Source organism: Flavimaribacter sediminis (assembly GCF_019492055.1).
GTDB lineage: Bacteria > Pseudomonadota > Alphaproteobacteria > Rhizobiales > Rhizobiaceae > Flavimaribacter > Flavimaribacter sediminis.
On record NZ_JAICBX010000005.1, the window covers coordinates 344672 to 400565 of the forward strand.

Annotated in this window: 57 protein-coding genes and 1 pseudogene (1 of these 58 only partly in view); 24 read left to right on the plus strand and 34 right to left on the minus strand. The window is 59.8% G+C overall.

Features of this window, described 5'->3' with window-relative positions; all coding sequences use genetic code 11:
- Window positions 1-116 precede the first annotated feature (116 nt).
- Both K1W69_RS23535 and K1W69_RS23540 read left to right on the plus strand, forming a co-directional pair.
- The gene (locus K1W69_RS23535) at window positions 117-1685 is read left to right on the plus strand and encodes an FAD-dependent oxidoreductase (RefSeq protein WP_220230901.1); all 1569 of its coding nucleotides are present in this window, start codon (window positions 117-119) and stop codon (window positions 1683-1685) included.
- A 44-nt stretch (window positions 1686-1729) separates the two neighbouring features.
- A complete protein-coding gene (locus tag K1W69_RS23540) occupies window positions 1730-1906 on the plus strand; it encodes a YjiS-like domain-containing protein (protein WP_220230902.1) in 177 nt (58 codons plus the stop codon).
- Window positions 1907-2023: 117 nt separating this feature from the next.
- Here the strand turns inward: K1W69_RS23540 and K1W69_RS23545 are convergent, their stop codons facing one another.
- On the minus strand, window positions 2024-2899 hold the full coding sequence (locus K1W69_RS23545) for an AraC family transcriptional regulator (protein ID WP_258571308.1): 876 nt from the start codon (window positions 2897-2899) through the stop codon (window positions 2024-2026).
- Window positions 2900-3031: 132 nt separating this feature from the next.
- Here K1W69_RS23545 and K1W69_RS23550 point away from each other — a divergent pair, with 132 nt between their 5' ends.
- Window positions 3032-3775: an SDR family oxidoreductase gene (locus K1W69_RS23550; protein WP_220230903.1), complete on the plus strand. Its 744-nt coding sequence runs from the start codon at window positions 3032-3034 to the stop codon at window positions 3773-3775.
- A gap of 150 nt (window positions 3776-3925) precedes the next feature.
- Here the strand turns inward: K1W69_RS23550 and K1W69_RS23555 are convergent, their stop codons facing one another.
- The 4 genes from K1W69_RS23555 to K1W69_RS23570 are packed head-to-tail and all read right to left on the minus strand — an operon-like array spanning window position 3926 to window position 6672.
- Window positions 3926-4963 carry a succinylglutamate desuccinylase/aspartoacylase family protein gene (locus K1W69_RS23555; protein ID WP_220230904.1) on the minus strand — a complete coding sequence of 346 codons (1038 nt, stop codon included), beginning with the start codon at window positions 4961-4963 and terminating at the stop codon, window positions 3926-3928.
- A gap of 7 nt (window positions 4964-4970) precedes the next feature.
- On the minus strand, window positions 4971-5876 hold the full coding sequence (rimK, locus tag K1W69_RS23560; RefSeq protein ID WP_220230905.1) for a 30S ribosomal protein S6--L-glutamate ligase: 906 nt from the start codon (window positions 5874-5876) through the stop codon (window positions 4971-4973).
- Window positions 5873-6400 carry an ATP-dependent zinc protease family protein gene (locus K1W69_RS23565; RefSeq protein WP_220230906.1) on the minus strand — a complete coding sequence of 176 codons (528 nt, stop codon included), beginning with the start codon at window positions 6398-6400 and terminating at the stop codon, window positions 5873-5875. The genes rimK and K1W69_RS23565 overlap by 4 nt, the downstream gene beginning before the upstream one ends.
- Entirely contained in the window at window positions 6397-6672 is a 276-nt protein-coding gene (locus tag K1W69_RS23570) for a hypothetical protein (RefSeq protein WP_220230907.1), read from the minus strand. The genes K1W69_RS23565 and K1W69_RS23570 overlap by 4 nt, the downstream gene beginning before the upstream one ends.
- Before the next feature lie 238 nt (window positions 6673-6910).
- Here K1W69_RS23570 and K1W69_RS23575 point away from each other — a divergent pair, with 238 nt between their 5' ends.
- The gene (locus K1W69_RS23575; protein ID WP_220230908.1) at window positions 6911-7453 is read left to right on the plus strand and encodes an SLOG cluster 4 domain-containing protein; all 543 of its coding nucleotides are present in this window, start codon (window positions 6911-6913) and stop codon (window positions 7451-7453) included.
- Window positions 7454-7547: 94 nt separating this feature from the next.
- Window positions 7548-8300: an ankyrin repeat domain-containing protein gene (locus K1W69_RS23580; RefSeq protein WP_220230909.1), complete on the plus strand. Its 753-nt coding sequence runs from the start codon at window positions 7548-7550 to the stop codon at window positions 8298-8300.
- A 3-nt stretch (window positions 8301-8303) separates the two neighbouring features.
- Here K1W69_RS23580 and K1W69_RS23585 read toward each other — a convergent pair whose 3' ends face one another.
- Window positions 8304-8903 carry a TetR/AcrR family transcriptional regulator gene (locus K1W69_RS23585; RefSeq protein WP_220230910.1) on the minus strand — a complete coding sequence of 200 codons (600 nt, stop codon included), beginning with the start codon at window positions 8901-8903 and terminating at the stop codon, window positions 8304-8306.
- A gap of 159 nt (window positions 8904-9062) precedes the next feature.
- Between K1W69_RS23585 and K1W69_RS23590 the strand changes: the two genes are divergently transcribed.
- The 5 genes from K1W69_RS23590 (at window position 9063) to K1W69_RS23610 (ending at window position 14778) form a co-directional block, all read left to right on the plus strand.
- A complete protein-coding gene (locus K1W69_RS23590; protein ID WP_220230911.1) occupies window positions 9063-9557 on the plus strand; it encodes a (2Fe-2S)-binding protein in 495 nt (164 codons plus the stop codon).
- Complete coding sequence (locus K1W69_RS23595; protein WP_220230912.1) at window positions 9554-10612, plus strand: FAD binding domain-containing protein; 1059 nt, start codon at window positions 9554-9556, stop codon at window positions 10610-10612. Before K1W69_RS23590 ends, K1W69_RS23595 begins: the two co-directional genes overlap by 4 nt.
- Window positions 10605-12866, plus strand: coding sequence for a xanthine dehydrogenase family protein molybdopterin-binding subunit (locus K1W69_RS23600; protein ID WP_220230913.1), 2262 nt, complete (start codon window positions 10605-10607; stop codon window positions 12864-12866). The genes K1W69_RS23595 and K1W69_RS23600 overlap by 8 nt, the downstream gene beginning before the upstream one ends.
- 155 nt (window positions 12867-13021) lie before the next feature.
- Complete coding sequence (locus tag K1W69_RS23605) at window positions 13022-13981, plus strand: MBL fold metallo-hydrolase (protein WP_220230914.1); 960 nt, start codon at window positions 13022-13024, stop codon at window positions 13979-13981.
- Between the two features lie 230 nt (window positions 13982-14211).
- Complete coding sequence (locus K1W69_RS23610; RefSeq protein WP_220230915.1) at window positions 14212-14778, plus strand: DUF6101 family protein; 567 nt, start codon at window positions 14212-14214, stop codon at window positions 14776-14778.
- Here the strand turns inward: K1W69_RS23610 and ubiA are convergent.
- Window positions 14775-15728: a 4-hydroxybenzoate octaprenyltransferase gene (gene ubiA, locus K1W69_RS23615; protein WP_220230916.1), complete on the minus strand. Its 954-nt coding sequence runs from the start codon at window positions 15726-15728 to the stop codon at window positions 14775-14777. The genes K1W69_RS23610 and ubiA overlap by 4 nt on opposite strands.
- A 146-nt stretch (window positions 15729-15874) precedes the next feature.
- On the opposite strand from ubiA, the gene purD reads away from it, so the two are divergent.
- Both purD and K1W69_RS23625 read left to right on the plus strand, forming a co-directional pair.
- Window positions 15875-17149: a phosphoribosylamine--glycine ligase gene (purD, locus tag K1W69_RS23620; protein ID WP_220230917.1), complete on the plus strand. Its 1275-nt coding sequence runs from the start codon at window positions 15875-15877 to the stop codon at window positions 17147-17149.
- Window positions 17150-17228: 79 nt separating this feature from the next.
- Window positions 17229-17753: a hypothetical protein gene (locus K1W69_RS23625; protein WP_220230918.1), complete on the plus strand. Its 525-nt coding sequence runs from the start codon at window positions 17229-17231 to the stop codon at window positions 17751-17753.
- Here the strand turns inward: K1W69_RS23625 and K1W69_RS23630 are convergent.
- From K1W69_RS23630 to pdxR, 11 genes are all read right to left on the minus strand, one after another.
- On the minus strand, window positions 17728-18732 hold the full coding sequence (locus tag K1W69_RS23630; protein WP_220230919.1) for a ribonuclease T2 family protein: 1005 nt from the start codon (window positions 18730-18732) through the stop codon (window positions 17728-17730). The two genes, K1W69_RS23625 and K1W69_RS23630, sit on opposite strands and share 26 nt — an antisense overlap.
- A 5-nt stretch (window positions 18733-18737) precedes the next feature.
- Window positions 18738-20876: a glycine--tRNA ligase subunit beta gene (glyS, locus tag K1W69_RS23635; protein WP_220230920.1), complete on the minus strand. Its 2139-nt coding sequence runs from the start codon at window positions 20874-20876 to the stop codon at window positions 18738-18740.
- A 19-nt stretch (window positions 20877-20895) separates the two neighbouring features.
- Window positions 20896-21846 (minus strand): glycine--tRNA ligase subunit alpha, encoded by a 951-nt coding sequence (locus K1W69_RS23640; RefSeq protein ID WP_220230921.1) that lies wholly within the window; start codon window positions 21844-21846, stop codon window positions 20896-20898.
- A 96-nt stretch (window positions 21847-21942) separates the two neighbouring features.
- On the minus strand, window positions 21943-22140 hold the full coding sequence (locus tag K1W69_RS23645) for a hypothetical protein (protein WP_220230922.1): 198 nt from the start codon (window positions 22138-22140) through the stop codon (window positions 21943-21945).
- Window positions 22141-22189: 49 nt separating this feature from the next.
- On the minus strand, window positions 22190-23050 hold the full coding sequence (locus K1W69_RS23650; protein WP_220230923.1) for a S49 family peptidase: 861 nt from the start codon (window positions 23048-23050) through the stop codon (window positions 22190-22192).
- A gap of 91 nt (window positions 23051-23141) precedes the next feature.
- Complete coding sequence (locus tag K1W69_RS23655; RefSeq protein WP_220230924.1) at window positions 23142-24764, minus strand: GMC family oxidoreductase; 1623 nt, start codon at window positions 24762-24764, stop codon at window positions 23142-23144.
- A gap of 16 nt (window positions 24765-24780) precedes the next feature.
- Entirely contained in the window at window positions 24781-25641 is an 861-nt protein-coding gene (locus tag K1W69_RS23660) for an ABC transporter permease (protein ID WP_220230925.1), read from the minus strand.
- Window positions 25642-25644: 3 nt separating this feature from the next.
- Window positions 25645-26514, minus strand: coding sequence for an ABC transporter permease (locus K1W69_RS23665; protein ID WP_220230926.1), 870 nt, complete (start codon window positions 26512-26514; stop codon window positions 25645-25647).
- A complete protein-coding gene (locus K1W69_RS23670) occupies window positions 26511-27620 on the minus strand; it encodes an ABC transporter ATP-binding protein (RefSeq protein ID WP_220230927.1) in 1110 nt (369 codons plus the stop codon). The genes K1W69_RS23665 and K1W69_RS23670 overlap by 4 nt, the downstream gene beginning before the upstream one ends.
- Before the next feature lie 87 nt (window positions 27621-27707).
- On the minus strand, window positions 27708-28778 hold the full coding sequence (locus K1W69_RS23675; RefSeq protein WP_220230928.1) for an extracellular solute-binding protein: 1071 nt from the start codon (window positions 28776-28778) through the stop codon (window positions 27708-27710).
- 104 nt (window positions 28779-28882) lie between these two features.
- Window positions 28883-30382, minus strand: coding sequence for a MocR-like pyridoxine biosynthesis transcription factor PdxR (gene pdxR / locus K1W69_RS23680; protein WP_220230929.1), 1500 nt, complete (start codon window positions 30380-30382; stop codon window positions 28883-28885).
- Between the two features lie 123 nt (window positions 30383-30505).
- Here pdxR and K1W69_RS23685 point away from each other — a divergent pair, with 123 nt between their 5' ends.
- The 3 genes from K1W69_RS23685 to K1W69_RS23695 all read left to right on the plus strand — a co-directional run bounded on the left by K1W69_RS23685 (window position 30506) and on the right by K1W69_RS23695 (window position 33879).
- Entirely contained in the window at window positions 30506-31612 is a 1107-nt protein-coding gene (locus K1W69_RS23685; protein ID WP_220230930.1) for a mandelate racemase/muconate lactonizing enzyme family protein, read from the plus strand.
- A 194-nt stretch (window positions 31613-31806) separates the two neighbouring features.
- A complete protein-coding gene (locus tag K1W69_RS23690) occupies window positions 31807-33252 on the plus strand; it encodes a uracil-xanthine permease family protein (protein ID WP_370688299.1) in 1446 nt (481 codons plus the stop codon).
- A gap of 198 nt (window positions 33253-33450) precedes the next feature.
- The gene (locus K1W69_RS23695) at window positions 33451-33879 is read left to right on the plus strand and encodes an FKBP-type peptidyl-prolyl cis-trans isomerase (RefSeq protein WP_220230932.1); all 429 of its coding nucleotides are present in this window, start codon (window positions 33451-33453) and stop codon (window positions 33877-33879) included.
- Between the two features lie 102 nt (window positions 33880-33981).
- On the opposite strand, the gene K1W69_RS23700 is transcribed toward K1W69_RS23695, so the two are convergent.
- Together K1W69_RS23700 and K1W69_RS23705 are read right to left on the minus strand one after the other, a co-directional pair.
- Window positions 33982-34758 carry a tRNA1(Val) (adenine(37)-N6)-methyltransferase gene (locus K1W69_RS23700; RefSeq protein ID WP_220230933.1) on the minus strand — a complete coding sequence of 259 codons (777 nt, stop codon included), beginning with the start codon at window positions 34756-34758 and terminating at the stop codon, window positions 33982-33984.
- A 20-nt stretch (window positions 34759-34778) separates the two neighbouring features.
- Window positions 34779-34949: a putative signal transducing protein gene (locus K1W69_RS23705; protein WP_370688307.1), complete on the minus strand. Its 171-nt coding sequence runs from the start codon at window positions 34947-34949 to the stop codon at window positions 34779-34781.
- A gap of 257 nt (window positions 34950-35206) precedes the next feature.
- On the opposite strand from K1W69_RS23705, the gene K1W69_RS23710 reads away from it, so the two are divergent.
- The 4 genes from K1W69_RS23710 (at window position 35207) to moaB (ending at window position 39783) form a co-directional block, all read left to right on the plus strand.
- Window positions 35207-36223 (plus strand): polyprenyl synthetase family protein, encoded by a 1017-nt coding sequence (locus K1W69_RS23710; RefSeq protein WP_220230934.1) that lies wholly within the window; start codon window positions 35207-35209, stop codon window positions 36221-36223.
- Window positions 36224-36340: 117 nt separating this feature from the next.
- The gene (locus tag K1W69_RS23715) at window positions 36341-38332 is read left to right on the plus strand and encodes a tetratricopeptide repeat protein (protein ID WP_220230935.1); all 1992 of its coding nucleotides are present in this window, start codon (window positions 36341-36343) and stop codon (window positions 38330-38332) included.
- Window positions 38333-38353: 21 nt separating this feature from the next.
- A complete protein-coding gene (locus K1W69_RS23720; protein ID WP_220230936.1) occupies window positions 38354-39241 on the plus strand; it encodes a 4-(cytidine 5'-diphospho)-2-C-methyl-D-erythritol kinase in 888 nt (295 codons plus the stop codon).
- Entirely contained in the window at window positions 39238-39783 is a 546-nt protein-coding gene (moaB, locus tag K1W69_RS23725; RefSeq protein ID WP_220230937.1) for a molybdenum cofactor biosynthesis protein B, read from the plus strand. The genes K1W69_RS23720 and moaB overlap by 4 nt, the downstream gene beginning before the upstream one ends.
- A 4-nt stretch (window positions 39784-39787) precedes the next feature.
- Here the strand turns inward: moaB and K1W69_RS23730 are convergent, their stop codons facing one another.
- Window positions 39788-40567, minus strand: a complete 780-nt coding sequence (locus K1W69_RS23730; RefSeq protein WP_220230938.1) for a crotonase/enoyl-CoA hydratase family protein — start codon at window positions 40565-40567, stop codon at window positions 39788-39790.
- A gap of 209 nt (window positions 40568-40776) precedes the next feature.
- Here K1W69_RS23730 and K1W69_RS23735 point away from each other — a divergent pair, with 209 nt between their 5' ends.
- Both K1W69_RS23735 and rnhB read left to right on the plus strand, forming a co-directional pair.
- Window positions 40777-41934 (plus strand): PA0069 family radical SAM protein, encoded by a 1158-nt coding sequence (locus K1W69_RS23735; RefSeq protein ID WP_220230939.1) that lies wholly within the window; start codon window positions 40777-40779, stop codon window positions 41932-41934.
- Between the two features lie 210 nt (window positions 41935-42144).
- Window positions 42145-42849 carry a ribonuclease HII gene (rnhB, locus tag K1W69_RS23740; protein ID WP_258571310.1) on the plus strand — a complete coding sequence of 235 codons (705 nt, stop codon included), beginning with the start codon at window positions 42145-42147 and terminating at the stop codon, window positions 42847-42849.
- 98 nt (window positions 42850-42947) lie between these two features.
- On the opposite strand, the gene K1W69_RS23745 is transcribed toward rnhB, so the two are convergent.
- The 9 genes from K1W69_RS23745 to K1W69_RS23785 form a co-directional block, all read right to left on the minus strand.
- The gene (locus K1W69_RS23745; protein ID WP_220230940.1) at window positions 42948-43427 is read right to left on the minus strand and encodes a F0F1 ATP synthase subunit B; all 480 of its coding nucleotides are present in this window, start codon (window positions 43425-43427) and stop codon (window positions 42948-42950) included.
- A 1-nt stretch (window position 43428) separates the two neighbouring features.
- A complete protein-coding gene (locus K1W69_RS23750; RefSeq protein ID WP_220230941.1) occupies window positions 43429-43992 on the minus strand; it encodes a F0F1 ATP synthase subunit B in 564 nt (187 codons plus the stop codon).
- A gap of 122 nt (window positions 43993-44114) precedes the next feature.
- The gene (locus K1W69_RS23755) at window positions 44115-44342 is read right to left on the minus strand and encodes a F0F1 ATP synthase subunit C (protein ID WP_035521724.1); all 228 of its coding nucleotides are present in this window, start codon (window positions 44340-44342) and stop codon (window positions 44115-44117) included.
- A gap of 62 nt (window positions 44343-44404) precedes the next feature.
- Complete coding sequence (locus K1W69_RS23760; RefSeq protein WP_220230942.1) at window positions 44405-45154, minus strand: F0F1 ATP synthase subunit A; 750 nt, start codon at window positions 45152-45154, stop codon at window positions 44405-44407.
- A 14-nt stretch (window positions 45155-45168) separates the two neighbouring features.
- On the minus strand, window positions 45169-45579 hold the full coding sequence (locus K1W69_RS23765) for an AtpZ/AtpI family protein (protein WP_220230943.1): 411 nt from the start codon (window positions 45577-45579) through the stop codon (window positions 45169-45171).
- 270 nt (window positions 45580-45849) lie between these two features.
- Window positions 45850-47025, minus strand: a complete 1176-nt coding sequence (locus K1W69_RS23770; protein WP_258571311.1) for a cell wall hydrolase — start codon at window positions 47023-47025, stop codon at window positions 45850-45852.
- A 151-nt stretch (window positions 47026-47176) separates the two neighbouring features.
- Complete coding sequence (gene der, locus K1W69_RS23775; RefSeq protein WP_220230944.1) at window positions 47177-48589, minus strand: ribosome biogenesis GTPase Der; 1413 nt, start codon at window positions 48587-48589, stop codon at window positions 47177-47179.
- A gap of 44 nt (window positions 48590-48633) precedes the next feature.
- Window positions 48634-49308: a tetratricopeptide repeat protein gene (locus K1W69_RS23780; RefSeq protein WP_220230945.1), complete on the minus strand. Its 675-nt coding sequence runs from the start codon at window positions 49306-49308 to the stop codon at window positions 48634-48636.
- 141 nt (window positions 49309-49449) lie between these two features.
- Window positions 49450-50028: an NnrU family protein gene (locus K1W69_RS23785; protein WP_220230946.1), complete on the minus strand. Its 579-nt coding sequence runs from the start codon at window positions 50026-50028 to the stop codon at window positions 49450-49452.
- A 101-nt stretch (window positions 50029-50129) separates the two neighbouring features.
- On the opposite strand from K1W69_RS23785, the gene K1W69_RS23790 reads away from it, so the two are divergent.
- Both K1W69_RS23790 and K1W69_RS23795 read left to right on the plus strand, forming a co-directional pair.
- The gene (locus tag K1W69_RS23790) at window positions 50130-50468 is read left to right on the plus strand and encodes a TraR/DksA family transcriptional regulator (protein ID WP_220230947.1); all 339 of its coding nucleotides are present in this window, start codon (window positions 50130-50132) and stop codon (window positions 50466-50468) included.
- Window positions 50469-50589: 121 nt separating this feature from the next.
- Window positions 50590-51579, plus strand: coding sequence for a polysaccharide deacetylase family protein (locus K1W69_RS23795; RefSeq protein ID WP_220230948.1), 990 nt, complete (start codon window positions 50590-50592; stop codon window positions 51577-51579).
- A 24-nt stretch (window positions 51580-51603) separates the two neighbouring features.
- On the opposite strand, the gene sbmA is transcribed toward K1W69_RS23795, so the two are convergent.
- From sbmA to K1W69_RS23810, 3 genes are all read right to left on the minus strand, one after another.
- The gene (gene sbmA / locus K1W69_RS23800) at window positions 51604-52881 is read right to left on the minus strand and encodes a peptide antibiotic transporter SbmA (protein ID WP_220230949.1); all 1278 of its coding nucleotides are present in this window, start codon (window positions 52879-52881) and stop codon (window positions 51604-51606) included.
- Between the two features lie 86 nt (window positions 52882-52967).
- Entirely contained in the window at window positions 52968-54170 is a 1203-nt protein-coding gene (locus K1W69_RS23805; RefSeq protein ID WP_258571312.1) for a YbfB/YjiJ family MFS transporter, read from the minus strand.
- A gap of 103 nt (window positions 54171-54273) precedes the next feature.
- Complete coding sequence (locus K1W69_RS23810; protein WP_220230950.1) at window positions 54274-54735, minus strand: MarR family winged helix-turn-helix transcriptional regulator; 462 nt, start codon at window positions 54733-54735, stop codon at window positions 54274-54276.
- A gap of 71 nt (window positions 54736-54806) precedes the next feature.
- Between K1W69_RS23810 and K1W69_RS23815 the strand changes: the two are divergent.
- A pseudogene (locus K1W69_RS23815) lies at window positions 54807-55493 on the plus strand (DUF899 family protein).
- 270 nt (window positions 55494-55763) lie between these two features.
- Here K1W69_RS23815 and K1W69_RS23820 read toward each other — a convergent pair.
- Window positions 55764-55894: the 3' end of an NADPH-dependent FMN reductase gene (locus K1W69_RS23820; RefSeq protein ID WP_220230951.1), read on the minus strand. It continues 436 nt past the right edge of the window; 131 of the gene's 567 nt are visible here — the last part of the coding sequence; its start codon lies beyond the right edge, outside the window; its stop codon occupies window positions 55764-55766.

Sequence of the window (55894 nt, forward strand, 5' to 3'; positions counted from 1 at the left end):
CCATCAAAGCCGATCTTCAGATCGCCAGCAGAGACCCCGACACGCCGTCGGGACGTCCGCAGACGGTCACGAATGGAAGAACGCGCATTTCGAACTCGAACGAATGGATACCTCTAATGGCACACACTCTTGAGGATTCGAATCTCGCCGTACAGACTTGCGAAGTCTGCATCATTGGAGCGGGCGTCTCCGGTCTGAACGCCTTGTTCGCCGCCGCGCAATATCTGCAACCGACCGACAAGGTGGTTCTGATCGACCGAAATGAAGAAGCAGGCGGAATGTGGACGCAAGTCTATGACTTCTGCCGTCTCCACCAGCCGCATCCGTCCTTCACCGTCGGCAACATGAACTGGAACTGGTCGAAGCCCAGGGAATATCTCGCCACCGCCCACGAGGTCAAAGCGCATCTGCAAAGCTGCTATGAAACCCTGCGACACAGCGTGGACGTCGAACAGCTGTTCGGACACACGGTGACTGAATGCGAAGAGATCCCGGCGCGCAAGGGCGCGATCGCGCGGGTGACGGTCCATCCCAATGGCTCCGAAGGAGAGCGCCGGATCATCGAGGCCCGCAGGGTGATCAAAGCCTACGGCTATGATGTTCCGCAACCGGAGCCGATAACGTTTGAAAGCAGCCGGATCGTTTCGACCACGCCGCAACTGCTTGGCGCGAGCGCAGATCTTGACGACCGGGCGCCGATCTACGTCGTGGGCGGCGGAAAAACCGGAATGGACACTTGTCTTGCAGTTCTCGACCGGTTGCCAAAACGCCCCCTCAAGCTGATCAACGGCACTGGCTCCGTCTTTGCGGAACGCGGCAAGTTCTTTCCCCGCGGCGCGCGGCGCTGGTGGGACGGACATATGGTGACCAGGGTCTTTCGGGATCAGGCGATGCTGTTCGACGGAACGAATGAGGACGAGGCGTTCTATCATTTCCGCCGCAACTACACGGTTGGTCTTGCAGGGGCGCAGCAACAGTTTTTCTTCGGCATATTGTCGGAAGAGGAACGCCGAGACATCGCCAATGGCGTTGACGAGATCTTCAACGAGTATCTTGTCGATGTCGTGGACACCGCCGACGGCCCTGAAATGGTGTTTCGCAGCGGCGAGCGAAGAAGCGTGGAACCTGGAAGCGTCTTCATCAACTGCACAGGCCATCTGATGCGCCACCAACACGCCGACGAACCGTATCTCTCTGAACATGGCGCAATCCTGACGATTACGCCACGTTCGATGGTGCACTTCCTCTCGAGCGCCGCCGCCTATTTCCTGACGCATCTGATGTTTCTGGAAAAGTTGCGGGATTTGCCGCTCTATGCGTTCGACGGCGAAACCATGGCCGCGAAGAACAACCATGTCTATCACACGTCGCTGATCTCGCTCACTTTCATGAACATGGTCACGATGATGCAGGTCCTTCCATTCGCAATCGTGAATGGCTGCGGGCTCGACTTTGATCGCCTCTATCCCCTGCCGCGACGCGCCCTTGTGCTCATCGACATCAAGCTCAGGGGGCAGCGTTATGTGAGTCAATGCCGCAAAGCGCTCGACCGCGTGTCACAGCGGTTCGGCGTGCGCTGCGGCCGGCTTCCGACCCAGACCGGAAGTCGTAGCGAACGAGTAGGCGTCGTGGATCGGAACAAAGCAGAAGCAAAATTACAGCCGCTGTCCCTGGCGCGGCAATAACGACAATTCCAGCTTGGAATTCAGAAATCAAAAAGGAGAAAAAAATGTCTATATACAACTCAGTGCGCGGCGCGATCGAACGGGTCGGCGCCGCAAGGCGGCGTCGCCGCGACTATGACAAGCTCAATGCGATGGACGACCGTCAACTGTATGATATCGGACTCACGCGCGGCGATATCATGGCGGGTTTTGCCCGGCGGCGCAGCCAGTTCGGCGAATAGAATGACAGAATGGAACTGTGCGGTCGCACTGCAAAGACCGGGTCCGGGTGAATACATCCGGGCCCTTTTGCGTGCCCGTAGACCGAACTTACACCTCTGTCGCCATCTTCCCCGGGCCTATATGCCCAATTCTCCCGCAGTTCGCATGAATCGGCCAGGCGGCACGCCCGTGTGACGGCTGAAGGCAGTGCTGAAAGTGCTCGCCGAGCCGTATCCGATCTTTCTCGCCACTTCATCCAGAGCTACCCCACCTGTTCGTAGCAGGTCCTTCGCAACGGCCATCCGCCAAATCTGAAGATATTCCATCGGCCTGACGCCGACCGTGCGGGCAAACTCTTCGAAGAAAGCCGACCGGGACATGCCGGCCTTACGCGCCAGACCACCCACCGTCCAATATTGCCCGGCGTCGTCGTGCATCAACCGCAATGCAATGGCGATCCGGGGTGTGGCCAGTCCGCGCAGCAACCCCGGCAAGGCCGCTTCACGCGGAACGGATCGCAGGGCTTCGATCAGAAGGACCTCGATCAGGCGAGTCAGGATGAGGTCACGGCCATCTTTGTCGGCGGCGGCCTCATCACCGACAATGCTCACCAGTTGCGCCAGTCTCGGTAGACCGCGGATATGTATCATACGGGGAAGCAGCGATACGAGCAGTGCGGCGTCAGGCGACTGGAATGTGAAGTATCCGCCGAACTGGCGGACATCAGGCGGACCGTCCTGACGGCCGTAGCGAATTTCCTTGCCAGGCGCCGCATGGTGCGGATCCACGCGCTTCGGCGTCACTGGTTCGAAACCGGACATGGTGAAGGCCGGTGTCGCCGGCAGGAGGACGAAATCTCCCGTTTCCAGCACAACTGGCGACTCACCGTCGACAGCCAGGCGGCATCGCCCCTCTGTCACGGCGCAAAAACCTGGCTGTCCGAAATCGGAATAGCGTACGGCCCAGCGGCCGGCCCCGCTGATTGCCTTCGAGAAGACAGCGTGCGGGCGCAAAAGCTAGATTACCTGGGACAACGGATCTGACATTTTGGACTATTACAAATAAAATTGGGACTATTGATAGATGATAGTCCAATAAATGCCGATTATCTCCGGACCGTCAAACTCGAGCCAAGGGAGATCGACATGAAAACCGTCCTGATTACCGGCTGCTCATCGGGTTATGGGGTCGAAACGGCGCGCCATTTCCATGACAGGGGCTGGAGCGTGATCGCCACCATGCGCAGCCCTCGCAATGACGTTCTTCCAATATCAGATCGTATCCGCATCCTGCCTCTCGATGTTGCGGAGCCGGACAGCATATCAGCAGCAGTCGAAAAGGCAGGACAAATAGACGTGCTGGTCAACAATGCCGGCATCGGGATGGCAGGCGCTTTCGAGGCGACTTCGATGGCTATGGTGCGTCGAGTATTTGAAACCAACACCTTCGGCGCGATGGCCATGGTGCAGGCGGTCATTCCGCAGATGCGCGCCCGCCGATCGGGCGTGATCGTGAATGTGACCTCCAGCGCAACGCTCGCTCCCATGCCGCTGACGGCGGTCTATACGGCTAGCAAGCAGGCCATAGAAGGCTTCACCGGGTCACTTGCTCTCGAGCTTGGCGCATTCAATATACGTGCAAGGCTAGTGGAGCCGGGATATGGACCCACTACGCGGTTTGCGGAGAACACAGGCATAAAGGTGTCGGACCTAATCCCTGAAGCCTATGCGGCCTTCGCCGGGCCGGTCTTCGAGGCTTACGCCAGCCCCTCGCAAATGACCAGTGAACAAGATGTGGCCGAGGTCGTGCTACTGGCGGCAAACGACTCCGCAAGCAGGCTGCGCTATCCTGCCGGCCCCGACGCCGTTGCTCTGGCGTCGGCGAGTTGAGCCTTCCGGCGGCGGTTTGCCGAAACAATGCAACCCCCGGACGTTAGCTTCAGGTGTTGTGTGTAAAAGTCGAAAGGGCGTCGACGATAATGCACATTGCGGGTTGCGTATAAGGGTCCGGAATCTGGCGCGTCCGGGCCCTTTCTCAAGTCAGATTATCTCGTCTTCGTCGAACATCGGATCGCCTTCGAGTTCGGCGGTGAATTTCTCGAATCTCGATTCGGCGTCCGGCGAAACCGTTTCTGCGATGTGGAACAGCGCATCGCCTTCGTTCACGACCGGCAGATTGGTTCGGCCGATAATCAACCCCTGTTCCTCGCTGGTGATTTCGCTTTCAGCCACTCCGAACGGATCGGAAATTACGCCCAGGAGATCGCCTTTCTTCACGAATTCTCCAGTCGCCTTGAAACTGCGCATCAGGCCGCCTGCCGGAGCGCGTAGCCACTCGGTCGACGAAGCGTGTAAGGGGTTGTGCCGCGCCCGCGAAACGCCCTTTCTCGGGATCATGTCCAGCGCGTTCATAACGCGCAGGATGCCGGCCAATCCGGCCCTGGCTGATAACTCGTCAAAGCGCAACGCTTCGCCAGCTTCGAAAAGGAGGATATCAACGCCATGCTTCTGCGCCACTTTTCTGAGTGATCCGTCGCGCAGTTTGGAGACAATGACGACCGGCGCGCCGAATGCATCAGCGTATTTCAGTGTCTTGCCAGACGCCGGGGAGACACGAATCTGCGGCATATTCGTACGGTGTATCGAAGCCGAATGAAGATCGATCCCCAGATCAGATCGAAGAACGATCTCGGTCATGAAAATGTGGGCAAGACGCGCGGCCAGAGACCCGCTCTCGCTGCCGGGAAACGACCGGTTGAGATCGCGTCGGTCCGGCAGATAACGCGAATGGTTGAGAAAACCGAACGTATTGACGACAGGCACGACAAGAAGCGTGCCTTTGAGTTGAGCCAGTTGCGGCGATCGCAAAAGGCGCCTGGCGATCTCGACGCCGATGACCTCGTCGCCATGAACGGCGGCGCTGACGAAGAGGGTCGGCCCCGGTCGCCGTCCGTGCACCACGTGCACGGACATGCTCACAGGCGTATTGTCCGAAAGGACGCTTATCCTCAGGTCAATCGTGCGCTGCGAGCCCGGCGCAATTTTCTGGCCGCCGATCTCGAACGATTTTACCGTCACGCCGGGATTAGCCTTTTCCCCTGGTTTTGGTCTTGCCAGGTTTTGCGCTTTTCTCAAGGCTTTCTATGATCTTGCCAGCAACATCGATTCCTGTAGCCTTTTCAACACCTTCTAGACCAGGAGATGAATTGACTTCCATAACGACCGGTCCATGGTTGGCGCGCAACATATCGACGCCGCACACATTGAGCCCCATCGTCTTGGCGGCCCGTATGGCCGTGGACCGTTCTATCGGCGAGATTTTGATAGCCTGCGCGCTGCCGCCGCGATGCAGGTTCGACCGGAATTCGCCTTCCGCTCCCTTACGCTGCATGGTGGCGATGACACGCCCACCCACTACCAGCGCCCTGATATCGGTTCCTCCAGCTTCTTTGATGAACTCCTGAACGAGGATGTTGACGCCCGCGCCACGGAACGCCTCTATAACCGACTTGGCGGACCGGTCTGTATCTGCGAGAACGACGCCAATTCCCTGGGTGCCTTCAAGCAGTTTGACGACAAGCGGCGCGCTGCCGGCGAGTTTCAGCACCTCTTCGGTCTGCTTGGGATCGTGGGCGAATGTCGTAACCGGCAAACCCAATCCTTCACGCGCAAGCAATTGCATCGAACGCAGCTTGTCCCGCGACCGCCCGATTGCGACCGACTCGTTCAGCGGAAACACGCCCTGCATTTCAAACTGGCGCAGCACCGCCAGCCCGTAAAAGGTCACGGACGCGCCGATACGCGGTATGACCGCATCGAACCGGGGCAGTTTCTCACCATTGTAATAAACTTCCGGCCTTCGCGCGGCGATGTTCATGTAGCATCGCAGCGTGTTGATGATCGTCAGTTCGTGCCCACGTTCCTCGGCTGCTTCCTTGAGGCGGATGTGTGAATAGAGGTTTGGGTTCCTCGCCATCATTGCAATTTTCATAGGGTGCGTCCTTTCAATTGCCCGATCTCAATCGGGAAGGCTCCATGTTCGCCGTATTCTGACTTTGGCTGCACAGGATCGAGGAGAAACGAACGTCCCGGATCCACCAGAATGCCGCGCTTCCTGATCGCAGTGCGGCCGATAATAATGTCGTATTCCATCCGTTCGCGATTTGTCAGGGACACTTCGATGCGCCAGCGATGACGCCCCATCACGAGCGACGTGTAAACAACCAGGCGACGCTCACTCACGCCGCTGGAGTTCTTGATTTCCCTTTCGCCGACCAGCGGCGCAAAGACTATGTTAGTCGACCGGCGATTGCCAACCGGGATTGTGAATTCGACACACTGGACGTCGTCCCGCATGACAATGCGCTGGTTTACAGCATGAAGCGCAGAGGTGCGAGCGCCCGTGTCGATTTTCGCGGCCAGTCTCTGCAGTCCAAGCTCCGGCAATGACACATTTTCGCGCCATCCGATAATCTCCGGCGATTTCCTGACCGGTTTGTTCATTGCGGCCTTCATTTCAGAAGTTCCTCATTGGCGCGACGGTAATTGACAAATGAATTCATGCCCATAACCACGAAGAAACTGTCCATGTCGATCAGGACGAAGCCTTTCTCGAGCATGCTGCGGGTGAGCATCTTCACATCGTCCTCGTACAGGCGATTGCGTCCCGCCGCCTCCCGTACGAGTCTGACCGAAATCCGATACCGTCCCTTGTCCTTGCCGCCGAACTTTCTTTCGTAAAGCTCCGCAAGACGGTCGGCTACCAGTGTTGTCCATTCTGGCTGCATCGTGGCTTTTCCTTAATAGGATAAAATTTGTTTGTCTATAGCATAATATTTTTTGCTTTTACCTGCCATATCACAACTTGGTGTCTTGTGTCAGAAACGGTGACTGCGTTCGGTCGTGGATGTTTCCTTCCACCGCCATTCAGCGAAAAAGGGGTTGCGCCAAGCTCGGACAGTTCGTGGACAAGTCCTGATTTCACGATCAAGTGTAAGAAAACTTTGCGCCAAACATCGGAGCGCCATGATCGAGACGGAATACTTTTTAGAGAATGACACGAATTACAGCCGGTATGGTCGGCTGGACGCATGGATGTGGCGCTGGACGCCCGCAACGGCGCCCAACACCGCCAATGCGGTGACTGCGCGGGAGGCGCTGAGCGTCATCGGCAATACCGGAGCAGCCAGAAAAATACCTGTCGGCGTGATTGGACCACGGGATGCGACGGCTAAACAGCTTGCTGGCGCCGAGGCGATTGGGACTGCACCGGGCGCTCTCGGCCTTAGCGTTATCTACGGAGGCCGGACCGGCGTTATGGAGGCTGTTTCAAGAGGCTGCCTGTCGGCTGGAGGTCTGACGGTAGGGCTCCTCCCGGATCACGACTGGCGCTTCGCCAACGATTTCGTCGCCTTGCCAATCGCCACCGGACTGAGCGAGGGTCGCAACATGCTGATTGCGGCGTCTCCGGTAAAAAACGTCGTGACGCTTCGCGTTCAGCTTGGCATGAAGTACTTCACGCCATCGGCCATGGTGGTGCGCCGCCATGGGTTTCAGATACCGCATTAGCCAAAGGCGTGACCCTGTCCACCGCCAAACGTTGATGGATCGTTAACGGCGTGTTACGTCTCGTGAAGTCCTGATCTTACGAGTAACTGCCTGCATGAAAATAAGAATACTCTTCCTATGCGCTGCAATTGGCCCTCTGGGCGCCTGCAGCGCCACTACCTCCACCGGCGAACTCAACTACGCTATCATGAACGAAAACCTCGTGGCTGTGCGCGCCGGCATCGAGAACGGCGCGAACGTCAATGGAACCAACAACAAGCTCGATTCACGGCCGATCCACACGGCCGCTGGCAAGGGGAATATCGCGATCGTGCGAGAACTGGTTGCTGCGGGCGCCGAAGTAGACGTTCCCGATTGCGCAGGGCGCACGCCGCTGATGTATGCGGTCAAGGCGAATTCGCTCGCGGTGTCGCGCTACCTGGTCGAGGAAGGCGCGGAGGTCAATCGCATGGCCAAGGACAGCAATCGCACCTGCAATGTCGGCAGCCCCGAAGACACGCCGCTTGTCATAGCAGCGGCGACAAACAACACCGAAACCGTCCGCTTTCTCATAAGCAAGGGCGCGAAAGCTGGAGGGCAGCGCGCATTCGCCTTCTCTCTTCTTGACGAGTCGCGCGAACCTGTCGCGAAACAGTTTCGCGCAGCCGGCTACACGGCCGACGAGCAGACTGCGCGGATGGTGGCGGATATCTCATCTGACCTGAAATCCGGCGGAGCGTCGCAGCAGACTGCGGACCAGACCCGGACTGCTCAGTCGAAACAGCCCGACGACGGCTCCTACGGCTTGGCCGACGCGGCTCTCGATGCGGCAGCCACAGGCGCGGTGCTTGCGCTGATCGGCTTTTGAATCCTATCCAGACTTCCTAACGTCCCGATCCGTCGCAAGACCGTCGACGAACACATCGAGCAGCCGGACAACTGTGTCCTGCCACCCGGGCTTTTCCGGGATGTAGCAAATGCCCAGGAAGGCCCGCATCAATTCATCGGCCGTGATGTCGTCGCGCAGTCTTCCTGCGGCGACGCCGCGATCCAGCAGGCCGGAAATAGCAGACATCAGCCGTTTGGACGTATCAGCGAAGAACTCCGTCGAACCGTCCATCACAGGTGAGAGCGCCGCGAGCATGCCGCGCTTGGTCGCCACCATCCTGACGCTCGCATGCATCCAGCGCTTCAGCGCATCCGCGGGATCCGGCTCCGTGGCAAGTCTGTCGGCCAGTTCGACCATCTCATCCACCTCGCGACGATAGACGGCCTGGAAAATCGCCTCCCGGGTCGGAAAATGACGGTAGAGCGTGCCGATTCCGACGCCGGCCTTTCGAGCTACCGCTTCGAGGCTTGCGCCCGGACCGCCGGCCGAAAAGACCTCTCTGGCCGCTTCAAGCAACCGCTCGCGATTGCGGATTGAATCGGCGCGCGGACGCCTTGAGGTTTTCTGCGTTTCAACGTCCATTTGACAAAATCGGAGAGACCCCTCTTGATAAACGGAGGGTGCCTCCGTATATTTCCTTTCGATGGACTTCCACCCGCAAACCCATATTGCACGGAATGAACCGGGAACGAAAGAGCCCGCGTAGTCTGCTGCAAGGTTGCACCCAGCATCGGAGAAATCATGCCCCTTTCCATCAGCCTCACTATAAACGGAAATCGACATGACACGCTGCTCGACGACGCGCGGGCGACATTGCTCGACGTGCTTCGCGAGCGCATCGGCCTGACCGGAACGAAAAAGGGCTGTGACCGCGGACAGTGCGGCGCCTGCACCGTCCTCGTCGACGGCCGCAGGATCAACGCATGTCTGACGCTCGCCGCGAGCGTTGACGGCGCCACGATTACAACGATCGAAGGTCTCGCCCGTGACGGCGAGCTTCACCCCGTGCAGGCCGCCTTTATTGAAAATGACGGATTCCAGTGCGGCTATTGCACGCCGGGCCAGATCATGAGCGCGGTCGGCCTGATCGCCGAGGGCGACGCTGGCGACGATCCTGAACGCATCCGTGAGGGCATGAGCGGCAATATCTGCCGCTGCGCCGCCTATCCCGGAATAACGCAGGCCGTGCTCGACGCACAGAGGCGTCTTGCGGACGACGAAAGGGTAAGCGCATGAAAAGCTTCGACTACATCCGCCCCGCCACCCTTGAAGAGGCTATCGCCGCCGGATCACAGCCCGGAGCATCCTATCTCGCCGGCGGCACCAATCTGCTCGACCTGATGAAAGTGGACGTAGCGCGTCCCGACAGGATCGTCGACATCACACGGTTGCCGGGCCTCGACCGAACAGAGATGCATGATGATGGAACTATCCGCATCGGAGCACTGGTGCGCAATGCGGATCTTGCCCGAGACAAGGCCTTTGCGGCTGCGTGTCCCGCCGTCGCCGAGGCTCTGCTTTCCGGCGCTTCGCCGCAGCTTAGAAACGCGGCGACCGTGGGCGGCAACCTGATGCAGCAGACACGCTGCGCCTATTTTTACGACCCGCACAGCGCCTGCAATCGGCGACAGCAAGGGACCGGATGTGACGCTCTCGGCGGCGATACGCGCAATCACGCGGTGCTTGGCTGGAGCGATAGTTGCATCGCCACCCATCCGTCCGATTTCTGCGTCCCACTCACAGCGCTTGACGCGGTGGTCGAGATCGAGGGTCCTGAGGGCCCGCGTGATGCGCCCCTTTCCCGTTTCTATTCACTTCCCGACGAAGCGGCGCCTGGCGGCGTCGACCTCGCGCATGGCGAATTGATCACCGCGCTGCGTCTACCGTCGGACGCGGCCTCCTTTGCTGGCCATGCCCGCTATCTGAAGTTGAGGGAACGGACGTCATACGCCTTCGCCATCGTTTCGGCCGCGGCAATGCTGCGTATGGAAGGAGGCGTAATCGCTGAAGCCAGGATTGCGCTTGGCGGCGTCGCCGCCCGCCCATGGCGATCGGTGATCGCCGAGGAAAGACTGCGCGACGCCGCGCCGAGCGCCGATCTGTTCGTCGAAGCCGCCGAAGCCGTTCTGCAGGGCGCTGAACCTTCCGGCGAAAATGCTTTCAAGATCGAGCTCTCAAAACGCCTTGTCATCCGCGCTCTGCAGCGCGCAGCAGAGGGTACGCCCGAGCGCATGCCCGCCCTGCCCGCCTCCGTCTTCGCTTCCGACACCGGAGTTTCCGATCATGCCTGATACCCATACGCCTACCGCCCCGACCGCCAGTCGCGTCCGTCTCGGATCGAACGCCGGCCAGCCAATGACCCGTCGCGACGGCGTCGCAAAGGTGACGGGCTCAGCCACCTACGCTGCGGATAACCGACCCAGTGACTTGCTTCACGCTGTTTTCGCTTCCGCGGGGATCGCCCGCGGTCGCGTGAGCCATATGGATGTGGATGCGGCAAAATCACACCCCGGAGTGGTCAAAGTCCTCACGCCGCAAAACTGCCCGTCGCTGGAGATCGATCCGGACGCCAAACCGCACGCCTTTTCATGGCGTATCGAAGTCCTGCAGAACGATTCGGTGCGTTACGCCGGTCAGCCAATCGCGCTTGTCGTCGCAGAAACGCTGGAAGCGGCCACCGAGGGCGCAAGGCTGCTTTCGCCGACCTACGAAGAGCAGCCGGTCCGGATCGGTTTCGACGGCGATGCGCCCTACGATCCGCCGGCTATCGGGATCGGCTCTGCGCCGTCATTTACAAAGGGCGACATTGATGCTGGACACGCATCGGCCGAATACAGCACAGAGACCAGCATCGAGACCCCTATCCAGTATCACAACGCGATGGAGACCCACGCCATCGTCGCGGAGTGGAATGGCGACCGGCTGACCCTGGACACACCAAACCAGGCAATCGTCATGGCGCGCGGCATGTTTGCCGGATATTTCGGCCTGCCGCCGGAAAACGTGACGTTGCGCAGTCCGTATCTCGGCGGTGGTTTCGGCTCCAAGGCCGTTCCCATCGGTCCACAACTTCTCGCGATTCTGGCGGCGCGCATGCTGAAGCGTCCAGTCAAGCTGGCGCTTCGTCGCGACCAGATGTTCGGGCCGGTGCTGCATCGCGGCGCGACCCGCCAGACGCTGAAACTTGGAACGGACGCAGATGGACGCCTCACTGCCCTTGAACACCATTCGACAGGCGTTACGAGCAGCTTTGACGAATTCATCGAACCCGCCGCCAACGCCTCACACAATCTCTATGCCAGCCCGGCGATAGTGACCCGCCACAAGGCCGTGCGCGCCGATATCGGTACGCCCGGTCCAATGCGAGCTCCGGGCGAAGCATCGGGATCTGCTGCGCTCGAAATCGCGATGGATATCGCAGCCGAGGCCGCCGGGCTTGACCCGTTGGAATTCCGCTTACGGAACTACGCCGAGACCGATCCAGCCAGCGGCAAGCCGTTTTCGTCGAAGGCCTTGCGAGAGTGCTACGCGGCGGCGGCCAAACAGTTCAGCTGGGCGTCGCGACCGCGAGCCCCGGGCCAGATGCGCGACGATGTGGGGCGCCTCGTCGGTTGGGGCATGGGCTCCTGCCTGTTTCCCAATCCCATGTTCCCGGCGCAGGCGCGCGCTGTTCTGCGTCGCGACGGAACCGCGTTGGTCGAGACAGCAGGCGCGGACATGGGCCAGGGCGCCTGGACTGCGCTTGCCCAGATCGCCGCCGACGGCGTAGGGCTGCCCGCCGACAGGATCGAGTTCCGCTCAGGCACTTCGGATCTGCCCGATGGCGGGATTGCCGGCGGATCCGGGCATACCGCCTCGGCTGGCGGCGCGCTGTATGCGGCCGGAAGCGATGTAATTGCGAAGCTGGCCGGTCTCGCAACGAACGACCCCGCCTCCCCGCTCTTCGGCGCAGGCAATGTCGGCGTGGCGGCCCGCAACGGCCGTCTTTTCCGCGCAGACGACGAAACCCGAAGCGAGCGCTACGAGGATATTCTTGCCCGCGCAGGTCTTGACGAGATCGAAGGCGCCGGCTCCGGCGGCCGCGACCCGGCGAATGCTGAGGCGCGAGCCATGTTCTCGCACGGCGCGGTTTTCGCCGAAGTGACCATCGATCCCGACCTTTACCAGATCCGCGTTAGCCGTCTTGTCGGCGCGTTTGCGGCAGGACGCATCATCAACCCTAAACTGGCGAAGAGCCAGTTAACCGGCGGAATGATCTGGGGCGTCGGGTTTGCGCTTCATGAGGAAGGTCTGCACGACACGCGCACGGGCCGTCCGATGAATGCAGACCTCGCCGGCTACCATGTGCCGGTCAATGCCGACGTTCCATCGGTCGAGGCGCTCATCATCGATGAGGAAGATCCATACGTGAATCCATTGGGGATTAAGGGCGTGGGCGAGATCGGCATTACAGGCACAGTCGGCGCGATCGCAAATGCGGTCTGGCACGCCACCGGCGCGAGGATAAAATCTTTCCCGATCCATATCGACGCCCTGTTGCGGTGACATCGCGACTTGTCCAGGCCTGGATAGCGCCAAGCCTTTCCGTCGCAAGGCTGATCTCGGCATTGTGAACGCAAATGAACGGGCGCCAATGGACCCGTCGGACCATGACGCTAGTTTGAAGCCTGATGCGTCAACATTCATCAGGAGGTGTAATTATGCGCAACGCTACCAGACGGGAAGTGCTCTATCTTTCGGGCGGCGCGGCAGCGCTCGGACTGTCCGGCTCGCTGTCTTTTATTCCAAGCGCCATTGCAGATGAGATCCGCGAGAAGGGCTATCACAGCTACGCCATCGGCGACATCGACGTAACCGCCATCTATGACGGGATCTGGGAGAAGAGCCACGATGACGGCTTCATCCGCAACGCCACGGTCGACGACGCCAGAGCGGCGCTGGAAAAAGGCGGCCATTCAGCGGATTTCATTCCGATCGAATTCACCCAGACGGTGATCCGCTCCGGCGACGACGTCATTCTGATTGACGCCGGCACCGGAGGGCAACTCAGCCCGAAGGCCGGCGCGATGACGGACAATATGAAGGCCGCCGGCATCGATCCAGCCAGCGTGAACAAGATTCTTGTTTCGCATTTCCATCCCGACCACGTCTTCGGACTCATGGATAAAGGAACCAACGCGCAGACCTTCCCTGACGTGGAAATCATCGTTCCCGAAACCGAATACGCTTTCTGGAGCGACCCTGCGACGCTGGAAAAAATGCCCGATTCCGCCAAACCGCTCGTCCAGCGCCTCCAGGCGACTTTGGCCAAGTGGGACAATGTCACCCGAGTGGACGGCGAGAAGGAAGTTGCGCCGGGAATCAGCATGCTGCCGGCCTACGGTCATACGCCAGGGCACACGGCCTATCTTGTCGGCTCAGGCTCTGACGAACTCATCGTCATGGGCGATATTTCCAATATACCGGCGCTTTTTGTCGCCAATCCGGGCTGGCACGCCGTCTTCGACATGGACCCCGAACTTGCGGAAAAAAACCGCCGGGCGATGTTCGAACGGGCCGTCGCTGACGGAGCCACCGTCGCAGGATATCATTTCGGCCTGCCAAACGCCGGCAAGATCGAAAAGGACGGGGACGGATACGCATTCGTACCGCTGTCGTAATATCAGGCGGCGCCGCGGCAACAAAATCGCGGCGCCGTTACCGCCCGCCGACCAATTTTCCTCAAACCTTCACAACCGCGGTTCCGTTTTGATAACCATCTCAAAACTCAGTCTTTTCTTAACCCTAAACGTTAAGGCGAGCGGTAACCGTTTGCGTTAGTGTAGCCGTCACAAGAGGACAGAAGTCCCGCGCCGGGCGACCGGCTCTCAGAAGTGACAGAGGCTACAACATGAAGAACACGCTGCGCAAACCCGCCTGGGCGGGTGATCTGCTTCGGCTGGATCCGTCAAATCTACCGCAACAGGTGAGCTATGCATCACGTCACGACGCCGCGGACGTCACCTTTACGCTCAGTAATCGTGGCGCGGTGCTTCGCAAGGTGCTGCCGCAGAGCGGACTGCCGCTTTCAATTGCGCTGCCTGCGCGCGCCTTTGAAGGCGTCGCCGCCCGCGCGATCGATCACGGCGACGGACAGATTACCGTTACGCTGGAGCTGCACCACAAGGACGCCGACCTCTGTGTGCCGCTTCTTGTCGCGCATGATCTCTGCGACATCGCAGCCGACTGGCGCTCCTGGACGAGCCTGTACAATCTGCCGATGCTGATGATCGAGGCGGACGGAAGCGCGTCAAGGCTCGACCAGCCTCTGACGCCGGTCAGCAAGGAGACGGTAGCGCCACGCCGGAGTAAGACAGTTCTCAAGTCGCGCAAGCCCGGCATCCGCATGCGCCGCGGACGCAAGCCAACGGGCGTCCGTCTGGTGATCGGCGGGGTCGAGATGATCGCACGGAATTAGAGCCAGTTCTCGACTGCGCCTGCGACAAGCCCCAGAAAAATGATCCACCCGACGATGTGATTGGCCTTGAAAAGGGCCAAACACTGGTCGGGATCTCCAATGTGGAGCACAACGATCTGGCGCGCCAGCAGTAGTGCGGCCAGGATGAGCCCGACATAAGCGGGCCATCCCGCACCCGCCGCATAGGCCGAAAGCGCCATCAGCGCCACCGAAGCGGTGTAAATCCCTGCAAGCCAGGGTTTTGTCCGCTCTGCAAAAAAGCGGGCGGTCGATCGTACGCCAACCAGCGCGTCATCTTCCTTGTCCTGATGGGCGTAGATCGTATCGTAGCCAATCGTCCACAGAATGGCTCCCGCGTAGAGAAGCAGCGGCGCGGCGGAGAGACCGCCGAACATCGCAGCCCAGCCCATCAACGCGCCCCAGGAAAACGCCAGGCCCAGGAACAATTGCGGCCAGTCGGTGAAACGCTTGGCGAAAGGATAGATAGCCACAATAGCGAGCGAGCAGATCCCGAGTACGATTGCAAAGCCGTTGAACTGAAGCAGTACGCCGAGCCCGACGAGTGACTGCAGCGCCATGAAAATCTTGGCCTGCATGCGGCTGACCCGGCCCGACGGCAGCGGACGCGACCGGGTGCGCGCCACGCGAGCATCGATTTCGTGGTCGACCAGATCGTTATAGGTGCATCCGGCGCCGCGCATCGCAATCGCACCGATTGCAAACAGCGCCAGATAATAGATGATGCGCCACCGCTCCACGGGCTGCCCCGGCGCATTGGCGGCAAGCATGACCGACCACCAGCACGGCCATAACAGCAATTGCCAACCGATGGGCCTGTCCCAGCGGGCAAGCTGGGCGTAAGGGCGCAAGCCCGCCGGAAGGGCGGAATAGACCCAGCTTCCCGATGTGGCGTCCGCCACGCGCCCCGTATGCTCGTCCGAATGCGTCATCGCTTCTCGTTGCAGCCTCGCAGCCGCTTCGTCAAGAGGGCGTGGATAAGCCCGCCCGCATCGCCGCCATCCGGCCACTCGCACTTGACCGGTTGCGAGCCGCTGCTTAGGTGAACACAAACTCTGCGCTGGCACGGGGAAGACGCATGAACGTATTGCTGATCGGATCGGGCGGACGGGAACATGCGCTCGCCTGGAAACTGGCCGCGTCCCCGATCCTTCAGACACTCTATTGCGCGCCGGGCAATCCCGGCATCACCCGCAACGCCCTATGCGTCGAACTCGACATCGACGATCACGCGGCGGTCGTCGACTTCTGCAGAGACAACGAGATCAGCCTTGTGGTTGTTGGCCCTGAAGCGCCGCTGGTCGCAGGCATCGCCGACGATCTGACAAAAGCCGGCATTCCGGTGTTTGGACCAACGGCCGCCGCTGCGCGTCTGGAAGGGTCGAAAGGCTTCACCAAGGATCTCTGCGACCGATACAAAATTCCGACCGGCGCTTATATGCGGTTCAACAATGCGCCTAAAGCCAAGGCCTATATTCGAGCCGCAGGCGCGCCGATCGTCGTCAAGGCGGACGGGCTCGCCGCCGGCAAGGGCGTAACGGTCGCCCGTACGGTCGAGGAAGCCTGCGCCGCAGTCGAGGATTGCTTCGAGGGCGCGTTCGGCGAGGCGGGCGCAGAGGTTCTGGTTGAAGAATTTCTGGAAGGCGAAGAAGCAAGCTTCTTCTGTCTCTGCGATGGCGAAAACGCTCTGCCGCTGACCACGGCGCAAGACCATAAAGCGGTGGGCGAAGGCGACACGGGCCCCAACACCGGCGGGATGGGCGCCTATTCTCCGGCGCCTGTGATGACCGACGCGATGATCAAGCGCACCATGGACGAGATCATTCGCCCGACGCTGAAAGGCATGGCCGAGATGGGCGCGCCGTTCACCGGCGTTCTCTACGCCGGCCTTATGATCACGTCCGAAGGACCGCGCCTGATCGAGTACAATGTCCGTTTCGGCGACCCGGAATGCCAGGCGTTGATGATGCGACTGAAGGACGATCTGCTGCTACTCCTGAAGGCCGCGACCGACGGAATGCTCTGGACGACCAGCGCCCGCTGGCGCGATGACGCCGCGCTCTGCGTCGTCATGGCGTCAAAGGGTTATCCCGGCTCCTACGCCAAGGGATCCGTGATCCGCAATCTGGACAAGGCCGGCGCGGCTCAGGACGTCGAGATCTTCCACGCAGGCACGGCGATGCGGGACGGCGAGATCGTCGCCAATGGCGGCAGGGTGCTCGGCGTAACGGCGCTCGGTCGCACCGTCGGCCAGGCGCAGCGCAAGGCCTATGAAGCCGTGGATGCGATCGAATGGGAAGACGGCTTCTGCCGCAGGGACATTGGCTGGCGGGCGATCGGTCGAAACGGCTAGACGCATCCGGCTGTTAACCATGCTTGCACACGGGATGAAAACTCTTCCGTGTCATCATGTCCGAAAACCGGAGTGTGACATGAGACGTCTTGCGCCTATCCTGATCCCAATGCTGCTCGCGCCGGCCGCGGCGATGGCCCAGAAATCAATAATCGAAATCAAGTCGCCCGAAATTCAGGCAGGCGCAATCCTGGAATTTCACTGCAAGAGCTGTACGTCCGACGAAGAGGACAAGGACGGCAGCCAACCGGCCGTGCAAGTGACTGAAACCAGCGTCGATGGCGACCGGAAGGCAGTCCAGGTCGACAATATGATGGGCGGAAGCCCCGTGCGCACTTTCCGCGACCTCGATGACAACGAGCCACCGGTTGTCGTCCAGAACACGCAGGAAAATGAGGGATCTGCAGTGACATTCAGCGGCGGCGGAGATTTCGGCGTCGAGGAAGTCGGCCCCTCTTCAGGCGAGGCCGTGGATGAAGGCTCCCGAACCTCTTCCGTCAACATGGAAAATGCCGAGCACGATAATGTGGACGGACCATCCAACTCCGGCCCCGAGATTCTCGATCTGCGCCCCGGAACTACTGTAGTCCCGCAGGATCAATAACGCCTTCCCTGCAGCCGATCGCCACCGGATCTGCAGCCAGCAGTAAATTTTGTACAGGCACGCTGTCGTCCAGCACGCCGCGAAGACTGATCAGGACCTCATTCAGCAGAATGCGGCCATTGTGGTCCGTGCACCGAAACCGCACCCGCGCGCCCGCCCCTTTTCCGAAAGCTTCGTCGAACAGGTCCCTGATATCGGCGGTCGACACACGCCGGCCGATATTGTCCGCCAGAAACCCGCTGATCGGCGTGTCGTTGATCGCCGCATGCAGCCGAAGCGTGTCTTTGTAGTATCCGTTGGCGTCTACATCGCCCGGATGACAGGTGCCGTGTTTATACCATTCGTGCCGATCGAGATAACTCGCCGTGCCAGGCATCGTGAAATCAAGGGCTTTTCGCGTTTCGCCATCGAGGTCGAGTTCGGGCAGCAGCCACCAGCGCCCGGCCCTGTCATGCTCGACAAGTCTTCGCGAGACGCCGCAATATTCCTCATGGATCGGTTGCGGCCACAGGCCGTGGATCGACAATTGCGTTTCCGTCTCGGGCAGCAGGCCGCGATTTAGCTTTTTGCATTCCGACTTTGCCGGCCGAACCTGACAGAAGGAGGGTTGCCAGTTCAGCGCAAGCACAAAGTCGCCGCCTGCTTCGCCATGCTCTGACGGCGCGTCGCGAGACGCGGCCTTTTGCGGTTTTCCTTTGTCGACAAAGGTTCCGCAATCGGCGCGTACCCAGCGATCCGTGGCGCCTGGCGCATCTGGCAGCACGATCTGGAAGTAATCGCCGCCGGGGGCGTTGACGCCCTTCACCTCGTATGCCCGGCCGGGTTCCGTCACGACGTTTCCGGGATTGGTGCGCTTGTTTTTGGATTGCCAGGCTTCACAGGCTTTGTTCGCGACGAAATCGCCATCGCGGGTTTCGAACGCCTGCGCCGGGAAACACGCGAAAATCAGGCAGACTGATGCGACCGTCAACCTGCGCATCGCTGTCACCCGCTGATGCGGGAAAAATCCGCGACCGTTTGCGTCGATGTTCGGATTCGATTCAGCAAGGCAAGGCGGTTCGCTCGCACAGCCTCGTCTTCCGCATTGACAAGCACGTCGTCGAAGAAGCGGTCAACCGGCCCACGCAACGCGCCAAGAGCAGTCATCGCCGCCGTGAAATCCTCGCGTGCGACGGCGTCTGCGGCGTTGTTCTCGGCAAGAACGATTGCATCAAGCAGGACTTTCTCCGCCTCTTCGCTCAACAACGCTGCGTCGACCGTGTCCGAGATTCGCGTTTTCTTTTTCTCTTCGGCCGCCAGGATATTGGCCGCTCGCCTGGCGCCCGTCAGCAGATTTGCGCCGTCTTCGGTGTCGAGCAGAGCGCCCAGCGCCTCGACCCGCTTGACGATCATCAGGAGATCGTCGGCCTCGGGCGAGATAACGGCGTCTATCAGATCGTGGCGCGCGCCCTTGTCGCGCAGATAGACCTTCAGCCGGTCATGGAAGAAGGCAAGCAGGTCCGCGTCGACCCCGGCCTTTTTCAGCGGCAGGCGCAGGTCGTTCTCGAGCGTCAGCCGGACAACGCCGAGGGCCGCGCGACGCAGTGCATAGGGGTCCTTTGATCCTGTCGGCTTTTCGTCGATCGACCAGAAGGATACGAGCATGTCGAGCTTGTCGGCCAACGCCACGACGATGGAAACAGGCGCTGTCGGCGCATCGTCGGACGGACCCTGTGGCTTGTAATGCTCTTCGATCGCGGCTGCGACAGCATCATCTTCGCTTTGCAGGAGGGCATATTTGCGCCCCATCAGACCCTGCAACTCGGGAAACTCACCGACCACTTCGGTTGTGAGATCCGCCTTGGCGAGCAGCGCCGCCCTGTCGACCTCACCGGCGATGGCGTCGAAATCCATCTGTGCGGAGCCCAGCAGCGACAGCAATTCACCCGCCGTCCGCCGTATCCGCTCAACGCGCGCTCCCTGCGTTCCGAGCTTTGCGTGGAATGTCACCTTCAGCGCGTCTAGCTTCGCCATGCGCTGGTCCAGCGGCTTTGCAAGATCGAGATCAAGCCTTTGCGCAGAACTGCGCAGGGTCTCGAGGTCGGGAAGATTGGCCTGATCGGTTTTCCAGAAATGCAAGGCATCGGACAATCGCGCCCGCACCACCTTGCCGTTGCCATGGGCGATGACCGCGCCGCCGTCGCTCGCCTCGATGTTCGCTGTGAGGATGAACCGGTTCGCAAGGGCATCTGCCTCGCCCTGCGGCCGCAACACGAAGCACTTCTGATTTTCCTTGATGGTCAGGCGGATCACTTCAGCGGGAATTGCAAGGTAGGCCTCCTCGAATTCGCCCATCAGCACCACTGGCCATTCGACAAGACCGGACACCTCGTCAAGCAATCCCTCGTCCTCGACCAGTTCCAGCCCTTGCGCGAAAGCAAGATTGCGAGCGTCTGTGCGGATGATCTCCTTGCGCCGTTCCGCGTCGAGCACAACCTTTGCTTTTTCCAGCTTCTCTACGTAGTCGCCAAAGCGGCGAACGCTGATCGCCTCCGGCGCGTGGAACCGGTGTCCGTAGGTGACATTGCCCGCGATGATGCCGTCGACCTCGAAAGCAATTACTTCCGGCTCTTCCGTCTCTGGACCGAAGGTGCACAGGATAGACTGCAGCGGCCTGACCCAGCGCAGCGCTCCGGGTTTCGCCGACGCCTCTCCCCAGCGCATGGATTTCGGCCATGGAAAATTGCGGATGATGCCCGGCATCGCCTCCGCGATGACCTCTTCGGCCGCCCTGCCCGGTTTTTCGATGACGGCGACATAGAAATCCCCCTTCTTGGGGTCGGAGCGGACCGTCGCTTCTTCGACGGATGCAAGCCCGGCGCCTCTCAGAAAGCCGGCGATCGCCTTTTCGGGAGCGTCGGTGCGCGGTCCCTTGCGTTCTTCGCGCACATCGGATGAGCGGGCTGTCAGGCCGCGCAGGTCAAGCGTCAGCCGGCGCGGCGTCCAGTATTCGCGCGCACCCTCATAGGTCAGGCCGGCGTCAACCAGGGCATCCGTCACCAATTGTCTCAGATCGCCCGCGGCTTTCTTCTGCATGCGGGCGGGGATTTCTTCGGAACGCAGTTCCAGCAACAGGTCAGGCATTGAAGGACTTCCGGTAAACTCAGAGGCGGCTGTCGAATCCGCCTGCATCGGTCAGAAGGTAGGCCTCGCCGCACATTTTCGAGAGGTTGCGAACACGCAGAATGTAGCTCTGCCGTTCGGTCACCGAGATCACGCCGCGGGCGTCGAGAAGGTTGAAGACATGCGAGGCCTTGATGCACTGGTCATAGGCCGGCAGCACGCATTTATGCACGGAATTTTCATCGTCCGCCGCGCCCACCGCCAGAAGCGCCCGGCATTCGGCCTCGGCGTCGTCGAAATGCCTCAGCAGAACCGACGTATCGGCGAATTCGAAATTGTGCCGCGAATATTCCTGCTCGGCCTGCAGGAACACGTCGCCGTAGGTGACCTTGCCGTTCTCCCGGCCGTTGAAGTTCAGATCGTAGACATTGTCCACGCCCTGAACATACATCGCAAGCCGCTCCAGCCCGTAGGTCAGTTCTCCGGCGACGGGCGAACACTCAATGCCGCAGACCTGCTGAAAATAGGTGAACTGCGAAACCTCCATGCCATCGCACCAGCATTCCCAGCCGAGACCCCAGGCGCCGAGCGTCGGGCTTTCCCAGTCGTCTTCGACGAAGCGTATGTCATGCAGCAGAGGATCGATTCCGATGGCCTTCAGCGAACCGAGATAAAGGTCCTGCAGATCCGGCGGGGACGGCTTCAGCAGCACCTGATACTGGTAATAGTGCTGAAGGCGATTGGGATTTTCCCCGTAACGCCCGTCAGTCGGCCGGCGCGAGGGCTGAACATAGGCGGCGTTCCAGGGTCGTGGTCCGAGCGACCGCAGTGTGGTCGCAGGATGAAAAGTCCCGGCGCCGACTTCCATGTCGTAGGGTTGAAGGACCACGCAACCGTAATCCGCCCAGTAATTGTGAAGCGCAAGTATCAGTCCCTGAAAGGAACGGGTCGGCTGCATATGCGGCGGCAGTTCGCCAGCGTGCACGGTCATGGATACGGTCCGGATTGATCTGGTCTCGTCTGGAATGCGCCGGACAGGTGCCACTTAAGCTGCGCCCGGTCAAGGCCTTAGCGCCGCAACGGCCCGTCACATATCGCCGGATTTCTCTTCCAACCGGTATTCGCCGGTTTTGGGGTCCTTCACGAGCGTTCCCTGCGCGCCGGTCTTCGCTTCCTTCTCGGCCCGCCGGACGGAAGCCGAAACGCGCTTGGCCTCGGCCAGAAATTTCTTGTAGCCCCACCAGGCGACGATGCCGACTGCGGCAAGCAGCATCAGTTGCGCCATGTCGCCGCCTCCGTCGTTTGCATTGCGGCTGTGGGCCGCCGACAGGGTCCTACAAACCGTAGCGGTTCCACAAGCTCTTCTCCTCCAGTGAACCGATCAGCCCGTCTGTGGCGTTGGCGCCGAGGGCGCCGGCCCAGCTTTCGACCGAAGCTCCAGTGGCGCGCCGTCCAAAGAGACCGCGCGACGCCGAAATCAGCCGCAGTTCGGTCTTTTCGCCGAACTTCGCCTTCAGAACCGACCGCATGTCGCCCAGTTCATCGACAAGACCAAGTTCCTTGCCCCGCATGCCGGACCAGAACAGTCCTGTAAACAGATCATCATCGTCAGCGAGTTTGTCGCCGCGACGATCCTTGACCATGTCGATGAAGACCTTGTGAACCTCGAGCTGCAGTGATTTCAGATGCTCGACATCAGCCGGTTTTTCCGGCTGGAACGGATCAAGCGTCGCCTTGTTCTTGCCCGCGGTATAGACCCTGCGTTCAACGCCGATCTTGTTGAGCATTTCGGGAAAACCAAAGCTTGCCGAAACGACGCCGATAGAGCCCACGATGGATGACGGGTCAGCGTAGATTTCGTCGCCTGCAATCGCGATCATGTAACCGCCCGAGGCCGCGACGTCCTCGACGAACATCAGCACCTTCTTCTCCTTTTCCGCGGCAAGGTCGCGAATACGACGGAAAATCAGGCGCGACTGGACGGGCGAACCGCCGGGCGAGTTGATCGAAATTGCGACAGCCGGCGCCTTCTTGTCGCCAAACGCCTTGTCAAGCAATGGCGCAACACCCGCAAGGTTGAGATTCGGCCTGAACTGGTTGCCCCCGGGCATGATCGCTCCCTGCAGCCGAATGACCGGTATCACGGTTCCTTCGTTTCGAAATCGCTTCGGGACCAGTTGCTTGAATCGCGCCATCGTCAAAGTTTTCTCCGGAATCAATTGCCATCCAGATGTATGTACTATTGTCGCGAACGCAATGGTCAAAGATTTCGCCGACGCAGCAAAATCAGGCATCGCCCTGATCCTCGAGGATGAGATCGGCGGCCCTCTCTCCGACCATCACCGTCGGCGCATTGGTGTTTCCGGATATTACGGTTGGGAAAATCGACGCATCGGCGACACGCAGGTTCTGTGCTCCGTAAACGCGAAGCCGCGTGTCGACGACATCGGTTTCCGGATCCGGGCCCATGCGGCAGGTGCTGACCGGATGGAAGACCGTCGAGCACCTTTGGCGAATATCGGCGAGAAAATCCGCGTCACTCGACGTGGCGGACCCCGGAACGATTTCCTCGTCGATCACCGTTTGCATCGCCGGGCTTTCTGCAATCCTGCGCATCAGCCTGCTGCCTTCGATCATCTCGATCCGGTCATGTTCCGTGCTTAGCGAATTCGGATGGATCGCCGGCGCCGCAAGCGGATCGGCGGAGCGCAGCGCGATATGGCCACGACTGGTCGGTCGTGTCGGCTGGTAGCCGAGCAGAAATCCCGGAAACGGATCCGGGCTCATCAGCGGGCGCGTGCCCTTCGGCGCCTTCGTGTAGCTGACCGGGGAGAAGTAGAGCTGCATGTTCGGCCGCTTGCGTTCAGGCGACGACCGAACGAAACCGCCGGCCTGGTTGACACTGAGCGATAGCGGGCCCGAACGGGTCAAGACGTAGTAGAGCCCGTAGCGCATCTTGCCCCACCAGGGCCGAAGCATGTTATTGAGGGTCGGCGCTCTGGACCGGTAGAGAAAGTCCAGACCGAGATGATCCTGCAGGTTTTGGCCGACGCCCTTGCGGGCGACGGCGACCGCGAGGCCGTGATTCTTCAGTTCCTCAGGCGGCCCGACGCCGGACAGCATGAGGATCTGTGGCGAGTTGACGGCCCCGGCGCTCAAAATCACCTCGCGGCCGGCAGTTACCTTGTATTCTTTTCCTCGCCTCTGATAAGCGACGCCTGTTGCGCGGGTTCCGTCCATGATCACCCGGGTCACATGCGCCTGGGTCACCACCGTCAGGTTCGGACGCTGCTTGGCCGGAGCCAGATAGGCGCGAGCAGTCGACATGCGAAAGCCGTTTCTCGTGTTGATCTGGTAGCAGCCGATCCCTTCCTGGTCGGCGCCGTTGAAATCCGCATTGTCGCTGAAGCCGGCCTGTCGCGCGCCTTCCAGAAACACGTCGCATAACGGATGCAACAGATCTTTCACCGTCGAAACGTGGATCGGGCCATCGCCGCCGCGATAGTCGCTGGCGCCCTGGTCGAAGGATTCGAGCTTGCGGAAATAAGGCAGGAGATCGTCCCAGCCCCAGCCGGGATTGCCCATTTCCTTCCAGTCTTCGTAGTCGGCGTGCTGGCCCCGGATAAAGACCATCGCATTGATAGAACTCGATCCGCCCAGCACCTTGCCGCGCGGCCAGTAGCCGACGCGTCCGTTCAGCTCCGCGTCTGGCTCGGTGCGGTACATCCAGTTGATGCGCTCGTTGTAGAACGCCTTACCGTAGCCGATCGGCATCCAGATCCAGAAGTTCTTGTCGGTCCCGCCGGCCTCCAGCAGGCATACGCTGTACCGGCCATTCTCCGAAAGCCGGTTGGCGAGCACTGCGCCAGCCGATCCCGCGCCGACGATGACGAAATCAAACGACTGCATTGTTGAGTATCCGTTTTTACCGGGCGGTCTTGTCGCGCTGAACGAGAATGGAGATGATTGCCAGAAGTCCGGAACCGAGCATCAGGAAGAAGGAAACGGCGTTGAGCACCGGCGTCGAGCCGCCCTTGGCCATCCGGTCGAACATGGTGATGGTCAGCGGCGATTCCGATCCAACCAGGAACAGCGTCGTGTTGAAATTCTCGAACGAGACCAGGAAAGCGACGATTCCGGCGGCGATCATGGCCGGTCGCAGGAAGGGAAGCGTGATCGACCAGAGCACCCGGACACGGCTGGCGCCAAGATTGTAGGCCGCTTCTTCCATCGTGGCGTCGAACTTCCTGAGGCGGGCCGTGATCACCAGCGACGTTATGGTCGCGATGAAGGAGAACTGGCCGAGAACCACAAGCACGATGCCAGGTCTCAAGAAACCAAGATCGATACCGTAGGAATCGTCGAGCGTGTTGGCGACAGTGCTGGCCAGCACCAGGATCGAGATACCCAGAATGACGCCGGGAATGACGAGCGGCAGGACCATGATGATGTAGAAGAAATTCTTGGCGGGCAGGCTGGATCGCACGAACAGAAATGCATTGCAGGTTCCGACAAAAACCGACAGCAGCGCAACCGACACGGCGATGATGAAGGAATTGTAGAGCCCCTGAAGCAGTCGCCTGTCGTGGAACATGCCCAGCTTCGGCTCCGACGTTCCGAAAAACCAGTCGAGCGTAAAGCCCTTCCACGGCAGAGATGGAAAGACGGAATCGTTGAAAGCAAAGATCCCGGCAGCGATCAGCGGCGCCACAAGAAAGATGAAAAATGCGGCCATATAGAGACGGTAGCCCACTGCAAACGCCTTGTTTCCGCCTGTCCTCGCCATGCTCTAGCTCCGCGCCACGGTGCTTGAGAGCGACTGGCCGGAAAGCTTCAATCCGATCCAGACGACCAGTGAAGTAAATATCAGCAGAAGAAAGCCGAAAGCGGCGCCGGATTCCCAATTGTAGCGGGTGATGAACTGGTCGTAGATGGTCTGGGTGAACCAGCTTGAATATTTCCCTCCAAGCAGCACCGGCGTCAGATAACTGCCGGCTGTCAGCATGAACACGATGATCGAGCCCGATATGATGCCTGGCATCGCGTAGGGAATGATGATGCGCCGCAGGACCGTCAGGCCGTTTCCACCGAGATTGTATCCCGCCTCGATCATGGAATCGTCCATGCCGTCCATGGTCGATGTCAGTGGAACGATCATGAACAGCATGACCGTGTAAACGAGGCCGACGATCACGGCCGCGTCGTTGTACAGCAGTTCTATTGGCTCGCTGATCAGACCGGTCCACTGCAGCACGCCGGAAATCACCCCGGTTTCGCGCAGAAGCAATATCCAGCCGAAAGCGCGGATCAGGTCGCTGACCCAGAGCGGAATCAGGCAGAACATGAACATCGCGCCACGCGTGCGCGGACCGGCGATCTTGGCGATATAGTAGGAGACTGGAAAGCCGATAACCAGCGCAAGGGCGGTCACGATCAGCGACATGACGGCGGTGCGCGCCATGATGTGCCAGTAGATCGGCTCGGTGAAGAATTCGATGTAATTGTCGAAGCCGAATTCATACTGGCGCGGGGCGATCTTTTCGCGAAGCGACAAGACACCCATGCCGATATGCGGCAACAGGATGAGAAGAACGATCCACAGCGCAAAAGGCATGAACAGCAGGATCAGCGATAGCCGCCGGGCGTCCCGTTGGTTCATCGCCCTTCTCCGGAGGGGAAGCAGATCGCATTTTCAGCCGACCATGAAAGCGCGACGTCGTCCGTCGGCTTCACGTCGTCTGCGCCGCCGGTCAGCGTGACGTCGACTTCGACCAGTTCTCCTGATCCCATTCGGACGAGGGCCCGACTGTTGGCGCCGTTGAACAGAAGGTTGTCCACCCTGCCCTGCAAACTGTTCTCGCCCAACGCCTCGCGACCCTGGGTGAGATGCACGAACTCGGGCCGAACGAACAGCGTGACCGTATCGCCTGCCGCGACCGACGCCCCTTCTCCCGGGCGGCAGCGAGCGTTCATGCCGCCGTCAGTCTCGACCATGACCTCTTCGCCCTGAACTGCCGACACCCTACCGGTCCAGCGATTGGAATCGCCTACGAAACCGGCCACGAAGGCGGTTTTGGGGTGATGATAGAGATCCTGCGGCGAACCGATCTGCTCGAACCGGCCATTGTTCATCACAGCAACGCGATCCGACATGACGAGCGCTTCAGACTGGTCATGCGTGATGTAGACGAAGGTGGTGTCGAACTGATGCTGCAGCAGCTTCAGTTCGATTTTCATGGCCTCGCGCAGCTTCAGGTCAAGCGCGCCCAGAGGCTCGTCGAGCAGCAGCACGTCCGGATCGAGCACCATGCAGCGTGCAATCGCGATGCGCTGTTTCTGTCCGCCTGACAATTGGTGGATTTCGCGACCGCCGACGTCCGGCAGGGCCACGCGGTTGAGTACGTCCTGGACCTTGCGTTTGATTTCGTCGCGATCCGCGCCGATGCACCGCAAGCCATAGGCGATGTTCTCGAAGACGTTCATCATCGGAAAAAGGGCGAGGTGCTGGAAAACCATCTTCACGTTGCGCCGGTTGGGCGGAACGTTGAGCACCGAGCGCCCCTTGATGCTGATATCGCCGGAATCAGGTTCCTCGAAACCGGCGATCATGCGCATCAGAGTGGTCTTGCCGCATCCCGAGGGTCCGAGAATTGAAAAGAACGAGCCGCTTGGTATTTCGAATGAAACATCCTTGACGGCCTGAACGGAGCCGAAATTCTTGCAGACATTACTGCATTCGAGGTCGGAGACTGCAGAATCGGTCACGTGGCGGCCCGCTTGGATGGCGTTATGTTGGCAAGTTGGCGGACGGCCCCGCAAAGGGAGCCGTCCACCGGATCGAGTAGAACCGGATCAGCCTCCGGTGGCGGCCTGGATCTTCTCCAGCGCCTTGCCTTCCATGTCTTCCACCCCGGGAGGGATGTTGGCGAAGAACTTCAGGTTATTGATATCCTCATCCGTGAAGGCCGCATTGACGGCTGCCTTGAGGTGATCCGGCAGAAGGTCCTTGCCGCCCTTGACTGCGACAATCGCGCCGGTGCTTTCGGACATCATCTGGGAGATTTCCGGCTGCAGCACGAAATTGATCCACTTGTAGGCGGCGTCATCGGCTTCGCCCTTGCGCGGGATGACGAAGGTGTCGATCCAGGCAAGCGCACCCGTTTCCGGCGGAACGAAAACGATATTGTTGTTTTCGTTGTAGAGCTTGTAGGCCGTCGAGTCCCAGGTTTCGGAAGCGACGATCTCACCCGAGAGCATCATGGCCGAAAGGTCGTCGCCGCCCTTCCAGTAGGCCTTGATGTTGTCCTTGCAGGCGCTGAGCTTGTCGACCACCTTGTCGAGCAACTCCTGATAGGCGTCGAGGTCCGAATAGGTGGCGAACGGATCCTCGCCCATCGCATAGGCCGTGCCGAGCAGAATCGTGCGCTTCAGGCGCATTGAGGTCTTGCCCTTGTACTTCGGGTCGCAGAGATCACCCCAGCTTTTGAAATCCGGCGCTTTCGACTTGTCGGCCATCAGACCGGATGTGCCCCACTGGTGCGGCACGGCGTAGACCTCTCCGTCGATCGTCGTATTCGCCTTCACGCCGTCGAGCAGTTTCGGCTCGAATACGGACGTGTCGATCTTGCTGATATCGAGTGGCTTGTAGATATCGTATTCGAGCTGCGGCGCGTAGATGCGATCGTGGCTCGGTTGCGCGAGGTCGAAGCCGGCGCCGCCTGTTGCGCGAAGCTTGGCGACCATTTCCTCGTTGTTGGAAAGCGTCACCTCGACATCGATGTCGGGATACATTTCCTCGAACTTGGCGATCACGTTTTCTGGCGCGTAACCGCCCCAGGTCAGCAATCTCAAAGTCTCTGCCTGCACGCCGCCCGTTCCGGCCAGCATCGTCGCGGCCAGCAGTACAGCGGTTTTCATAGTCATCCGCATAGTCGTCTCCCTCTTGTCATTTTCAGCACCGTCGGAGCCTAACTCCGAAACTGTATGGGCTGATTGGACTGCAAAATATATCCATTGCAGAATTTTTCTTAGACCAGTTTCCTGTTTTTTCCAAGCTGGCTCATCGCGCGTCCAAGCGTCTCCATTCCGGACCTGATGTCTTCCGGCGTTGTGCTCCCGAACCCGAAAACCAGCCCTTTTTTTAGATAGGGGGCTATTGCATATCGTCCCAGCGGCGCAGTCGTCACGCCGGCGGCGGCTGCTGCGGCCACGATGTCTGCTTCCTCGATTTCTGTCCGCAGAAAACCTGTCGTGTGAAATCCGCCTCCTGTCGGCTGCAAATCCACCCACTCGCCAATCCTGTCTGCGGACTCCACAAGCGCCTCGTACCGCGCCTTGTAGATCTGCCGCATGGTTCGGACGTGGGTTGCAAAGAATCCTTCATCCATGAAATCGGCGACAATCGCCTGATTGAAGGTTGGCGCGCCGCTCTGCCAGGTGGTGAACAGACGTTCGAAACTCTCCACCAGACCTTTTGGAGACAGAATGTAGCCAAGACGAAACGAGGGAAACAGCGACTTGGAGAACGTACCGACATAGATGACCCTTTCTTGGGTATCGATGCTCTTGAGCGGCGGCGGCGGCTGTTCTCCATAGTAGAATTCGCCATCATAATCATCCTCGACAATCATCGCGTCGGCGTCCTTCGCCGCCTGCAAGAGGGCAAGCCGGCGCGCAAGACTCATCACGAGACCAAGCGGCTGCTGGTGCGAGGGCGTGACGAAGGCCAGACGAAAATCGGGCTCCTTTTCCAGCGCGTCCTCGACGCAGAAGCCTTCGACGTCGATGTAGACAGGCACAAGTCGCGCGTTACAGGCGAGGAAAGCGTTGCGCGCTCCGACGGCGCCCGGGTTCTCGAACCAGATCGCTTCACCGGGATTGACCTGCATCAGTCCGATCGTGGCGAAGGCGTGCTGCGCGCCGTTGACGATGAAGATCTGCTCCGGATCGCACTTGATCCCGCGCGCTGCATTCAGTTGTTGCGCGATCGCCGAGCGAAGCCGGCCATATCCGAACGGCTCTCCATAGCCTCCGATATGGTCACGCCCCTTTCGCCAGTGCCGTGCGGAGAGCCGCGCCCACTGCGCCATCGGAAAGGCGTCGAGCGCCGGCAGCGCGGTGATGAACGGCTCGGATTTGTGCGGAAGGCGACTACGCGACGTAATTGCGTTCGCGGCGCGGGTCGTCATCCGCGAGAGTCTCGGCGGCGCGACAGCACCGACATCGCCTTGCGCCGAATCTGACAAACGGATCTGCGCGGCAAGCGTTTTACTGACGAATGTGCCGGCTCCAACGCGCGATTCCAGCAAGCCTTCAGAAACCAGGCGATCGATCGCGTCGATCACAGTCGTCCGTGATACGCCGATTTCCAGAGCAAGCGTGCGGGTCGCGGGCATTCGGTCACCGATATTGAACGCGCCGGAGAGCAGAAGCTCGCGGAGCGCCATGTAGAGTTGCACCGAATAGCGCCGGTCCGATAACCGGTCGATGCGGATTGATGAGAGCAGCGCGCCTCCGTGACGTTTCATGTTCGTTCCGATTGGTATGTGATTTTATGCAAAACGGACCTACTATAGAGGCCAATTCCGCATATTTTGGCAAACCGAAAACCGATCCGCGCTGTTGTGGGCGCCATCACGCCAGGGTCCGACATGAAAATCACCTCCATCGATACTTTTACCGACGCATTTGTGTGTTTTGTCCGCGTCACCACCGAAGACGGATCGCAAGGCTGGGGACAGGTCGCCCCGTACAACGCAGACATCACGGCTTCGGTGCTTCATCGCCAGGTCGCGCCCTATTCGTTGGGGCAGGACGCATTCGACATTGCTCGCCTGATAGAGATCATTCCGGAGCGCGAGCACAAATTTCCAGGATCCTACCTGGCGCGCGCCATGGGCGGACTCGACACGGCGCTTCTGGATCTGCGCGGCAAGCTCGAGGGCAAGCCGGTCTGCGAACTGCTTGGAGGCGCTCCGGGAACCGTTCGCGCCTATGCGTCTTCGATGAAGCGCGACATAAGGCCGGCCGACGAGGCGGAACGACTGAAAAAATTGCAGCAGGACTACGGCTTTACCGCCGTCAAGTTTCGCATCGGGTCCGAATGCGGACATGACCAGGACGAATGGCCCGGCCGCACGGAGGAGATCGTGCCAGCGATCCGCAAGGCTATGGCTGATGGAACCACACTGCTGGTCGACGCCAACTCCTGCTACTCGCCGCAGAAAGCAATCGAGATTGGCCGGTTCCTCGAGGACAACGGCGTCAGCCACTACGAGGAGCCGTGCCCCTACTGGCGGTACGAGCAGACAAAACAGGTCACCGACGCGCTCGACATCGACGTCACCGGCGGAGAACAGGATTGTTCGCTGGTAGACTGGGAACGCATGATCGATGGTCGCGTCGTCGACGTTATCCAGCCGGATGTCTGCTATCTCGGCGGCATGCATCGGACGATGCAGGTCGCGCGTTTGGCGCATGAGGCCGGCATTCCTTGCACGCCCCATTCCGCCAATCTGTCCATGGTCACGCTCTTCACCATGCATCTTCTGAGGGCGATTCCGAACGCCGGAAAATATCTCGAGTTCTCGATTGAGAAAGAGGATTACTACCCATGGCAGGAGGGGCTCTTCCGGTCATCTCCCTATGAGATTGTGGACGGACACGCGCGCGTCTCTGACGAGCCCGGCTGGGGCGTTGAGATCGAACCGGCTTGGCTGGAACGCTCGACACACCAGGTCAGCAAACAGACGCCTTGAAGGGCGCCGATAAAGAAAATTGCGCGCGCATTGATGTAGTGTCTTCTGATACTTGTTCAAAACCTGGAGTTTCCTGAGGAAAACAGACCGATTTCATCAAGATTTCTGCGACTCCATGGAAAATTGGTGGTTGCATGGCCTGTGACGGGCCGTATTTCCGGTCCGCCATAAAAAGGGGAAGCCGGATGTCGACAATGACTACACTTGGAACGCCTGAACAGCTCAGGGATCCGAATTACACACCACCGCTTGCATCGGCAGTGCCGCTGGGCATTCAACACGTACTGGCAATGTTTGTCAGCAATGTCACGCCGGCGATCATCGTGGCCGGCGCCGCCGGATTCGGATTCGGATCGAATTCGCCGGACTTTCCAGACATGATCTACATGATTCAGATGTCGATGCTGTTCGCCGGTATTACGACACTGTTTCAAACCATCGGAGCCGGCCCCGTCGGCGCGCGCCTGCCGATCGTCCAGGGCACATCCTTCGCCTTTATTCCCATCATGATACCGCTGGTGGCCGGAAAGGGCGTCGAAGCTATGGGCTTGCTCATGTGCGGCGTGATCATTGGCGGCCTGTTTCATGCCTGTCTCGGTTTCTTTATCGGAAAAATCCGGTTTGCCCTGCCGCCGCTCGTAACCGGCCTGGTTGTCACCATGATCGGGCTCGCGCTGGTTCAGGTCGGCATACAATACGCGGCTGGCGGCGTGCCTGCGATGAACCAGCTCGCGAATGAACTGGCCGCAGCCAAGGCGAGCGGCGACGCGGCGAACTTCTCCGCCATCGAATACGGATCGCTGCTTAACTGGTGCATTGCGTTGCTGGTTGTCGTCGTCACGCTTGGCGTCAAGTTCTTCACACGCGGCATGATTTCGGTTTCGGCGGTCCTGATCGGGCTGATTGTCGGCTATGCCGTTTCCTGGATCTTCGGCATGGTCAGCTTCAGCAGTGTAGCCAGCGCCGCCGTCTTCGCCTTGCCGAATCCGTTCCATTTCGGGTTCGAATTCTCGATCGCCGCGATTATCGGCTTCTGCCTCATGGCGTTTGTCTCTGCGGTCGAAACCGTCGGGGACGTCTCGGGCGTCACCAAGGGCGGCGCCGGCCGCGAACCGACCTCCGACGAGATTCGCGGCGCGACATTCGCAGATGGAGTTGGAACCGCGGTCGCTGGCGTTTTTGGCGCGCTGCCCAACACTTCGTTTTCGCAGAATGTCGGACTCATCGCCATGACCGGCGTCATGAGCCGCAACGTGGTGACGATCGGCGCGATTTTCCTTATTATCGCCGGCTTCATTCCGAAAATTGGCGCCATCGTCTCCTCGGTTCCGATCGAGGTTCTTGGCGGCGGTGTGATCGTGATGTTCGGCATGGTCGTGGCCGCCGGCATCTCCATGCTCTCGGATGTGAACTGGAACCGCCGCAACATGGTGATCTTCGCGATATCAATCTCCATCGGTCTTGGGCTCCAACTGGAGCCGAACGCCCTGTTCTTCATGCCCCCTACGGTCAAGGTTCTTCTGACGTCGGGAATCCTTCCGGCAGCGTTCATTGCAATCGTCCTGAACCTGCTTCTGCCTGAAGAGCTGGATGACGACCAGACGGACGAGATTGCAGGCGGACACGCCGGTCACAAGTAACGAAACTGCGCGCCGCCTTCGCAAACGTGCGGGCGGTACGGCTATGCAAGGCGCGGCCGTCGGTTCGAGCAACCGGCGGCTGTTTGCTGCCAGAAATCGGTTTACATTGCCGTTGTGTCAGGTAGCCTGAAAGCTACATCCGAGCACCCGCGCTATCGCGGCCTCAAACACTCATCCCGCAAATGATTGGAATTCATGATGACCGAAGTCAAATCGGGCGATACCGTCCGCATACATTACGTAGGGACACTGATCGACGGCAACCAGTTCGACAGTTCGCAAGGCCGGGAACCCCTGGAATTCGTAGTTGGATCGGGCCAGATCATACCGGGACTCGATCAAGCGCTTCCGGGAATGAACGTCGGCGATACGAAAACCGTCAATGTTCCGGCGACAGAAGCCTACGGACAGGCCGATCCGAACGCCCGGCAATCCATACCCCGCGAACAGATCCCCGCCGACATCCCGGTTGAAATCGGCACACAGCTACAGATGCAGACCCGTGACGGCAGGACAGTCGGGGTGACGGTCATCGAAGCCACCGATGAATCGGTCGTTCTCGACGCAAATCATCCACTCGCCGGCAAAGACCTGACATTCGCCATTGAGCTGGTGTCGATCAACTAGAGCTTTTCCGCGAAACCGGGCGTCAAAGGAAAGTAATCTGACACCGGCGGCGGCGATCTTTTCGTACAACCGGATGAAAATGCGAAGCCGATCGAAGAAAATCTATCGCCGACGCAGATGCGCCTTGCCGTTGTTCAGGGCGGCGGCAAACTCAGTAAACCGGTGACCGTCGCCATCGTGGACAATCAGCGGCGGTCGGAATTCCAGTCGCGCCCGACTACCCTTCACCCCGGAAAGCAGGAACCGGGTGGCGTTGGCGTCGCCTCGCGGATGAATGAGCGTAATGCACAGACCGCCGAAACGGTTTTCACATGCGGAAAGAATTTCCGAGACGGATTGCGGGCGCGCAATCAGCGAAAGCTGGCCGCCTGGCTTCGCGATGGCGTTGGCGGTTCTCAGCCATTTTTCGAACATCTCCGCCTGCATGGCGTGGGCCTCGGCCTTGAGCGCATCGGGAGTCTTGCGATCGGCCGGCAGGTTAAAGGGTGGATTCATTATGACGTGATCATAAACGCCGTCGTACAAACCCGCCGCAAGGCGCGCCTTGCCGGTCAGAGTCACATCCGCTTCAAGCACGCTCATCCGGGGTTTGAGCGCCGTATTGGCATCGAGATCGACGGAGCGTCTTGCAAACTCCGCCATCATTGCGGAACGCTCGACGAGCGTCACTTCTACAGCGGGCACGCGCGACGCCACGGCCATGCCTGCAGCGCCTGAACCCGCCCCGAGATCGGCCACTTTTCCACGGGCGTCGCCAGGCACCATGGCTGCAAGAAACATGGCGTCGCTTCCCGAGCGATGTCCCTGCCCCTTCGGTTGGATGACATGGAAGGCGCCGTAATGAAAGGCGTCAACAGTTTCGTTATCGGCGCCTTTCAACCGATTATCCGCCATCGCCGTCATTTTGGCGGCTTCAGTTCTTCCGCCAGTCCGGCGCTTTCAACAAGGTTGCGCGCCTCGTCTATTCGGTCGGGATCAACGAGTATGCGGCGCGGCAAAATGCCGATGGAACCATCCAGCACGCTCATGTTCTCGTCTGCGACGAAACAGGCGATGCCGGCGTCCTTCATCAGGCTCGTGACGAAGGATATGGTCACGACATTGTTGGTTCTCAGCAGTTCCTTCACCCTCTTCCCTTTCCTGACCCGGATACGCTCAAGATAGACATATGATCGCGGCTCGCCATTCAGCAGCATGCCCGCCGCCGCGTTCGATCAGCGCATGGCTTCTAATACACGATAGATTGCCCGGCGGTCACTATTAACCCTTGTCGCCGCACGTGCCTGTTTCTATTGTAATCGGGTGAGTAAACTGGAGTTTGTGAAAATTGGGCGTTGTAATACCCCTTGAAAACAAAAACAGGCATGCCGCGTCGATCAAGCAGCTTGTCGACCTGACGAAACCCGGCATGGAAAGGGTAAACCAGCTCATCCTGTCGAAGGCCGGCTCCGACGTCGAAATGATACCGGAGGTCGCCAATCATCTGATCTCGTCGGGCGGCAAGCGCCTGCGTCCGATGTTGACGCTGGCTTCGGCGACGATGTTCGGATACGAGGGCTCTCACCACGTCAAGCTCGCAACCAGCGTCGAATTCATGCATACGGCGACGCTGCTGCATGACGACGTGGTGGACGAGAGCGATCTGCGACGCGGCAAGTCGACGGCCCGCATGATCTGGGGCAACCAGGCCAGCGTCCTTGTCGGCGATTTCCTGCTTGGACAAGCTTTCAGAATTATGGTCGAGGTCGGCTCCATGGACGCCCTCGACGTGCTTTCGACGGCCGCTTCCGTCATTGCGGAAGGCGAGGTTTTCCAGCTTTCCGTGGCAAAGAACATGGAAACGACGGAAGATGACTATCTCTCCGTCATCCGCGCCAAGACGGCCGCGCTGTTTTCGGCGGCCGCGGAAGTGGGTCCGATCGTCGCGGGAACCGGCAAGGCGGAACGGGATGCGCTACGGTCCTACGGCGCCAATCTCGGCCTCGCCTTCCAGCTGGTCGACGACGTGCTCGACTATGGTGGCTCGGCTGCGGCTCTCGGCAAGAACGTCGGCGACGACTTTCGGGAAGGGAAAATCACGCTTCCCGTGGTTTTGAGCTACCGGCGCGGAAGCGAAAAGGACCGGGCCTTCTGGCGCTCCGCGATCGAAGAGGGGAAGAACGACGACGACGCCCTCGAAATGGCGCACAAGCTGCTTCTCGCCACGAACGCCCTGAACGACACGATCGCGCGGGCAGAGCATTACGGCGCCATAGCGCGCGACGCTCTTGCGCCATTGCCGGAAACAGCGGAAAAAGACGCCTTGCTGGATGTGATCGATTTTTGCATCAGCCGCGTCCATTGACTGCCGGCTTGTTGCGCGAAGGCGAGAGATCCGGCGTCTTGACGAAAAATAGCCATGCTTGAAGATCACGTTTGGCGAAGAATCTGTAACAGGCATGAAATTGCGGGAATAAACACTATGTTGCAACGGAAATTGAAGCGGCTACTCGGTGCAGTGACGATTGGCGCATTTATCGCCCTTCCCGCTTCGGCCCTTGCCCAGACGTCCGACGCCGATTTCGACACGACGATAGCCAACAGCTATGCAGGCGCTGTTCTTGCAGGCCAGAGCGCGGAAGCCGATCTTGACCTGGACACGGCGATTGACCTTTACGCCAAAGCGCTCAGCTACGAACCGGACAATATCGACATCAAGCAAAGGCTGATGCTCCTGCTTTTCAAAAGCGGCCGTTTCGAGGAAGGCGTGGAACTCGCCGGGGAACTCAAGACGGAAACCGATGTTGCAAGCGTCGCAGCCCTCGCGCTCGGCGTCGACGCCATGAGGAAGCGGGAGTTCGGACGCGCGCAGACGCAATTTGACGCGGAAAGCGCTGTAGATCTTGAGCGCCTGCTCAACGGACTTCTCAACGCTTGGGCGATTTACGGCGAAGGCGACGCCGACAAAGCCATTTCCGAAGTCGATTCGCTGTCGGGGCCGGATTGGTACGACATCTTCAAGACGTTTCACATTGCGTCCATACACGAACTGAACGGCGACAAGGACGCGGCGCGGCGCCTCTACACATCCCTGATTCTCGATCAGCAAGCCGCTCGCACCGCGCCTGACACCTTCATCCGGGCAACCATGGCGCTCGCCATCATGGAAGCGCGCAGCGGAAACAAGCGCGCCGCTCTGGACGCGCTTGCGTCCGGAAGCGCTTTCGCCAACGGTTACATGCCGCTGGAAACGCTGCATGACATGATCGAGGCGGACATGCCTCTGGCTGCCGACATTGCAAGCCCCGAGCAGGGCGCAGCCGCCGTGCTGTTCACAATCGGCAGCGCGCTCAATCGCGAAGGCGCGCAAGACTATGTCGCCCTGTATCTGAATTTTGCGCGGGCGCTCGATCCGGACAATGCCTCGACGCTGATCATCCTCGGCGATCTTGCCGCCAAACTCGAGGATATTGAAGGCGCAAACGCGATTTACCGCGCCATACCCGATAACTCCGTCATGCACCGCGTCGCACAATTGCAGCTCGGGCTCAACCTGGCCGATCTCGGACAGGTAGAGGAGGCAAAGACCTATCTGAACGGCCTGGTGGCGGAAAACCCTGACGATCTCCGCTCCTACCTGGCACTGGGCAGCGTCCTGTCTGAAGCCAAAGAATATGACGAGATGGCGGAGAATTACGACAAGGCCGTAAAGGCGATCGGTGTCCTGCCGAACCGGTCGCACTGGAACATCTATTTCCAGCGCGGCATCGCCTATGAGCGGATCAAGGAATGGGATAAGGCAGAACCGAATTTCAAACGCGCCCTGGAACTGTTTCCCAATCAGCCGCAGGTCATGAATTACCTGGGATATTCCTGGGTGGACATGAACATCAATCTCGACGAAGGCATGGCTCTGATCCGTGACGCCGTTCGGCTGCGCCCCAATGACGGCTACATCGTCGATTCGCTTGGATGGGCCTATTATCGCCTCGGTGAATATGAAAACGCTGTGGAGGAACTCGAGCGCGCAGCCGAATTGCAGCCGGGAGATCCGACGATCAACGATCACCTGGGCGACGCATACTGGCGCGCCGGCCGCAGAAACGAGGCCAGGTTCCAGTGGGAGCGTTCGCTGACTATGGAGCCGGAACCGGAAGAAATCCCGAAAATCGAGGCAAAACTGGAAAAGGGACTTCCGGACGATCCCGAAGCGAAACCGGCGACGGCGAACTCGGACAAGACCGAAACTCAGCCGGAAACCGAATCGGACGCGCCGCAAAAGGAAAGCATGGCGGATCCGGACACCGCAAACCAGGCAGCGCAGTACAAGGTGAAGCCGGGACAGACCCTGTGGAACATCGCTGCTGAAATTCTTGGCGACGGGGCGCTCTACGAGCAGATCCTGCAGGCCAATCCCGAACTCGATGGCAGGCCCGACCTTATTCATCCAGGGCAGGTTATTAATCTGCCGTGACGTGCGCGGCATGACCAATTCATGGCCCGCATAGCCGAATTCGCTCCGGCGAAGATCAATCTGTGTCTGCATGTCACCGGACAGCGCGAGGATGGCTATCATCTTCTGGAAACCATCGTCATGTTTGCGGATATCGGCGACCGTGTTCATGTCGAGGCGGCGCGCGAAGACCGTTTCTCCCTGTCCGGCCCTTTCGCGCCGGAACTGGACGCAGCGCGGGACAATATCGTGGTTCGGGCGCGAGACATGCTGCGCGACGCCTTTCCCGATATAGCGCGTCCGGTTTCGATACATCTGGAAAAGAACCTTCCCGTCGCTTCCGGAATAGGCGGCGGATCGGCTGACGCCGCGGCCAGTCTGAAGGCGTTGCGCGCGCTCTGGCGAATTCCTCAAAACGCAGACCTTGCCGACCTCGCCCTGCAGCTTGGCGCGGACGTTCCGATGTGTCTTGCCGGCCAGCCTCTGGTTGCGCGCGGGATCGGGGAAAGGATCGCATTGCTTCCATCCGTCGCGCCGCTTCCGATCGTGCTGGCGAACCCTTTGACCGGCGTTTCGACCCCGGAAATATTCTCTCGCCTCGCCTCCAAAACAAATCCCGGCATACCGGAGATCTCGTCGATCAGCGGCTTCCATCAACTGATCGACTTTCTCAAAGACCTGAGAAACGATCTGGAGCTTCCAGCGCGCACAATCGCCCCTGAAATCGATACAATCAATCGAGCTTTGCAGGACGCCGGCGCCGCGTTGGCGCGGATGTCCGGATCCGGCGCGACCTGTTTCGGCCTCTATCCTTCGCTTGAAGACGCGCAATCGGCCGCATCCGAGCTTCAACGGCGCTTCCCGCGCTGGTATGTCGCCGCCGGTCGGTGTATCGGCTCACAGAACGCAACCGGAAAGGCCATGCAGTGATGAGGATCGAAGAGAACCGCCCATTCATACCGGTCAACATAGCCGTGTTGACAGTTTCCGACACACGGACGCTGGACGACGACCGGTCAGGCGATACGCTGGTCGAGCGTATCGAGGCCGCCGGGCACCGAATTGCCGCGCGCGATATCATTACGGATGATCGCGACAGAATAGCTGGCCTCGTCAAATGCTGGGCGCAGGATCCGCAGGTGGACGTCATCATCACCACCGGCGGCACCGGCTTCACCGGGCGCGACGTGACCCCGGAAGCGATCACGCCGCTGTTCGACAAGCAGATGGACGGCTTTTCGGAAGTCTTTCACCGGATCAGTTATGACAAGATCGGAACGTCTACGATCCAGTCGCGCGCGACCGGCGGCGTAATCGACGCCACCTACGTTTTCGTGCTTCCCGGCTCGCCCGGCGCCTGCAAGGACGCCTGGGACGGCATTCTGAAACTGCAGCTCGACTATCGCCATATGCCCTGCAATTTCATCGAGATCATGCCACGGCTCGACGAGCACCTGAAACGCGGCTCCTGAGTTATCAGTCGTCAAAGTTTCCAGAGCGTCCGGCGCCTCTTGAAAAGCGCGTGGCCCCTTTGACCGCTTCGTCAGCCAATGGCTTTGCGCCTTCGACCGCCTCTATATGAAGCGCTTCCTCAAGTGGCATTCCCCACTGGCGATGCGCCGTCATCCGGTCGGTTCTCATGCAGGTCTGGGGAAAGTCCGCAATGCGCACGGCCAGATCCTTCGCCGCCGCCAGCGCGCCGCCTGCTTCCACCACCTGGTTGACGAGGCCGAACTGCAGAGCTTCATCCGCATTCACCGGACGTCCGGTGAGAATCATGTCCATGGCCCTGCCATGCCCGATCAGGCGCGGCAGGCGGATATTGCCGCCGTCGATGAGAGGCACGCCCCAGCGGCGGCAGAAGACGCCGAATATCGCCGTGGCCGATGCAATTCGAAGGTCGCACCACAGCGCCAGTTCCAGGCCTCCGGCCACGGCGTGTCCCTCTACGGCCGCGATGACCGGCTTTGTGAGCAGCATGCGCGTCGGCCCCATCGGACCGCCCGCTTCGGGGTCGTAAGCCAATGCGCCTTCAGAGACCGAATGCAGATCGTAGCCGGCGCAAAACGCAGCCCCCGCGCCGGTCAGAATCGCGACCGAACGCCGCTCGTCCGCCTCGAACGAGACGAACGCCTCGGCAAGCAGCGCGGCTGTCTCGGCGTCAACCGCGTTGCGGCGCTCCGGACGGTTAATTGTCACGGTCGAGACCGGCCCGTCGTTTTCGATCAGCACCCTGTCGGATAAGTTCTGCGTCACACCGGCCTCCCTGCCCTTCGGCTACTGCATGTATCCATTTGCATATTACTCAGGCCTGCGCTCCGGGAACAGTCAAATGCGGAACAATCACCGCAGCCTGTTTGCTCACCACTTGTCAAAAGAGACAGTTCGGACATATTTGTTCTTGTTATGTTCTTTTCCTCATGATAGGAATATTTTCATAAGCCGAAACGGAAAGATCTGGTGAAATGAGCGAACTGGCGCACCTGAGACAGACTGCTCTCGATCACGGCAACAGGGCCGAACTGGCGGACGCCATGGTGGCGCGCTCCGGTATGCGCGTGGAGATCGACAGACGCCGCGGACGCGGCGCGGGCCTCAACCCGGCTGGCCGGTTCGAAAACGAATCCCGCCATGTATTCGACGATGGCTGGTCGACGCTGGAAGAGTTGCCTCCCGCAAAAACCGAAGTGCAGATCGAGAAACCGCGCAAGATCATCACCCGCAATGAATCGCCGGACATTTCCTTCGACCGTTCGATCAATCCCTATCGGGGCTGCGAGCATGGCTGCATCTATTGTTTCGCCAGACCCACCCATTCCTTCATGGGGCTGTCGGCGGGCCTTGATTTCGAAACGAAGCTGTTCGCGAAGCCCGATGCGGCGAGACTGCTCGAACGCGAGCTTTCCAGACCCGGCTATACGCCGAAGCCTATCGCCATCGGCACGAATACTGATCCCTATCAGCCGGTCGAAAAGACCTGGCGGATCATGCGGCAGATACTGGAAGTCATGAACGCCGCCAATCATCCTGTCACCATCGTCACCAAGTCGGCGCTGGTCATGCGTGATATCGACATTTTGGGGCAGATGGCCGAGAAAAATCTTGTCAAGGTCGCCCTTTCCGTGACGACTCTTGACCGAAAGCTCTCCCGGGCCTTGGAGCCGCGCGCCGCCACGCCCGTCAAAAGGCTTGAGACCATACGCGCGCTGTCCGAAGCGGCAGTGCCGGTCGGCGCCATGCTTGCGCCGGTCATTCCGGGGCTGAACGATCACGAGATGGAGCGCATTCTTGACTCGACGAAGGCCGCCGGCGCCCTCACCGCCAGCTACATCCTGCTGCGCCTGCCGCATGAGGTAAGCCCGCTCTTCAGGGACTGGCTGCTTCGCCACTATCCCGATCGTTATCGGCACGTCATGTCGCTGGTGCGCTCGATGCGCGGCGGCAAGGATTACGACGCAGAGTTCAACACCAGGATGAAAGGCGCAGGTCCGTATGCCTGGCAGTTGATGCGCCGCTTCGATCTGACAACCAGGAGGCTTGGCTTTGAAAAGAAGGGGCGCGCGCTTCGCACTGACCTTTTCACGCCCCCCAACGGCTCGGGAGTTCAGTTGTCGCTTTTGTAAAAGCCGCTTCCGTCGCCATTGCCTGTCCCCTGGCAATCCCGACGGCTTTCCCTCCGGCGCCGCTGCCGGGTCCGGTGCGTACGAGCCGCGTGCACCGGGCCGGGTCATCGGAGCGTCCAGCGCTGCGACACCCCGTCGTCGACGCGCCACGCCATCCGGTGACAGGAGGGACTTGCGGGGAATCGGAGGGTCGTGCGATTGTGCCGCACCATGTCGCGCAGACCTTCCGATTCTCCCAGCAAACCAAAGTCAAAAGACCGCAAACAGGCGTCCGGAAAACGCCAAAAGCGACTGTTTGAGGATCAACCCTCCGTTCCCGACTACATGCTGGAGAAAACCGTTGGCAGTCCCGATCGGCTGATCGCCGGCGTCGACGAAGCCGGACGCGGCCCCCTGGCCGGACCGGTCGTGGCGGCCGCCGTCATCCTTGATCCGGACAACATTCCCGAAGGTCTCAACGACTCGAAAAAACTGTCGGAGGATGTCCGCCTCTCCTTGTTCACACGAATCCTCACTACAGCGGACGTCGCTATCGCCAGCACCGGTCCATCCGGCATTGACCGGACCAATATCCTGCTTGCAAGCCTGGACGCCATGCGGCGGGCGGTAGACGGGCTGACGCGACAACCGGATCACGCGCTGATCGACGGCCGCGATGTTCCCCAGGGGCTATGTTGCCCGGCCAGCGCCGTCGTCCGCGGAGACGCACGTTCCCTGTCGATAGCAGCGGCCTCGATCGTCGCCAAGGTCACCCGGGACCGGATGATGAGGCATTCCGCCTTGCTGCATCCAAACTACGGCTTCGAAAAACATGTCGGATACGGAACAAAAGCCCATCTCGCGGCGCTCTCCGACCACGGTCCCTGCGCTCTGCACAGGATGAGCTTCCGCCCGATCCGGGTGGATGCAGAGTGAATAGGCTCACGACGCTTCCGAACAAACCAGCATGAGCACCCAAAACAAAAAAGCCGGAGCGTGAGCCCCGGCTTTAAAACACGATACAGTCTTGAACCTCAGTTCAGCCGGCTTTTAACCTCGGCGACCGAATCCTTGAAAAGCTGGTTCTGTGTCTTGGCGTCAGCCTTTTCGACGATAAGCTTTTCGGCGGCGGCGACGGCGATATCGACGGCGCGCCGGCGAACCTCGTTGACCGCCTCAGTTTCAGCCAAAGCAATCTTCTGCTCAGCCATGGCAGTGCGGCGCGCGACGTATTCCTCAGTCTTCTGACGAGCTTCCTGCACCAGGCCGGCGGCTTCGTGCTCGGCAGCGGAAATCAGTTCGCTCGCTTCCTTTTCAGCGTCCTTGCGCTTGCGCTGATATTCGGCCAGCAACTGCTGGGCCTCCTCGCGCAGGCGACGCGCCTCGTCCAGTTCGTTGCGGATTTTTGCCGCCCGCTCGTCAAGCGACGAGGAGAGCATTCCAGGAACCTTCAGGTAGACAATGAGGGCAAGAAAGATGATGAGGGCCACGAAGGCCCAGAACGTTGCGTCCATGTCAGTCTCCCTGGCCCGACGCCGACTTGATAGCCGAGTCGAGGCTTTCTTTCGAAACCTGATCGCCAATCAGTTGCTCGACAATGGCCGAGGTCGTGTCTGCGGCAATCGCGTCTACATTCGACATCGCCTGCTTTTTCACATTGGCGATCTCGGCTTCCGCCTTGCCGATCTTTTCGGAAAGCTCGGCCTCGACCTTCGCCCGTTCCGCGTCGGCGTCGGCCTTGGCCGTGTCACGCGCTTTCTGGGCAATGCCGTGGGCGCGCGACCGCGCATCCGCCAGTTCCTTTTCATAGGTGGCGATGGCGAGGTCGCCCTCTTCCTTGAGGCGATTGGCCTCGTTGAGGTCCTGGGCGATCCGGTCGCGTCGCGTTTCCAGAATGCTGCCGATACGCGGCAGGACGACGCGCGACAGGAACAGGTAGAAAAGGCCGAACGTAATGATCAGCCATAGAAGCTGAGATGCGAAATAGCCCGGATCAAAGGGCGGGAAGCTCCCGCCGCCGGCGTGTTCGCCGGCATGCTCCGCCGTTTCCGTCGCTGCATACGCTGTTGAGACCAGCATATCTGCCTCCAAAAAATCCGTAAGCGCCAATCCGCGAATGCGGATCAGGCGCTACGGCTGATTAAGCCCGGCGCCGCGCGGGCAGCGCCTCGGACCGCAATGCGGTCCAGCAACCTGATAAATCAGACTGCGAACAGGAGCAGAAGTGCGACGAGCAGCGAGAAGATGCCCAGGGCTTCCGTCACGGCGAAGCCGAAGATCAGGCGGCCGAACTGGCCGTCGGCGGCCGACGGGTTACGCAAGGCTCCGGCGAGGTAGTTGCCGAAGATTGTTCCGAGGCCGATGCCTGCGCCGCCCATGCCGAGACATGCAATGCCTGCGCCGATGTATTTTGCTGCTTCCGCTTCCATTGTGAACTCCTTCGAATGGGAAATTTGCGGTTGATCCTGGCGACTGTGCGCCGTGTTTTCTCCTAGTGACCCGGGTGCAGGGCGTCGTTGAGGTACATGCAAGTCAGCACCGCAAAGACATAGGCCTGCAGAAAGGCGACCAGAAATTCGAGGCCGGTCAGGGCGATAGTCATCAGGAGCGGCAAGATTGCGCCGCCTATGCCTATCGCTCCAAGCGCGCCGAGCGACGTGACGAAGCCGGCGAAGACCTTGAGGGTGATGTGGCCCGCCAGCATGTTGGCGAACAGACGAACGGAGAGGCTGATCGGGCGCGAGAGAAACGAAATGATCTCGATCGCGACGACCAGAGGCATCAGCACGCCCGGAACGCCGCTCGGAACGAACAGGTTCAGGAAATGCAGCCCGTGTTTCATGAAGCCGTAGACGACCACGGTGCCGATCACCAGCATCGCGAGCGCGAAGGTGACGATGATATGGCTTGTTACGGTGAAGAAGTAGGGGAACATGCCAATCAGGTTGGCCACCAGCACGAACATGAACAGCGAAAAGACCATCGGGAAAAAGCGCATCCCGGCCGTCCCCGCGCCGTCTCTCAACATGGAGGCGACAAACTCGTAGGCCATCTCGGAGACGGATTGCAGCCGACCCGGCACCATGCCCCGGTTCGATGTGGTGAAGAACAGGAATGCGGACGCGCAGGCGACGGTTGCGACCATGAACAGCGAAGAATTGGTGAAGGAAAAATCAAGTCCGCCGACCTCGATCGGAATCAGCGTATTGATCTGGAACTGGTGGATCGGATCGTTTGCCACCGGATGCCTCTTTCTCAGTCGCCGGAATTCGCGCCGGCGTCGTTATTGTCCCCGTCATTTGACCGAAGGACGCGATTTTCTTCAATCACGCCCGCCGAACGCATGACATTCAATACCCCAGCTACGAAACCCAGAAGCAGCAGAATTATCATGCCCCAGGGCGTCGTTCCGGCAAACCTGTCCAACCAGTAGCCCAGAAAGGCGCCGACGAAGATGGCTGCGATGAATTCCGTGGAGAGTTGAAACGCTCGCGCGTAGGGCGCTGTCCCGTTCTTCTCCGCTTCCTTCTTCTCGGCAACCCGGCGTGAAGCAAGTTCCGCTTCCAGCCGTTCACGGCGTCCCTCGAGATCGCTGGTCGACAATTTCCGCTCTTCGCTGCCCGCGCCGGGATCGTTTGATCCGCTGTCTTGCGACGATGTGTTCACTGTGTCGCACTCCAGAAGGCGCCAGGCAACTTCGAACGGGGCCGTCTCGAAGTCGGGCGCAACATAGTTTTACGCCCCCGCCAAGTCAAGGCGGGTCAGCGACCATCCCGCGAACTAAAATTCATATAAATATCATATATTTAAAAGACTTTCGCGATTCTTCCCTGCGGAAGTTCGGAAGAATCGCGCCGCGCTGCAGCACTTTGGCGCATCGCAGGGCGCCAAAGCTGCTCACCGGGAGGTCGTTTTTTAAAGAGATTCGCCGGAAGCCTAGCTCCAGCCGCCGCCATAGGTGCGGTAGAAAACGTGCAGCCCGATCCGGCCGACCTTCTTCATTGTCCGCGCCCATTTTGGTCGCACATAGACGGCGTGATAATGCGTCGCGGAGCCAACCTCCTCCAGCCATATCTTGCCGGCGGTCACGGCCATCGCCACGTCCTTCGCCATTTCCCAATGGGTTTTCGAGCGCACCCTGTCGCGAATGCCGTCACAGGCGAAGGAGAACTGGCAGCGGTTGCGCCAGCGCTTGTTCTGGTAGACGACGCCGCAGGCCGTGTTCGGATAGGCCGGATTGCGCACGCGATTGAGAATCACCTGGGCGACAGCCGCCTGTCCCTTCACCGGTTCGCCGCGGGCCTCGAAATAGATGCCTGACGCAAGGCACTGCTGTTCGCTGTCCGAGAAGACTGTCTCCGGAAGAGCAGTCCCGGCCCAGCTGTGGTCGTGTTTCAGGATGGGCGGCAGGAACCGTCCCTGCTCCTCCTCGGCGTTGAGGATCGAAGCAAAGGGGGAATTGCGGACATAATCGGGTTCCGTCGGCGCATAGGCGGTCGCGAGCACGTCGTATTTGTCGTTATTGACGAGTTCCGCCAGCATGACCGGCATCTTGGCTTTCACGTCATCTTCGACCGGATGGTGGAAGGCCATGGCAATCTCCACCTCCCGGCCCATGATGTCAGGCTTGACGAAGGCCATGTGCGGATTCTGACCGGTTGAAGGCGTGTCGAGAAAGCTGGTCCGCTCGTAAACCGAACCGGCCGTAAAGCTTTTCGGCGGCGATATCGGCGTTGTTGATATGACGCGGCGCATTTTCTGCTTGCGATTGACGCGTTGTTCGTCGGGAAGCGCGTCCGGAGTTCCGTATTTTGTCGCGTTGACGTGGCGTGACGTCTTTTCCGGCTGGATGTCGGCGTTGACGGAACCCGTCGTCACCGGATCGGGAGCTGGAAACACCTCCTGCAACTCGGCGGACGCATCCACCGGACGCATACTCAGATAACTCTGCCAGCGGACCTTGCCGGCATACTGGCCATCCATCGGCGCAATTTCCGAATACGCCAATTGAGATGTCGAGAAGATCACCGCCAGCGCGCCGAACGAAAGAGATACGAACCAGCCGCTGCCATAGGCGGCAAGCTGTCCGATTGCAGCTATTTTGTTACGCAAACCCGTCTCCACAGTACGCAATACGACCCAAATCCCGGTGGAGGATGGTCTATTAACCTTTATGGAGCGTTAATCGGGCGAAATTCATTAAAAACAGTTCGGTTCAATAACTTTTTATTACTATGAGAAAGCTCTGGCGCGGCAGCCGGCGTCAGCGCCGCTTCTTTTTCGGCGCAAAGGGATTGTCGCCCTTGCGATAGGATATGCGAAGCGGAATGCCAGGCAGCTTGAAATCCTGCCGCAGCCCGTTCACCAGATAGCGCGTATAGGATGTCGGCAGCGCTTCCGGGCGCGAACAGGAAATGATGAATCCGGGCGGCCGCGCCTTAATCTGCGTCATGTATTTAAGGCGAATGCGCCGGCCGGATACGGCGGGCGGCGGATGCTGAACCTGCATCGTCTCGAGCCAGCGATTGAGCCTTGCCGTCGATATGCGCGTGTTCCAAAGACGGTGCACGTCTGTGACGGCTTTCATCAACTTGTCCAGTCCCTCGCCTGTCTGGCCGGAAATCGGGACTGCGCGGATGCCCCGCACCTGCGGCAGCAGGCGTTCGGTTTCTTCGTGCAGTTCAGTCAGGGTTTCCTGTCGATCTTCTACCATATCCCACTTGTTGAAGGCTATCACCGGCGCCCTGCCCTCGCGGATCACGAGATCGGCGATCTGCAGGTCCTGCTTTTCGTAAGGGATGGCGGCGTCCAGCACGACCACCACGACTTCCGCAAAGCGGATGGCGCGCAGCGCGTCGGCCACCGACAGTTTCTCGAGCTTCTCCTGAACACGCGCCTTGCGGCGCAGGCCCGCCGTGTCGAACATCTTGATGCGGCGGCCCCGCCAGGTCCATTCAACCGAGATGGAATCGCGCGTAATGCCGGCTTCCGGTCCGGTGAGCAGCCGATCTTCGCCGAGAAACCGGTTGATCAGCGTGCTCTTGCCAGCGTTCGGGCGGCCGACGATGGCGACGCGCAAGGGCTTGCTCTCGTCGTAGACCGGCTCTGCTTCTCCGTCAGCCGCATCCGCAACATCGACATCCGTCTTCGCCTCGGCTTCCTCGCTGGCGAACGCCGCCTCTTCCCCGATCGTCGCGACGATGGCGTCGCGCAGATCCAGCATGCCTTCGCCATGCTCGGCTGAAATCGGGCACGGTTCGCCAAGTCCGAGGCGCCACGCGTCGTAGAGCCCCGCCTCCGCGCCCCGCGCTTCCGCCTTGTTGGCGACAAGCACGACCGGCTTGCCGTGGCGTCTCAGAATGCCGGCGAGCGTTTCGTCCGCGGGCGTAAGGCCAGCCTTCGCGTCAACCAGGAACAGCGCCAGATCGGCTTCCGCAATCGCCGCCTCCGTCTGCGCCCGCATACGCCCTTCGAGCGTGTCCGGTCCGGATTCTTCCAGACCGGCCGTGTCTATGACGTGAAACTTGAGGCCGGCGATGCGCGCCTCGCCTGGTCGCCGGTCGCGGGTTACGCCGGGCGTATCATCGACAAGCGCCAGCTTGCGTCCGACAAGCCGGTTGAAAAGCGTCGACTTGCCGACATTGGGTCGCCCCACAATGGCAACGGTAAAGCTCATAGGTCCATCCGGGACTCAGCACAAAAAGGCCGAGATGTGTTGCGTCAGGTTTGCTTCGTATCATGCCCGGCCGCGGCCATGAGGTCGAGCATGACTTCGGCGCGTTGCCGGACATTGGACGGCGCATCCGTGTCGCCGACGATCAGGGAAAACCATTCGACTGCCTGGGAAAAATTGCCGTTCTTCCATGCTGAAAGACCGAGCGCTTCGCGCGCGGAGTGCCGCATGGGGTTGTCGGCGCCGCTCAGGACCTCGACCTGCGCCGAAACGTCTTCATAAGAACCGTGGTCGACCAGCAGGTAGGCCGCCCTTACGCGCGACACGTCGCGAATGGCCTTCGGAACGTCATTGTCCCGTCCGACATCCACGAATTCTGCGATCGCGCCGCGAAAATCTTCCTTGTCGGCCAGAACGGTCGCTGCGCGCATCCGGGCAAGCACGTCATAGGATCCGTAACCGTCGACCTCCAGTTCGCGAAGCACGCCGAGGGCCTCGTCGAGTTCGCCCTCGTTGGACAGCGTAATTGCCTCCAGGAAGAGATCACCGGATTTCGACGCCTGGCTTTTGCTCCAGTATTCGTAGCCGCGAAACCCCGCGGTCGCCAGCACGATCAAAATTGCAAGTCCGATCAGATATTTGCCGAACCGCTGCCAGATGCTCTTCATCCGGTCGGAACGGAGCTCTTCATCGACTTCGCGGAAAAAACTGTCGTCTGACATCTGCAATACCGGCGCGCCGGCCCTCAAATCTGTGCGATCCGCTCAAGCAGAGCGATCGGGTTAGCCGCGCCTTTTATCCGATTTTACCGCTGATGTAAGGGGGGCAGACGCAAATTGAGCGGCTATCTCGGTGTCCTGGTCTCAGGCGTGGACCGGAACGCCGATCAGCCAGTAATGCAGTTTCCAAATGAAAAGCCCATAGACGACCACGCCGACGATGACGGCGATGACGTCATTGCGCACCGGTCCCGGTTCTGTCGGCTGCGTTATACCGGCCTTCAGCCGACGCTTTTCCGAGATCCTGTCCGCCACGGCCCAGACGAGGAAAGATCCAAAGAGCAGCAACGACGCGAGGTCGCCATTGGCCAGAAGATGCGCCAGCGCCCAGATCTTCACCGACAGCAGCATGGGGTGCTTCAGCGCCGGTTTCAGCTTTCCTGCCGGAACGGAGGAAACAGCAAGCGAAATGAAAGCGAACAGCATCAGCAATTCGGTGATGTAGCGCATCCAAAGCGGCGGATCATAGATGATCGGTCCGTATCGCGCGATCGAGAACCCCCAGATGATGAGGATCAACCCGGCAAGGGATACCAGCGTGTAGAGGCCTTTCCAGGCGTTGTCGCCACGGCTTTCCATAAATCGCTGACGGAAGTCGGGGGCGACAATCCGCACCGAATGCGCGCCTAAAAACAGAATTAGCCCGATGATGAGCCAGAACATGGTTTTCCCCTCTGCTTGCCAGCGTCTTGCGTTTGGCTGAACGGCTGGTTGGCGTACGCTCGCAACTTGCCCGAAGTTCGCGAACGACATAGCATTTAAAGATGGCGATTGACATCGACATTGCAAGACGGCGCCTTGCCGCACGAAAGGCCGAACTGGAAGAGATGTCGGAGCTCTCCGAAGGCGCCCGCGCCACCGTTACGCTCGACCAGCAGGCGGTCGGGCGCCTGTCACGCATGGACTCCATGCAGCAGCAGGCCATGGCGCAGGCCCAGGAACGTCAAAGACAACGCGACCTTCTGCGGATCGAGATGGCGGAGCGCCGGCTGAAAGACGGCGACTACGGCTATTGCGTGGAGTGCGACGCGGAAATCGTCGACGGGCGCCTCGCCATAGATCCGATGGCCGAGAAATGCGTGCGCTGCGCCTCTGCGCGATAAGCTTACATTACAGTCAATGTGATTTTAACTTTGCCGCTGTAAGCTTTAGTGACTGTGTGAACGAACCGAATCACGCTAACCGCTTGGCGTTTCCCTATCACGATCCGGATATTGCACTTTCATGAAGCGCGTTCCCAGTATTGTTCTCGGCGGCCTTCTCGCCGCATCCGTTCCGCTCCTGGCGGCCACCCACTCCGCCGAAAACCCGAAGCAACTCGTCATCATTTCCTTCGACGGCGCGCATGACAACGCGCTTTGGGACAAGAGCCGGACGATCGCGGAGAAATCCGGCGCGCGTTTCACCTATTTCCTTTCGTGCACATTCCTCATGACCCGTGAAGACGGCAGGTCCTACCATCCGCCTCACCACCGCGCCGGAAAGTCGAATGTCGGCTTCGCGTCTTCGCATGAAGACGTGCGCCAGCGTCTTGGCCACATCTGGAAAGCGCGCCGGGAGGGCCACGAAATCGCCAGCCATGGCTGCGGCCATTTCGATGGCAAGGACTGGAGTGCGCGCGACTGGAATCAGGAGTTTGCAGCCTTCTCACAGGCGCTTAAGGACGCCTGGGCGCGCAATGGCGACGGTGAAAGCGAGCCGAAAGGCTGGCGCGAATTCGCAAGCACGGGGATCAAGGGCTTTCGGGCCCCCTATCTCTCCACTAGCGGCAATCTTTATGCGGCGCTCAACGCCTCCGGCTTTGCCTATGACGCCAGCGGCGTTTCGCGCGGCCCGGTTATGCCTGGCAGAAACGGCGCGGTCACGACCTTCGACCTGCCGCTCATTCCCGAAGGCCCGGGAAACAGGCGCATCATCGCGATGGACTACAATCTGTTCGTGCGCCATTCCGGCGGCTTCGAGAACGCCAAGAACACCGAACAGTTCGAGGCGCGCAGCTTTGAGGCTTTCCGGCGCGCCTTCGACGAACAATATAATGGCGAGCGTCGTCCGCTACAGATCGGTTTCCACTTCGTGGAGATGAACGGCGGCGCCTACTGGCGGGCGATGGAGCGTTTCGCCACGGAAACCTGCGCCATGCCCGACGTCGCCTGCGTCACCTACAGCACCGCGATGCGCATGCTGCAGGAAAACGCAGAGGATGGCGGGGCGTAGTCAAACCACGCCCCTTTACATGCCTTATCGAGCAGGTTGCTGCGGAGCAAACTCGTCCGGCGCCAGATCGTCCGGTCCAATGACGGATTCAAACGCCATAAGCCGTTTGTGGACGGACATGAGTTCCACGATCGTGGACCAGGAATTGATCAGGAACTGGAACGAGCTTTCTACCCGACCGAAGGCTCGAATGATCTGCTGCATGACGCCAAGGGTGATTGCGCCAGAGATGATTGTTGGCCCCAAGGCGATGTAGGGGATCAGATTGCCGAACTGCAGGTAGAATATCCTGACCAGATTAAAATAGACGTAGTGGAAATAGAGCCTGAAATAGCTGTGTCTGACATTGTCGAACAGTTCCTTGACGGTTAGCGGCTGCGCACGATCCTCGTGATCTTCCCCGAAAACCAGTTCCTTTCGGTATGCCGCTTCCGTTAACTGAATATTGAACTGCAAGCCGGGAAGTTTAATTCCAGCTACTGCGACCAATGCGGTGCCGAAAACCGACCAGATGATGACGACGAATACCAGGCCTTGGCTTACTTCACCTATGATCGGCAGCTCCGTTACCTGGGCTGAGAGTCCCCACAGCAGTGGAAGGAATGCAATCAACGTCATAAGTGAATCGACAAAACTCAATCCCAATCCCTCGGTGATCGACGCAAAGCGTTGTGTGTCTTCCTGCACACGCTGGGAAGCGCCCTCGATACGACGCAGCTTGGGCCAGTGTCGCATGTAGTAATCGTTCATCGCGTTGCGCCATCGAAACACGTAGTGGCTTACGAAGAATCGGAAGATGGTCGCGACAAAAACATAGACCATCGCAATCTGCAGGAACGTGAAGATCGTCCAGTAATATTCCTCGCCGGTCACAGAATTCGGCGCGCCTAGCGCCTTTTGTATCAGATTGTAGAAGTCGCCGAACCACTCATTGATCATCACGTCGAGCTGAACGAGGAACCAGTTGACGAAAATAATCACCGCTGATCCGGCAACGGACCAGCGTTGCCATCTGTGCGGCGAATACCAGAACCAGAATCCGCAAAACAATAGGATTGTGATTATAAAGTACTGATAGAAATAGAAGTTTTCCGCGTATGTCTGCGCGGACTGCAATGCTCCGGAGATCTCGGCGTTTGCTTCCGTGGGAAGGTCTGGGAACCCCATTCCGAACAAGGGTCCAAGGCTGAGGCTATCGCCCAGGTCGCGGAATAGGAAAAACCATGCGCAAACACACAACAACGACCATACCGCGAATGACGCGAAGTACAGCTTTGGCTGGGGAAAGAAAGATTTGAACACGGCTTGTTCTCTCGGTTATGGGCGACCGCCCCGGCCGGGGCGGCGATTGGTTGAACCCTGCGCTGTTCGGAAGCCGGGCGTCATGGTCATGTTCCTGTCCTGTACGCCCTGGTCAGCATCGCGAAAACTGCGGAGACGACAAGCGCAAACGCCGCCGCCAAGCTGCCGTGCACGAAACTTCCCGTGATGTCGGCGAGGTATCCTGCGATCAACGGACCGATGATCTGGCCAATCCCGAAGGAGGCGGTCATGACGGCGAACGCGCGGCGCGGCGCTTCCGGCGCAAAGATGCGGCCGATCTGCAACCCGTAGGCGGTGACGGCGACGAATGTCGCGCCAAGTAGCGCTCCACCGACAACAGGACCGTACGGCGGCGGAACGATGACGCTTGCGGCGACCCCAACCGCCTCGACGAGGCATCCGGCAATAAAAGTAATGACGAGCCCCATCTTTCGTCTCACGGGCGCCCACAGGAACACCGACGGTATCGCCGCCAGTCCGGTGACGAGCCACACAGGGCCTTCCAGCCACGCATGTTCGGAACTGCCGCGGACGATCGCAACCAGAAATGTCGCCGTCACGATATAGCCGATCCCGAACAGGCCGTATGCGATGGTGATCATGGTGAAGGCCGGGTTCCAGCGCAGCGATGGTTCGCGCGCAGGCGCGCCTGCAGACTGCGCCGGCGCCGTATGCAGGAGGCTGACCGCGATGATCGAACCCACACCGGCCATGGCGGCGGACGCATACCAGCCGGCGCGCCATTCGTGATCCATGCCGCTGAGGATGATCAACAGCACCGCCGAAGCGACGAGCCCGATGCCAACGCCCCCGAAATGCAACGCTTGGAGGTCGGTGCGTTTGGCGACTTCAAGATGGCTGAAGAGGATGGTTGACCCGAACACCATCGCAAAGGCGCTCGCGACACCGGCGAGAAACCGGATGGCGCCCAGCGCGACGATGGACGTGAATTGCGGCAACAGCGCCAGAAGCAGCGTCGTCGACGCCAGAGACAGAAAAAAGACCAGGCGCTCTCGCGAGGACGCCCAACCAAATCCGGCCAGCACTGCGCCGACGAGGTAGCCCACATAATTGGCGGAAGCGATGGTGCCGGCCTGGGAGAACGACAGACCCAGTCCCTCCATGAGGTCCGGCAGCAGCGGCGTATAGACGAAGCGGCCAATGCCCATGGCGACCGCCATCGCCATCATGCCCCCAAGGGCAAGCTTCAGAGGCGACTGCGGGAACAATTGCGACGGCTGCGCCGGATCGCTGCTGGCGTAGTTCATGCCGCAGCTATTGCACCGGGAAACAACAGGCGCAAGCGCAAATACCTTACGATTTTGTCATAATGCTCGCCATCTTGAGAGGGGCGCCCTGCGATCTTTCAGTCTAGTCCTGCAGCGCTTCGGTGATGCGGTCGATCGCCGCCGGCAGTTTCTCCCCATCCGTCTGGGCGATCAGGGCGTCAACCTCCGCATGCGTATCACGCCAGATGGGCGTTGCTTCATCAAGCAGTTCCCTGCCCTCCTCCGTCAACCTTAGCCTGCGGCTGCGCCTGTCTTCAGGATCCTGGCTCACCGCGACGAGACCGCGCCGCTCCAGCGCCTTGAGCGCGGCTGTCAGCGTCGTCCTGTCCATCGCCAACAGTAAAGCGACGGAGCCCATGGTCGGCGGCTCTGGCCGGTTGATGGCGTTCAGCAGCGAGAACTGGCCGTTGGTCAGACCGAGAGGCCGGAACGCCTCGTCGAAATGACGCGCAAGCACGCGAGCAACCCTCTGGGTTTTCAAACAAAGACAATGGTCGCGGATGTGGCGCGTCGTTGCGAATTTTTCGAAATCCGATTTTGACATGCCTTTATTGTGTTGATATCAACATTATAGTCAAGCCGTTCTCCCGGTCTGACCTTTCGAAGGAATTCTCCATAAACAGCCATACGCCTCTTACCGCTGCAAAGGTGCTTGCGTCCCGCGACAAGGCCCGTTTTCCAAACGAGAGCCAGACCCGCAACGCCCTGCTGGCAGACTAGATCGAACTGCGGCGACAAATCGAACGCGTAGCCGCAAAGCGGCGCCAACTTCCGCCAGGCGGCGCAGTGACCACGGATTATCACTTTGTCGGCGAAGCAGGCCAGGCATCCCTTTCCGATCTTTTTGGCGAGAAGGATACGCTGGTCGTCTACAGCTACATGTTCGGCCCGCAACGCAAGAATCCTTGCCCCATGTGCACATCATCGATGACGTCGCTCGATGCAAAACAGCGGGATTTCGAGCAGAACATCGCCCTCATCATGGTGGCGCGATCCCCGATTGAACGCCTTGTAGAGGAAAAGAATGCGCGCGGCTGGAAACAGCTCAAGATCTACTCCGACATGAGCGGCGCCTATACGCGCGATTACGTCAGCGCCGAAAATGGCGATATTGCGGGCTACACGGTCTTCACCAGGCGCGACGGAACGATCCGTTATTTCCGGAGCCAGGAGGTTGGCGCGGGCATGGCCGACACCGGACAGGATCCGCACGGCGCGCCTGATATCGATCCGCTATGGACGATCCTTGATACAACGCCAGACGGCCGTGCTCGGACCTGGTATCCGAATCTGAGATACTGAGCGCCGACTGCCGGTCGATCCAGAGGGACAGCGCCTCGTAGTGCCCGGTCGCTCCCACCCGCGCTGAAAACACCATGAGCCCGGCAAGCAGGAGCAAGGTCGGAAAATGAATGGTGTCGACGATTTGATCGTCGCTCAGCGCGCCGGCCACAACCAGTAGAACCGCCGCGATCATGGCGATCACCGAACGGTCGACGCGCAATCCGGGAATGCGGCCCACCGCCATCCCGAGATAAGTCAGGCAAAAAAGGATAACGACAAATGTCGTCATCAAGAGCTTGCGCCGGAAGCCGTCGGTCCAAGCGACGCCGCAAAGCCGGCGAGGAAATCCCGCAGATTCTCGCGGGTGTCCTCATCGATCAGATTTCCGTCATCGTCAAACAGGTTTTTCGCGCGCGAGA

What these genes read in the sequence shown, in the direction of transcription:
- K1W69_RS23535 (WP_220230901.1), top strand. Translation starts at nt 117, where the DNA reads ATGGCACACACTCTTGAGGATTCGAATCTCGCCGTACAGACTTGCGAA.
- K1W69_RS23540 (WP_220230902.1), top strand. Translation starts at nt 1,730, where the DNA reads ATGTCTATATACAACTCAGTGCGCGGCGCGATCGAACGGGTCGGCGCC.
- K1W69_RS23550 (WP_220230903.1), top strand. Translation starts at nt 3,032, where the DNA reads ATGAAAACCGTCCTGATTACCGGCTGCTCATCGGGTTATGGGGTCGAA.
- rimK (WP_220230905.1), bottom strand. Translation starts at nt 5,876, where the DNA reads ATGAAAATTGCAATGATGGCGAGGAACCCAAACCTCTATTCACACATC.
- K1W69_RS23565 (WP_220230906.1), bottom strand. Translation starts at nt 6,400, where the DNA reads ATGAAGGCCGCAATGAACAAACCGGTCAGGAAATCGCCGGAGATTATC.
- K1W69_RS23570 (WP_220230907.1), bottom strand. Translation starts at nt 6,672, where the DNA reads ATGCAGCCAGAATGGACAACACTGGTAGCCGACCGTCTTGCGGAGCTT.
- K1W69_RS23575 (WP_220230908.1), top strand. Translation starts at nt 6,911, where the DNA reads ATGATCGAGACGGAATACTTTTTAGAGAATGACACGAATTACAGCCGG.
- K1W69_RS23580 (WP_220230909.1), top strand. Translation starts at nt 7,548, where the DNA reads ATGAAAATAAGAATACTCTTCCTATGCGCTGCAATTGGCCCTCTGGGC.
- K1W69_RS23585 (WP_220230910.1), bottom strand. Translation starts at nt 8,903, where the DNA reads ATGGACGTTGAAACGCAGAAAACCTCAAGGCGTCCGCGCGCCGATTCA.
- K1W69_RS23590 (WP_220230911.1), top strand. Translation starts at nt 9,063, where the DNA reads ATGCCCCTTTCCATCAGCCTCACTATAAACGGAAATCGACATGACACG.
- K1W69_RS23595 (WP_220230912.1), top strand. Translation starts at nt 9,554, where the DNA reads ATGAAAAGCTTCGACTACATCCGCCCCGCCACCCTTGAAGAGGCTATC.
- K1W69_RS23600 (WP_220230913.1), top strand. Translation starts at nt 10,605, where the DNA reads ATGCCTGATACCCATACGCCTACCGCCCCGACCGCCAGTCGCGTCCGT.
- K1W69_RS23605 (WP_220230914.1), top strand. Translation starts at nt 13,022, where the DNA reads ATGCGCAACGCTACCAGACGGGAAGTGCTCTATCTTTCGGGCGGCGCG.
- K1W69_RS23610 (WP_220230915.1), top strand. Translation starts at nt 14,212, where the DNA reads ATGAAGAACACGCTGCGCAAACCCGCCTGGGCGGGTGATCTGCTTCGG.
- ubiA (WP_220230916.1), bottom strand. Translation starts at nt 15,728, where the DNA reads ATGACGCATTCGGACGAGCATACGGGGCGCGTGGCGGACGCCACATCG.
- purD (WP_220230917.1), top strand. Translation starts at nt 15,875, where the DNA reads ATGAACGTATTGCTGATCGGATCGGGCGGACGGGAACATGCGCTCGCC.
- K1W69_RS23625 (WP_220230918.1), top strand. Translation starts at nt 17,229, where the DNA reads ATGAGACGTCTTGCGCCTATCCTGATCCCAATGCTGCTCGCGCCGGCC.
- K1W69_RS23630 (WP_220230919.1), bottom strand. Translation starts at nt 18,732, where the DNA reads ATGCGCAGGTTGACGGTCGCATCAGTCTGCCTGATTTTCGCGTGTTTC.
- glyS (WP_220230920.1), bottom strand. Translation starts at nt 20,876, where the DNA reads ATGCCTGACCTGTTGCTGGAACTGCGTTCCGAAGAAATCCCCGCCCGC.
- K1W69_RS23640 (WP_220230921.1), bottom strand. Translation starts at nt 21,846, where the DNA reads ATGACCGTGCACGCTGGCGAACTGCCGCCGCATATGCAGCCGACCCGT.
- K1W69_RS23645 (WP_220230922.1), bottom strand. Translation starts at nt 22,140, where the DNA reads ATGGCGCAACTGATGCTGCTTGCCGCAGTCGGCATCGTCGCCTGGTGG.
- K1W69_RS23650 (WP_220230923.1), bottom strand. Translation starts at nt 23,050, where the DNA reads ATGGCGCGATTCAAGCAACTGGTCCCGAAGCGATTTCGAAACGAAGGA.
- K1W69_RS23655 (WP_220230924.1), bottom strand. Translation starts at nt 24,764, where the DNA reads ATGCAGTCGTTTGATTTCGTCATCGTCGGCGCGGGATCGGCTGGCGCA.
- K1W69_RS23660 (WP_220230925.1), bottom strand. Translation starts at nt 25,641, where the DNA reads ATGGCGAGGACAGGCGGAAACAAGGCGTTTGCAGTGGGCTACCGTCTC.
- K1W69_RS23665 (WP_220230926.1), bottom strand. Translation starts at nt 26,514, where the DNA reads ATGAACCAACGGGACGCCCGGCGGCTATCGCTGATCCTGCTGTTCATG.
- K1W69_RS23675 (WP_220230928.1), bottom strand. Translation starts at nt 28,778, where the DNA reads ATGACTATGAAAACCGCTGTACTGCTGGCCGCGACGATGCTGGCCGGA.
- pdxR (WP_220230929.1), bottom strand. Translation starts at nt 30,382, where the DNA reads ATGAAACGTCACGGAGGCGCGCTGCTCTCATCAATCCGCATCGACCGG.
- K1W69_RS23685 (WP_220230930.1), top strand. Translation starts at nt 30,506, where the DNA reads ATGAAAATCACCTCCATCGATACTTTTACCGACGCATTTGTGTGTTTT.
- K1W69_RS23690 (WP_370688299.1), top strand. Translation starts at nt 31,807, where the DNA reads ATGACTACACTTGGAACGCCTGAACAGCTCAGGGATCCGAATTACACA.
- K1W69_RS23695 (WP_220230932.1), top strand. Translation starts at nt 33,451, where the DNA reads ATGACCGAAGTCAAATCGGGCGATACCGTCCGCATACATTACGTAGGG.
- K1W69_RS23705 (WP_370688307.1), bottom strand. Translation starts at nt 34,949, where the DNA reads ATGAAGGACGCCGGCATCGCCTGTTTCGTCGCAGACGAGAACATGAGC.
- K1W69_RS23715 (WP_220230935.1), top strand. Translation starts at nt 36,341, where the DNA reads ATGTTGCAACGGAAATTGAAGCGGCTACTCGGTGCAGTGACGATTGGC.
- K1W69_RS23720 (WP_220230936.1), top strand. Translation starts at nt 38,354, where the DNA reads ATGGCCCGCATAGCCGAATTCGCTCCGGCGAAGATCAATCTGTGTCTG.
- K1W69_RS23735 (WP_220230939.1), top strand. Translation starts at nt 40,777, where the DNA reads ATGAGCGAACTGGCGCACCTGAGACAGACTGCTCTCGATCACGGCAAC.
- rnhB (WP_258571310.1), top strand. Translation starts at nt 42,145, where the DNA reads ATGTCGCGCAGACCTTCCGATTCTCCCAGCAAACCAAAGTCAAAAGAC.
- K1W69_RS23745 (WP_220230940.1), bottom strand. Translation starts at nt 43,427, where the DNA reads ATGGACGCAACGTTCTGGGCCTTCGTGGCCCTCATCATCTTTCTTGCC.
- K1W69_RS23750 (WP_220230941.1), bottom strand. Translation starts at nt 43,992, where the DNA reads ATGCTGGTCTCAACAGCGTATGCAGCGACGGAAACGGCGGAGCATGCC.
- K1W69_RS23755 (WP_035521724.1), bottom strand. Translation starts at nt 44,342, where the DNA reads ATGGAAGCGGAAGCAGCAAAATACATCGGCGCAGGCATTGCATGTCTC.
- der (WP_220230944.1), bottom strand. Translation starts at nt 48,589, where the DNA reads ATGAGCTTTACCGTTGCCATTGTGGGGCGACCCAATGTCGGCAAGTCG.
- K1W69_RS23780 (WP_220230945.1), bottom strand. Translation starts at nt 49,308, where the DNA reads ATGTCAGACGACAGTTTTTTCCGCGAAGTCGATGAAGAGCTCCGTTCC.
- K1W69_RS23785 (WP_220230946.1), bottom strand. Translation starts at nt 50,028, where the DNA reads ATGTTCTGGCTCATCATCGGGCTAATTCTGTTTTTAGGCGCGCATTCG.
- K1W69_RS23790 (WP_220230947.1), top strand. Translation starts at nt 50,130, where the DNA reads ATGGCGATTGACATCGACATTGCAAGACGGCGCCTTGCCGCACGAAAG.
- K1W69_RS23795 (WP_220230948.1), top strand. Translation starts at nt 50,590, where the DNA reads ATGAAGCGCGTTCCCAGTATTGTTCTCGGCGGCCTTCTCGCCGCATCC.
- K1W69_RS23805 (WP_258571312.1), bottom strand. Translation starts at nt 54,170, where the DNA reads ATGAACTACGCCAGCAGCGATCCGGCGCAGCCGTCGCAATTGTTCCCG.
- K1W69_RS23810 (WP_220230950.1), bottom strand. Translation starts at nt 54,735, where the DNA reads ATGTCAAAATCGGATTTCGAAAAATTCGCAACGACGCGCCACATCCGC.